At 63.9% G+C, this 56,358-nt stretch carries 51 protein-coding genes and 3 pseudogenes (2 of these 54 running past the window's edge); 27 read left to right on the top strand and 27 right to left on the bottom strand.

Features of this window, described 5'->3' with window-relative positions; all coding sequences use genetic code 11:
- Positions 1–399: the start of an FAD-linked oxidase C-terminal domain-containing protein gene (locus IVB50_RS34410; protein WP_018453423.1), read on the bottom strand. The gene continues 1,095 nt to the left of window position 1, outside the view; the window shows 399 of its 1,494 coding nt (coding positions 1–399); its start codon is at positions 397–399; its stop codon lies beyond the left edge, outside the window.
- A gap of 273 nt (positions 400–672) precedes the next feature.
- Here IVB50_RS34410 and cycA point away from each other — a divergent pair, with 273 nt between their 5' ends.
- Positions 673–1,068, top strand: a complete 396-nt coding sequence (gene cycA, locus IVB50_RS34405) for a cytochrome c-550 CycA (protein ID WP_018453422.1) — start codon at positions 673–675, stop codon at positions 1,066–1,068.
- Positions 1,069–1,176: 108 nt separating this feature from the next.
- Here cycA and IVB50_RS34400 read toward each other — a convergent pair whose 3' ends face one another.
- Entirely contained in the window at positions 1,177–2,133 is a 957-nt protein-coding gene (locus IVB50_RS34400; RefSeq protein WP_247299345.1) for an alpha/beta hydrolase, read from the bottom strand.
- Between the two features lie 325 nt (positions 2,134–2,458).
- Here IVB50_RS34400 and IVB50_RS34395 point away from each other — a divergent pair, with 325 nt between their 5' ends.
- The gene (locus IVB50_RS34395) at positions 2,459–2,641 is read left to right on the top strand and encodes a hypothetical protein (RefSeq protein ID WP_007596968.1); all 183 of its coding nucleotides are present in this window, start codon (positions 2,459–2,461) and stop codon (positions 2,639–2,641) included.
- Positions 2,642–2,653: 12 nt separating this feature from the next.
- Here IVB50_RS34395 and IVB50_RS34390 read toward each other — a convergent pair whose 3' ends face one another.
- The 3 genes from IVB50_RS34390 to ykgO form a co-directional block, all read right to left on the bottom strand.
- Entirely contained in the window at positions 2,654–2,914 is a 261-nt protein-coding gene (locus IVB50_RS34390) for a hypothetical protein (RefSeq protein ID WP_018453420.1), read from the bottom strand.
- Positions 2,915–3,038: 124 nt separating this feature from the next.
- Complete coding sequence (locus tag IVB50_RS34385) at positions 3,039–3,677, bottom strand: tetratricopeptide repeat protein (RefSeq protein ID WP_026232527.1); 639 nt, start codon at positions 3,675–3,677, stop codon at positions 3,039–3,041.
- 117 nt (positions 3,678–3,794) lie between these two features.
- Positions 3,795–3,920 carry a type B 50S ribosomal protein L36 gene (ykgO, locus tag IVB50_RS34380; protein ID WP_006611362.1) on the bottom strand — a complete coding sequence of 42 codons (126 nt, stop codon included), beginning with the start codon at positions 3,918–3,920 and terminating at the stop codon, positions 3,795–3,797.
- Positions 3,921–4,242: 322 nt separating this feature from the next.
- Here ykgO and IVB50_RS34375 point away from each other — a divergent pair, with 322 nt between their 5' ends.
- The gene (locus IVB50_RS34375; RefSeq protein WP_247299343.1) at positions 4,243–5,127 is read left to right on the top strand and encodes an amidohydrolase family protein; all 885 of its coding nucleotides are present in this window, start codon (positions 4,243–4,245) and stop codon (positions 5,125–5,127) included.
- Between the two features lie 112 nt (positions 5,128–5,239).
- On the opposite strand, the gene IVB50_RS34370 is transcribed toward IVB50_RS34375, so the two are convergent.
- Positions 5,240–5,587 (bottom strand): MerR family transcriptional regulator, encoded by a 348-nt coding sequence (locus tag IVB50_RS34370; protein WP_018453417.1) that lies wholly within the window; start codon positions 5,585–5,587, stop codon positions 5,240–5,242.
- 84 nt (positions 5,588–5,671) lie between these two features.
- Here IVB50_RS34370 and IVB50_RS34365 point away from each other — a divergent pair.
- The 4 genes and pseudogenes from IVB50_RS34365 (at position 5,672) to IVB50_RS34350 (ending at position 8,907) form a co-directional block, all read left to right on the top strand.
- Positions 5,672–6,680 (top strand): annotated as a pseudogene (locus tag IVB50_RS34365) (NAD(P)-dependent alcohol dehydrogenase).
- Positions 6,681–6,772: 92 nt separating this feature from the next.
- On the top strand, positions 6,773–7,522 hold the full coding sequence (locus IVB50_RS34360; RefSeq protein WP_247299341.1) for a haloacid dehalogenase type II: 750 nt from the start codon (positions 6,773–6,775) through the stop codon (positions 7,520–7,522).
- A 21-nt stretch (positions 7,523–7,543) separates the two neighbouring features.
- Positions 7,544–8,011, top strand: a complete 468-nt coding sequence (locus IVB50_RS34355; protein WP_018453414.1) for a YbaK/EbsC family protein — start codon at positions 7,544–7,546, stop codon at positions 8,009–8,011.
- 55 nt (positions 8,012–8,066) lie between these two features.
- Positions 8,067–8,907, top strand: a pseudogene (locus IVB50_RS34350) (adenylate/guanylate cyclase domain-containing protein).
- A 68-nt stretch (positions 8,908–8,975) separates the two neighbouring features.
- Here IVB50_RS34350 and IVB50_RS34345 read toward each other — a convergent pair.
- On the bottom strand, positions 8,976–9,332 hold the full coding sequence (locus IVB50_RS34345) for a hypothetical protein (RefSeq protein ID WP_018453412.1): 357 nt from the start codon (positions 9,330–9,332) through the stop codon (positions 8,976–8,978).
- A 95-nt stretch (positions 9,333–9,427) separates the two neighbouring features.
- Complete coding sequence (locus IVB50_RS34340; RefSeq protein WP_018453411.1) at positions 9,428–10,411, bottom strand: tripartite tricarboxylate transporter substrate binding protein; 984 nt, start codon at positions 10,409–10,411, stop codon at positions 9,428–9,430.
- 154 nt (positions 10,412–10,565) lie between these two features.
- Here IVB50_RS34340 and IVB50_RS34335 point away from each other — a divergent pair, with 154 nt between their 5' ends.
- On the top strand, positions 10,566–10,823 hold the full coding sequence (locus IVB50_RS34335) for a hypothetical protein (protein WP_026232525.1): 258 nt from the start codon (positions 10,566–10,568) through the stop codon (positions 10,821–10,823).
- Positions 10,824–10,952: 129 nt separating this feature from the next.
- On the opposite strand, the gene IVB50_RS34330 is transcribed toward IVB50_RS34335, so the two are convergent.
- A complete protein-coding gene (locus tag IVB50_RS34330) occupies positions 10,953–11,888 on the bottom strand; it encodes a LysR family transcriptional regulator (RefSeq protein ID WP_085350126.1) in 936 nt (311 codons plus the stop codon).
- A gap of 117 nt (positions 11,889–12,005) precedes the next feature.
- On the opposite strand from IVB50_RS34330, the gene IVB50_RS34325 reads away from it, so the two are divergent.
- The 4 genes from IVB50_RS34325 (at position 12,006) to IVB50_RS34310 (ending at position 14,487) form a co-directional block, all read left to right on the top strand.
- Positions 12,006–12,758, top strand: a complete 753-nt coding sequence (locus IVB50_RS34325; protein ID WP_018453408.1) for an SDR family oxidoreductase — start codon at positions 12,006–12,008, stop codon at positions 12,756–12,758.
- A 36-nt stretch (positions 12,759–12,794) separates the two neighbouring features.
- Entirely contained in the window at positions 12,795–13,493 is a 699-nt protein-coding gene (locus IVB50_RS34320) for a pirin family protein (protein ID WP_018453407.1), read from the top strand.
- Between the two features lie 135 nt (positions 13,494–13,628).
- Positions 13,629–14,228 carry an NAD(P)H:quinone oxidoreductase gene (gene wrbA, locus IVB50_RS34315; RefSeq protein ID WP_018453406.1) on the top strand — a complete coding sequence of 200 codons (600 nt, stop codon included), beginning with the start codon at positions 13,629–13,631 and terminating at the stop codon, positions 14,226–14,228.
- Positions 14,229–14,259: 31 nt separating this feature from the next.
- On the top strand, positions 14,260–14,487 hold the full coding sequence (locus tag IVB50_RS34310) for a hypothetical protein (protein WP_157642889.1): 228 nt from the start codon (positions 14,260–14,262) through the stop codon (positions 14,485–14,487).
- Positions 14,488–14,490: 3 nt separating this feature from the next.
- Here the strand turns inward: IVB50_RS34310 and IVB50_RS34305 are convergent, their stop codons facing one another.
- The 4 genes from IVB50_RS34305 to IVB50_RS34290 all read right to left on the bottom strand — a co-directional run bounded on the left by IVB50_RS34305 (position 14,491) and on the right by IVB50_RS34290 (position 19,171).
- Positions 14,491–15,375: a class I SAM-dependent methyltransferase gene (locus tag IVB50_RS34305; protein WP_085350128.1), complete on the bottom strand. Its 885-nt coding sequence runs from the start codon at positions 15,373–15,375 to the stop codon at positions 14,491–14,493.
- Positions 15,376–15,450: 75 nt separating this feature from the next.
- Positions 15,451–16,596, bottom strand: a complete 1,146-nt coding sequence (locus IVB50_RS34300; RefSeq protein WP_247299339.1) for a GNAT family N-acetyltransferase — start codon at positions 16,594–16,596, stop codon at positions 15,451–15,453.
- Between the two features lie 65 nt (positions 16,597–16,661).
- Complete coding sequence (locus IVB50_RS34295; RefSeq protein ID WP_018453403.1) at positions 16,662–18,062, bottom strand: O-antigen ligase; 1,401 nt, start codon at positions 18,060–18,062, stop codon at positions 16,662–16,664.
- A gap of 41 nt (positions 18,063–18,103) precedes the next feature.
- Positions 18,104–19,171: a glycosyltransferase family 1 protein gene (locus tag IVB50_RS34290; RefSeq protein WP_247299337.1), complete on the bottom strand. Its 1,068-nt coding sequence runs from the start codon at positions 19,169–19,171 to the stop codon at positions 18,104–18,106.
- 246 nt (positions 19,172–19,417) lie between these two features.
- Between IVB50_RS34290 and IVB50_RS34285 the strand changes: the two genes are divergently transcribed.
- Entirely contained in the window at positions 19,418–20,404 is a 987-nt protein-coding gene (locus tag IVB50_RS34285; protein ID WP_018453401.1) for a glycosyltransferase, read from the top strand.
- A gap of 15 nt (positions 20,405–20,419) precedes the next feature.
- Here IVB50_RS34285 and IVB50_RS34280 read toward each other — a convergent pair whose 3' ends face one another.
- Positions 20,420–21,448, bottom strand: a complete 1,029-nt coding sequence (locus IVB50_RS34280; protein ID WP_018453400.1) for a glycosyltransferase — start codon at positions 21,446–21,448, stop codon at positions 20,420–20,422.
- Between the two features lie 394 nt (positions 21,449–21,842).
- Here IVB50_RS34280 and IVB50_RS34275 point away from each other — a divergent pair, with 394 nt between their 5' ends.
- The 4 genes from IVB50_RS34275 (at position 21,843) to IVB50_RS34260 (ending at position 26,731) form a co-directional block, all read left to right on the top strand.
- Positions 21,843–22,643, top strand: coding sequence for a methyltransferase (locus IVB50_RS34275; RefSeq protein WP_018453399.1), 801 nt, complete (start codon positions 21,843–21,845; stop codon positions 22,641–22,643).
- Between the two features lie 291 nt (positions 22,644–22,934).
- On the top strand, positions 22,935–25,304 hold the full coding sequence (locus IVB50_RS34270; protein ID WP_247299335.1) for an exopolysaccharide transport family protein: 2,370 nt from the start codon (positions 22,935–22,937) through the stop codon (positions 25,302–25,304).
- Entirely contained in the window at positions 25,297–26,106 is an 810-nt protein-coding gene (locus IVB50_RS34265) for a WecB/TagA/CpsF family glycosyltransferase (protein ID WP_018453397.1), read from the top strand. The genes IVB50_RS34270 and IVB50_RS34265 overlap by 8 nt, the downstream gene beginning before the upstream one ends.
- 283 nt (positions 26,107–26,389) lie before the next feature.
- A complete protein-coding gene (locus IVB50_RS34260; protein ID WP_018453396.1) occupies positions 26,390–26,731 on the top strand; it encodes a hypothetical protein in 342 nt (113 codons plus the stop codon).
- On the opposite strand, the gene IVB50_RS34255 is transcribed toward IVB50_RS34260, so the two are convergent.
- Positions 26,705–30,820: a GAF domain-containing protein gene (locus tag IVB50_RS34255; RefSeq protein ID WP_018453395.1), complete on the bottom strand. Its 4,116-nt coding sequence runs from the start codon at positions 30,818–30,820 to the stop codon at positions 26,705–26,707. The genes IVB50_RS34260 and IVB50_RS34255 overlap by 27 nt on opposite strands.
- 46 nt (positions 30,821–30,866) lie before the next feature.
- On the opposite strand from IVB50_RS34255, the gene IVB50_RS34250 reads away from it, so the two are divergent.
- The 4 genes and pseudogenes from IVB50_RS34250 (at position 30,867) to IVB50_RS34235 (ending at position 34,371) form a co-directional block, all read left to right on the top strand.
- Positions 30,867–31,043, top strand: coding sequence for a hypothetical protein (locus tag IVB50_RS34250; RefSeq protein ID WP_157642888.1), 177 nt, complete (start codon positions 30,867–30,869; stop codon positions 31,041–31,043).
- Positions 31,044–31,115: 72 nt separating this feature from the next.
- Positions 31,116–32,168: an Ldh family oxidoreductase gene (locus IVB50_RS34245; protein WP_018453394.1), complete on the top strand. Its 1,053-nt coding sequence runs from the start codon at positions 31,116–31,118 to the stop codon at positions 32,166–32,168.
- Positions 32,169–32,204: 36 nt separating this feature from the next.
- Positions 32,205–33,572 (top strand): LLM class flavin-dependent oxidoreductase, encoded by a 1,368-nt coding sequence (locus IVB50_RS34240; protein WP_018453393.1) that lies wholly within the window; start codon positions 32,205–32,207, stop codon positions 33,570–33,572.
- A gap of 15 nt (positions 33,573–33,587) precedes the next feature.
- Positions 33,588–34,371 (top strand): annotated as a pseudogene (locus IVB50_RS34235) (fumarylacetoacetate hydrolase family protein).
- Positions 34,372–34,474: 103 nt separating this feature from the next.
- On the opposite strand, the gene IVB50_RS34225 reads toward IVB50_RS34235, so the two are convergent.
- On the bottom strand, positions 34,475–34,930 hold the full coding sequence (locus IVB50_RS34225) for an Lrp/AsnC family transcriptional regulator (protein ID WP_018453391.1): 456 nt from the start codon (positions 34,928–34,930) through the stop codon (positions 34,475–34,477).
- A 153-nt stretch (positions 34,931–35,083) separates the two neighbouring features.
- Between IVB50_RS34225 and IVB50_RS34220 the strand changes: the two genes are divergently transcribed.
- Together IVB50_RS34220 and iaaH are read left to right on the top strand one after the other, a co-directional pair.
- Positions 35,084–38,533 (top strand): indolepyruvate ferredoxin oxidoreductase family protein, encoded by a 3,450-nt coding sequence (locus IVB50_RS34220; RefSeq protein ID WP_018453390.1) that lies wholly within the window; start codon positions 35,084–35,086, stop codon positions 38,531–38,533.
- A gap of 75 nt (positions 38,534–38,608) precedes the next feature.
- Positions 38,609–40,033, top strand: a complete 1,425-nt coding sequence (iaaH, locus tag IVB50_RS34215) for an indoleacetamide hydrolase (protein ID WP_018453389.1) — start codon at positions 38,609–38,611, stop codon at positions 40,031–40,033.
- Here iaaH and IVB50_RS34210 read toward each other — a convergent pair.
- Positions 40,028–40,939: a LysR family transcriptional regulator gene (locus tag IVB50_RS34210; protein WP_247299329.1), complete on the bottom strand. Its 912-nt coding sequence runs from the start codon at positions 40,937–40,939 to the stop codon at positions 40,028–40,030. The two genes, iaaH and IVB50_RS34210, sit on opposite strands and share 6 nt — an antisense overlap.
- Positions 40,940–41,214: 275 nt before the next feature.
- Between IVB50_RS34210 and IVB50_RS34205 the strand changes: the two genes are divergently transcribed.
- The 3 genes from IVB50_RS34205 to IVB50_RS34195 all read left to right on the top strand — a co-directional run bounded on the left by IVB50_RS34205 (position 41,215) and on the right by IVB50_RS34195 (position 44,618).
- Positions 41,215–42,396 carry an HlyD family secretion protein gene (locus tag IVB50_RS34205; RefSeq protein ID WP_247299327.1) on the top strand — a complete coding sequence of 394 codons (1,182 nt, stop codon included), beginning with the start codon at positions 41,215–41,217 and terminating at the stop codon, positions 42,394–42,396.
- 117 nt (positions 42,397–42,513) lie between these two features.
- A complete protein-coding gene (locus IVB50_RS34200) occupies positions 42,514–44,127 on the top strand; it encodes an MDR family MFS transporter (protein WP_018453386.1) in 1,614 nt (537 codons plus the stop codon).
- A gap of 29 nt (positions 44,128–44,156) precedes the next feature.
- Positions 44,157–44,618, top strand: a complete 462-nt coding sequence (locus tag IVB50_RS34195) for a carboxymuconolactone decarboxylase family protein (RefSeq protein WP_026232523.1) — start codon at positions 44,157–44,159, stop codon at positions 44,616–44,618.
- 158 nt (positions 44,619–44,776) lie between these two features.
- Here the strand turns inward: IVB50_RS34195 and IVB50_RS34190 are convergent, their stop codons facing one another.
- From IVB50_RS34190 to IVB50_RS34165, 6 genes are all read right to left on the bottom strand, one after another.
- Positions 44,777–45,637 (bottom strand): D-amino-acid transaminase, encoded by an 861-nt coding sequence (locus IVB50_RS34190; protein WP_018453384.1) that lies wholly within the window; start codon positions 45,635–45,637, stop codon positions 44,777–44,779.
- A 122-nt stretch (positions 45,638–45,759) separates the two neighbouring features.
- Positions 45,760–46,491, bottom strand: a complete 732-nt coding sequence (locus tag IVB50_RS34185) for an amino acid ABC transporter ATP-binding protein (RefSeq protein WP_018453383.1) — start codon at positions 46,489–46,491, stop codon at positions 45,760–45,762.
- Between the two features lie 8 nt (positions 46,492–46,499).
- Positions 46,500–47,192, bottom strand: coding sequence for an ABC transporter permease subunit (locus IVB50_RS34180; protein ID WP_018453382.1), 693 nt, complete (start codon positions 47,190–47,192; stop codon positions 46,500–46,502).
- A gap of 4 nt (positions 47,193–47,196) precedes the next feature.
- On the bottom strand, positions 47,197–47,928 hold the full coding sequence (locus tag IVB50_RS34175) for an amino acid ABC transporter permease (RefSeq protein WP_026232522.1): 732 nt from the start codon (positions 47,926–47,928) through the stop codon (positions 47,197–47,199).
- Between the two features lie 115 nt (positions 47,929–48,043).
- Positions 48,044–48,955: an amino acid ABC transporter substrate-binding protein gene (locus IVB50_RS34170; RefSeq protein ID WP_026232521.1), complete on the bottom strand. Its 912-nt coding sequence runs from the start codon at positions 48,953–48,955 to the stop codon at positions 48,044–48,046.
- Positions 48,956–49,054: 99 nt separating this feature from the next.
- Positions 49,055–50,464 carry a M20 family metallopeptidase gene (locus IVB50_RS34165; protein ID WP_018453379.1) on the bottom strand — a complete coding sequence of 470 codons (1,410 nt, stop codon included), beginning with the start codon at positions 50,462–50,464 and terminating at the stop codon, positions 49,055–49,057.
- Positions 50,465–50,705: 241 nt separating this feature from the next.
- On the opposite strand from IVB50_RS34165, the gene IVB50_RS34160 reads away from it, so the two are divergent.
- Positions 50,706–52,085 (top strand): LLM class flavin-dependent oxidoreductase, encoded by a 1,380-nt coding sequence (locus tag IVB50_RS34160; protein WP_018453378.1) that lies wholly within the window; start codon positions 50,706–50,708, stop codon positions 52,083–52,085.
- A 160-nt stretch (positions 52,086–52,245) separates the two neighbouring features.
- Here IVB50_RS34160 and IVB50_RS34155 read toward each other — a convergent pair whose 3' ends face one another.
- From IVB50_RS34155 to IVB50_RS34140, 4 genes are all read right to left on the bottom strand, one after another.
- Positions 52,246–53,907: a thiamine pyrophosphate-binding protein gene (locus IVB50_RS34155; protein ID WP_018453377.1), complete on the bottom strand. Its 1,662-nt coding sequence runs from the start codon at positions 53,905–53,907 to the stop codon at positions 52,246–52,248.
- A gap of 105 nt (positions 53,908–54,012) precedes the next feature.
- Entirely contained in the window at positions 54,013–54,516 is a 504-nt protein-coding gene (locus tag IVB50_RS34150) for a GFA family protein (protein WP_018453376.1), read from the bottom strand.
- A 217-nt stretch (positions 54,517–54,733) separates the two neighbouring features.
- The gene (locus tag IVB50_RS34145; protein WP_026232520.1) at positions 54,734–55,861 is read right to left on the bottom strand and encodes an alkene reductase; all 1,128 of its coding nucleotides are present in this window, start codon (positions 55,859–55,861) and stop codon (positions 54,734–54,736) included.
- A 119-nt stretch (positions 55,862–55,980) separates the two neighbouring features.
- Positions 55,981–56,358 carry the final stretch of an aldehyde dehydrogenase family protein gene (locus IVB50_RS34140; RefSeq protein WP_247299325.1) on the bottom strand. Its footprint extends 1,119 nt past the window's final position, so 378 of the gene's 1,497 nt are visible here — the last part of the coding sequence; its start codon lies beyond the right edge, outside the window; it ends in the stop codon at positions 55,981–55,983.

Below are 56,358 nucleotides of genomic sequence, written 5' to 3'. Positions count from 1 at the left end.
CTGGCTGATCGCGAGGTTGGTGACGCCGGGTTCGGTGACGACGGCGCGGTTGTCGAAATCGATCTCGCGGATGCGCTTGAACTTGCCGAGGCCCAGAAGCACGCCGTCTTCCAGCGGCAGCGCGCCGCCGGACAGCGAGGTGCCGGAGCCGCGGGGCACCACCTTGATGCCCTGCCCTGCACAATATTTCAGGACCAGCGAAACCTGCTCGGTCGTGTCGGGCAGCACAACGACCATCGGCGGCTGCCGATAGGCCGTCAACCCATCGGATTCATAGGCCCGCATCTCGGCGGCGCTGTCGATCACGCCTTCGCCCGGCACGATTGCGCGCAATGCAGCCACGATCTCGGCGCGGCGCGCGAGCACGGCCTGGTCGCTCGCGGGCATCATGATGGCCATAACATTTCCTTCATGGCATATCCTTCCGGCCAAGGCCGCATGATCGATTTGTCGCGGTAAATCAACCACGTCCGCGGTGGTTTGGGTAGGCCGTCCGAAAGTCGGATCGACGATCCTGCGCGAGTTCGCTCTGGGACAAGTAGGAAATCGTGAAACCTGCCATGGTTTGGCGGCTTGTCCAATCCGAGCAGGCCTGCCAAAACCGGCAGGTCCGACCGTTGCCGATCAGGCATGCAACTGACCAGCCCCCAGGGAAGAGACGAAGAGCACCCGATGACAAAACTGATTTTTGGCGCATTGACCATTCTCACCGCGATTGCCACCGCACCCGCCGCGATGGCGCAGGACGTCGCGGCCGGCAAGTCGTCGTTCAACAAATGCCTGGCCTGTCACGCGATCGGCGAAGGCGCCAAGAACAAGGTCGGCCCCGAGCTCAACGGCCTCGACGGCCGCAAGTCCGGCACCGCGCCGGACTACAATTACTCCGACGCCAACAAGAATTCCGGCATCACCTGGAACGAGGCCGTGTTCAAGGAATACATCAAGGACCCCAAGGCCAAGATCCCCGGCACCAAGATGGCGTTCGCCGGCATCAAGAACGAGACCGAGATCAACAATCTCTGGGCCTACGTGTCGCAGTTCGACAAAGACGGAAAGATCAAGCAGTAAGCGCGGGAACGGCGGCCGCTGGAGCTTCGGTTCTGAACCGAAGCTCCAGCTTCTCGTTTTGACGCGTTTTCTTCACGCGAACCGGCATCCACTTCGCTCGAAAACGCTCTAATCGGCGGTCGCCTGCGCCGGGACGATTTTCCCGATCATCGTCTCGATCTCTGTCTTCACGAGATCGGGCACCGCGTTCTGCACCATGTGGCCGAGATCAGGCAGCACGATCAGCTTGGCATTCTGCACGGTGGCGGCGAACGGGCGGGCGTGAATGGCGGTCTTTACCGTCTTGTCGGGTTCGCCGGCGATGATCGTGACCGGCGCCGTTATCTCGCCGTAGCGCGGAGCTTGCGCAGCCACCGCCTGCTTCAGCGACACCAGATCATAGGCATTGGCGATGAACTCGCGCGGGCGCAGCAGCAACGGCGTCGCGGAGTCCTGCACGAAACCGTCCGGCATCGTTTGCGGCAGGAAGACGTTGCGCGCGCCGGACTCGCTCAGGAAATAGCCTAGCGGGAGGGTTATGGTGTAGGCGAACAGCGGGCCGATTACGGGCGTTGCGATGATCTCGTTGTAGCGGCCGACGCCGCCGCGCCAAGGATGGGTGACGGGCGCGAGCATCACAAGGCCCGCGACGCGGCCGGGATGATCGAGCGCCAGCCGCGCGCCGAGCGCGCCGCTCCAGGAATGCACCACGAACACCGCGCGATCGATCCCGAGCTTGCCGAGCGCCTCATCGATCATTCGCGCCTGGACCTCCGGCGTCGAATCCTGCCGCCGCGCCCGCGTGCTCCAGCCGTGGCCGGGACGGTCGATCAGGATGACGCGATGGTTCCTGGCGAGGAGATCGCCGAGCGGCCGCCGCATTGCCTCGAGGTTGGAGCTCGCGCCGTGCAGCATCACGATCGGCAGGCCCGAATCGCGCGGGCCGATATCGACGAGGTGAAGCACGGCACCCTCGACCTCGATCATCCGGCCCTGCGGTGGAAAGGCGCGTTGCACGGCGAGGACGCCGGCCTGCGTGACCAGCGCCAGCACAACCAGCGCGGTCACGACTGACATCACGATCATGGACGGAATCCGGGCGACCCAAGGCACAGGGCAGTTACGTGGCTTGCGGCCGGCAGTTTCGCCCGGGGAGCCCCCGCGCTCCACTTGAAATGCCGGGGCTGTGGATATGTGCATAATTCAAGCGAGAAAAACGCAATGAAATCAATACTGCTCCCCGGAGCACGCAGGCTTCGAAACAGCTTCATGCACTCGTCATCGCGGCTTCCTTATAATCGCCATGGTCGGTTCCGCCATTTAGACGCAGGTGGGCGCCGATCGTGCTCGCAACCCTCAGGGATGCGGGAAGACCGGCAGGATTTATCCTGATTTGAACCGGAGAATTTCGATGAGCCTGAGATCCAAAGATACTGCGATCGACGAGATCGTGGCAAGCTGCCACGGTGACCTGCGCGGTGCCGTGCGCGCGCTGCTGCTGATCAACGAGCACCTCGAGACGGAGCTTGCAAAGGCCTACGCCGCAGCGGTCGATCGCGGCCTCGCCGAGCGCGAAGGCAGCGTTTTGCACTAGATTGCTGTCGACCTAGTTCGTGCTGTCCTCGTCCTTTTCCTCGTCAGGCGTGGGTGCGGGACAGGCGCGGATGGTCGAACGGGCAAGCTTGGCGTCGGCCTTCGATTTGTAAGGACCGTCACCGAACCAGACGTCGCCGAAGATCACGGGATTGCTGGTCACGATGTTGCATTTTCCGGTGGCGCGATTGCCGACCACCCAGAACAGTCCGTCGGCGAGGCTCGCCGTGCCCGACGCCAACAGCAACATACCTGCAAAGATCAAACGCTTCATGGCTGTGCTCCCGCCATGAAGGTAGGCCTGCGGCGGTGCCATCCACACCCCTTGTAACGCGGCGCGTGTCATCGTGGTTAATCCGCCTGCGCCGCATTCGCTCGAGCAATGATCGACTTGTCCGCTAAATATCGCGGCCTTCGACCTTCTCGGTCAGCGCCTTGACCTGGTCGGGGATCTTCTCGAGGTGCGGATTGACGGCGAGCGCCTTGCGGTAGGCTTCGAGCGCGCGCTTTTCGTCGCCGACCTCCTGCATGATCATGCCGAGGCCTGCGAGCGCGCCGAAATGACGAGGCTCGCGGATCAACACCTCGCGGATGTCGGCGAGCGAGCGGCCATAATCGTTCTGCATGTAGTAGAGCGTCGCACGACGATTCCAGGCCTCGATGTAGTCGGGCCTGAGCTTGACGACCGAATCCAGCAGCTTGATCGCAACCTCGATCTTCTTTGCGTCGACGGCGGTCTTGGCCCGCGCCATCAGCAGCGCCGCGGTGTCGCTCGGGGTCTGGATCCAGATCGCCCAGATCCGCGCCTCGACATGCTTGGCGCTGGCTTCGTCGGGCGCAGCTTTCAGCGCGCCGAACAGGAAATCGAGATTCTTGGTGCGGTCGACCTTGGGCAGCTTGGCCGGCGCTTCCGGAAGTTTCTTCTGCTTGCCGGGCGGAGCCGGCGGATCAGCCTGCGCCAGCGCCGGAGCGAGGCCGGCGGCTCCCAGCACAAGAGCCAGACACAGGGTGCGCGCGAAGAGGAATCTCACTGCCATGGTCGAAGTCTAAACGCGCAAAGCCGCCCTTGCAAAGCAGGGGCGGCGTCAAACTCGTGTGAGACCGTGGTCTTGCGGGCGCGCGAGCGTCAGGCAGGGCGAAATCAGCCGCCCAGATCAGCCCTGGCGAGCCTTGAAGCGGCGCTGCACCTTGTTGATCACATAGACCCGGCCCTTGCGGCGGACCAGGCGGTTGGCGCGATGGCGACCGCGCAGCGATTTCAGCGAGTTACGGACCTTCATGGCAGAATCCTGAACGTTCGAAAGGCCGTGTTCGGCACTACCGTTTCGGCACGCGCGAATGAGGCAAAATGAGATTTTCCCGCTGGCGGACCGACCGCCCGGGACGGGGCGGTTCTTAAGGCATGGGAGGACCGGATGTCAATGTTAACTGGCCCGATCGCACCCAGCAAATTCAGGAAAACAACCCGATGCAAAGTAGAAGCGGCCGGATCGGGCTCAATCATCTCGGACGACGCCGATCCCACAACGCCTTGTCCCCACAATGCCTTGCCAAATTCGTTATATCATATAATCAATTCGACAACCCGTCGGGAGGAAACCCATGCCGAAGCTGAAGCTGCCGAACATCGACGACGTCGTTGCCATCGACATCCACACCCACGCCGAGGAGCCCTGCGGCACCCATCCCGACGACGGCTATGACGACTTCCAGGCGCAGATGGCGGACTATTTCAAGTCGCCGCACAAGCATCCGCCGACCGTGCCGGAGACCGCCGCCTACTATCGGTCCAAGAACATCGCCGCGGTGATCTTCCCGGTCGACGCCGAGCGCGAGACCGGCTTCCGCCGCTACAAGAATGAGGAGATGCTGGAGATCGCCTCCGACCATCTCGACGTTCTCATCCCCTTCGTCTCGATCGACCCGCACAAGGGCAAGCTCGGTGTGCGCGAGGCGCGCAAGCTGATCGAGGAATACGGGGTGCGCGGCTTCAAATTCCACCCAACCATGCAGGGCTTCTACGCCAACGACCGCATGGCCTATCCGCTCTATGAAGAGATCAACAATGGCGGCGCGATCGCGCTGTTCCACACCGGCCAGACCGGCGTCGGCTCGGGCATGCCCGGTGGCATGGGCATGCGGCTGAAATATTCCAACCCGATGTACATGGACGACGTCGCGGCCGATTTCCCCGAGCTCAAGATCATTCTCGCCCATCCCTCCTTCCCCTGGCAGGAAGAGGCGCTGTCGGTCGCGACCCACAAGCCCAACGTCTACATCGACCTCTCGGGCTGGTCGCCGAAATATTTCCCGCCGATCCTGGTGCGCTACATCAACTCGATCCTGCAGGACAAGATGCTGTTCGGTTCGGACTGGCCGGTGATCACGCCCGACCGCTGGCTGTCGGATTTCGCCAAGATCGAGATCCGCGACGAGATCCGGCCGAAGGTGCTGAAGGCCAACGCGCGCAAGCTGCTGGGGATCTAGGCGCGTACTCGTCAGCGCATCGAGGGCTTCGACGCTGCTATCGAAGCCCTCATGCTCCGGCCCTGAGGGCCTAAGACTTTGGCGCGGTGAATCTGATGGCTATGTTATGCGATCAGTTCACGCCTGCGAGGAAGCCGGCCAGGATTGTCCGGCTTTGGCTGAGCGTCTCGATACGTTCGTCGATCAGGCCGACCTGCTGAGTGAGTATTTTTCGCAGCTCGTTGCACGGCGTGAAAGCTGGATCGTTGTTCCTCACGCATGGGAGCAACCGCTTGATGGTTTCGAGCGTCATTCCCGCGCCGCCGAGCATCTTGGTGCGCCGTACGGTTTCCTCTTCGGCCAAGCCATAGTCGCGATAGCCGGAGTTCGTCCGCAGCGGCGTGAGCAGTCCTTCGCCTTCGTAGTAGCGCAGCATTCGGACGCTGACCCCCGTCCGCCGGGAGAGTTCGCCGATTTTCATCTGAAGCCCCTTGACCCTGACAGCACTGTCAGACCCTAAAGACTTTGCTCGTCCAAGTGAATGCCACTTGTGAAGGGAGCAACGATGAAAGCCTACCATTTGAATGGCCATGCTGGTGCTGGCCGCCTTGCGCGCGCCGAAATCAGCAAACCCGAACCCGCCAATGGCGAGGTCCGCATTCGGGTCGAAGCGGCAAGTCTGAATTACCGCGACCTCCTGATCCTCGACCGTGCAGGCCAAGGCGAGATCAACGGCCGCGTGCCACTCTCCGACGGTGCGGGTGTCGTTGACGCCATCGGCGCCGGCGTCGCGCAATGGCGACTCGGAGACCGCGTCGCTGCGTCGTTCTTCCGCGATTGGATCTCGGGGCCGTTCAAGTCCAGCTATATTCCGTCATCCCTCGGTGGCAACACGATGGACGGAATGCTGGCTGAGTATGTCGTGCTGCCGGCGACCGCGCTGGTCTCAGTGCCGGCCCATCTGTCCGCGGTGGAGGCAGCGACCCTGCCCTGTGCCGGCGTCACGGCTTTCCATGGCCTCATCGCACGCGGCGGGATGCAAAGGCGACACGCTATTGGTCCAGGGAACAGGCGGCGTCGCGCTGTTCGGGCTTCAATTCGCAGCGGCGCTGGGGGCGCGTGCGATCGTGATATCCTCCTCGGATGAAAAACTCGCCCGCGCCAAGGCGCTGGGCGGCTCGATCCTCATCAACTACCGCGACACCCCTGACTGGGATGTCGTCCTCATGAAGGCGACGAATGGCGCAGGTGCCAGTCACATCCTCGAACTCGGCGGTCCCGGCACTTATGACCGATCGCTGCGATCGGTCGCTTCGGGTGGCAAGATCGTCCAGATCGGTGTCTTGACGGGGTTCGGTCCCAAGCCCGACCTCGCGCGCCTGCAGTGGGAGAATGCCGACATCATTGGTGTCACCGTCGGATCGGTCGAACACTTTGCCGCGATGAATCGCTTCCTGACCGAACACGCGATCCACCCGATCGTGGATCGGGTCTACGACTTCGACGACGTTCCCGAAGCGTATGCGCACCTGCGGACCGGCTCACACTTCGGCAAGATCGTGATCAGGCTTTAAAAGCGAGGGCTCAGTTCGCGTTTCCGTGTTGGATCGATACCGCGGCGCCTTGTATAGTCCGTGGACCGCAACGATCCCGGAGGACAGGTCAATTGAGTCTCAAAGCCGTTGTCTTCGATGCCTACGGAACGCTTTACGATATCCAGTCGGTCGCCGAGACCACCGAGGATGCGTTTCCGGGCTACGGTGAGATCATCACGCAGATCTGGCGAATCAAGCAGCTCGAATACACCTGGTTGCGCTCGCTGATGCGGCGCTACCAGGACTTTGCAGCCATCACGCGCGACTCGCTTGCCTATACGCTGCGCGTGCTCGGGCTCGCTTACGAGAATGAGGCATTCGAGCGCGTCGTCGAGAAGTACCTTCATCTCGATCTCTATCGGGATGCGACGGCGGCGCTCACGGCTCTGAAACCGCGAAAGCTCGCCATCCTCTCCAACGGCAGTCCGGACATGCTGAATGCGCTCGTGCGCAACTCCGGCCTCGACGCCCTGCTCGACGCCACGATCAGCGTCGACGAGAAGAAGATCTTCAAGCCGAGCCCGGAGGCCTATGAGCTGATCGGCGAGGTGCTCGGCACCGCGCCTGACGAGGTGCTGTTCGTCTCCTCCAATCCCTGGGATGTCGCGGGCGCGAAAGCATTCGGACTGAACGTTGCCTGGATCGAACGGGTGACGCCGGAAGCGATGGCGCTGGCTTGCGTCGAGAACGAACTCGTGGCACCGCTGACGATGTTTAAGGCGATCCGCACCCAGATGGACGAGCTCGGCTTTGCGCCGGATCATCGCGTCCGGGCGCTCTCGGAACTGCCAAGTTGCTTAGGCATCGCCGCCCAACGGTAAGTCTGGAATGAGCCGACCTGAATGAGCCTGGAATCCGTTCGCGCCTTCTTCGCCGAGAAAGCCCCCGACATATCAGTTATCGAATCCCCGATCAGCTCCGCGACAGTGCCGCTGGCCGCCGAGGCTTATGGCGTCGAGCCCGGACGGATTGCCAAGACGCTGTCGTTGCGGATCGGCGAGCGCGTGATCCTGATCGTCGCGGCCGGCACTTCGCGCATGGACAACAAGAAGGTGAAGGCGGCGTTCGGCGGCAAGCCGAAAATGCTGGGACTGGAAGAGGTCGCCGAGATCACCGGCCACGAGGTCGGCGGCGTCTGCCCGTTCGGATTAAAGGCGCCGCTGCCGGTCTATTGCGACGTCTCGCTGAAAGCGTTCGACGTGGTGGTGCCGGCCGCCGGCTCGACCCACAGCGCCGTGCGCATCACGCCGGAGCGGATGGCGGAGCTGACCCGGGCTGAATGGGTCGATGTCTGCGAAGTCAGGCCGTAAGGCAGCTGGGGGATGCCTGATGCATTTGCCGGTCAGGGACGCTAATGTACGGACCATGCCCGATGATAAGGTCAAACGGCGGCTGACCACCGTGCTATGCGCTGATGTGCACGGCTATTCTCGTCTCATGGAAGCAGACGAGGCGGGAACGCTGGAGACACTCCGCCGCTATCGCACGGCCATCGCGCGATTGGTGGAGCGCCATGACGGCCGGATCGTGAATACCTGGGGCGATGCCGTCATCGCCGAATTCGCCAGCGTCGTGGAAGCCGTGCAGTGTGCGGTCGAGATTCAGCAGGAAATTTCCAACCAGGATTCGGGCCCACCTCCCCCGATGCGGTTTCGCATCGGCATCAATCTCGGCGATGTGATGGTGGATGGTTCCGACCTCTATGGAGACGGGGTCAATATCGCGGCGCGTCTGCAAGAACTTGCCGAACCCGGTGGTATCGTGATCTCCAGCTCCGCCTATGATCAGGTGCACAACAAATTATCTGTTGGCTTCGACTGCCTCGGCCAGCGTCCAATGAAAAACATTGCTCCCCGTGACCAGCTATCGTGTGACCATGAGCGGCCAAGCCGCTCAAGCACGGAGCTTTCCGCCTGGCGAACGCCTGACATCTCAGACCGCAAGTGCGGGCTCGCAAACTGACGCCGCGCACCGCGACAGATCCGAGTCATCCAATTGGATGGGCTTCGTTTCAGACGGACTGGCGAAGCTGCCCCGCCCGGTTGCGGCGGCCCTCACGGTGTCGGCCTTTCTGATTCTGATCAATATTTTCACCGGCATGCACAAGATCTGGTTCCATTGGCCGGTGGCAGCTTTGCTCTTCGGCGCCATCATGCGGACGGCGCTCCGGGATCGACCTGAGTCGGACGGCAAGGGCGAGCGCTGAACGAGGCGGCACAACCGCGCTTCGCGCCCACTGCTGCGCGCGCGCGCCCCGATCATGCTTGGGCAGCACTACTCGTCGCTATCGTCATAAGGCCGCGGCTGCGCCTGCGGAGGTGGTGGCGGCACATTGTTGTATCGCGGCGCCGGCGCGGCGCGATTGCCCGGAACCTGCTGCTGCGGCGGCATCTGGTTGTTGGACTGGAACACCGCGCGACAGCCGCTGGAGAGCTGGGGCGTATTCTGCCGCAAGCAGGCCGTAATGCGGCTCACATCAGGGATCTGATCGCTGCACAGCCGCCACACATCCGGCGTGCAGGCCATCTGCTGCTCCATGGTTCCGCGATACTCTTCAGCGGATGCAGCGCCTTGCGCGACGATGCCGCCGATTGCAAGCGCCACACCCAGCGCGATCCGCTCTGTTCGCATGTCCGATTCCTTCGCGAGTCTCTCGAATTCTGTTCAATCAATGAGACGCGGAGAGGTTCTGGACCAACAAAAAATTGTGAAAATGGGCCAGGAACCTATTCGACCTTGCCGATCTTCTTCACCGCAGCAATCAGCCGCGCGCTGTCGACCGCCACGAACTCGGCAAACGCCGGCGCGTCCTGATAGGCAACGAGACTGCCCGACGTTTCGAAGGCCTTGAGCACGTCGGGGCTCGTCATCACCTGCGCCATCGCCTCGCGCAGGCGAGTCGCGATCGGCGCGGGAAGAGCACTCTGTGCAAAGAGTCCGGCCCAGATGTACATCTCGACGTCCTTGTAACCGAGCTCCTGGAAGGTCGGCACATCGGGGAAGCTTGCGACGCGCTTGGCGCCGCAATTGCCGAGCACGCGCAGCTTGCCGTCCTCCACTTGCGGCTTCAGCGTTCCCGGTGCGGCGGCGATCGCCTGCACGGTGCCGCTGAGCAGCGCGGTGAGCGCCGGTCCGGCGCCGCGAAACGGCACATGCAGCAGCTTGATGTCGGCGCTGCTCGCAAACATCTCCATCGCCACGTGCAGCGTGCCGTAAGGCCCCGATGAGCCGTAGGTGATCTGGCCGGGACGCTTCCTGGCATCCTCGACGAAATCCTGCGCGGTCTTCCATGGCGCCGAGGCGGGCACCGCGAGCAGCGTGGGATCGGCCAGCACCCGCGCGATCGGCATGAACTGCGAGAGCTCGTAGGCGACCGGACGGTCGAACAGCCGGTCGGCCTCGGGCAGCACCGCGAGCGAGGACAGCGTCATCAGCAGCGTGTAGCCGTCGGGCTCGGCGCGCGCCGCCGCGGCATTGCCGACGGATCCACCGCCACCGCCGGCGCGGTTGTCGACGATGACCGCCTTGCCGAGGATTCGCTCCAGCGCCTGTGCGACGGGGCGCGCCGCAAGATCCGCCTGGCCGCCGGCCGGAAACGGCACGATCATGGTGACGTTGCGAGAGGGATAGGCTTGCGCGAAAGCCGCGCTCGACAACACAGGCAACAACGGCAATGCGGCAGCCGCGCGCAGGACATCGCGTCGATCCATGGCAGATTTCCCCCTGTTTTCTTATTTCGCTGCCAGCCTAGCGTGACCGTCCGCAAGAACAAGCCGCGCGGCGGGATTAACGAAGCATTATCCATGTTCCGCCCGGTCAGGAACGCCCCCCTGGGCTCACCGTTGCCTCCCAGGGAGTGGAGCGATGAATAGACTTCAGACCATTGACGTGGCGCTGGACGAGATGCTGGTGAATCTCGCCGCCATCGTCTTGCGGCTTTCAAAGCCGGACGTGACGCGAACGCCGGAAGCGCGACGCGCCTTGGCGCAATCCGTGCACCAATACGCGGTCTGCGCGAAGCGTTCGCGCGATCCGCGTGTTCATGATTTGAAGTCGCAACTGGAGGAGACGTTGAAGCCGAGCTTGCGAATTGTGGTGCGTAATGGTGAGAAGGTGTCTTAGTCCAACCCGTCATTGCGAGCGCAGCGAAACAATCCAGAATACCTCCGCGGAGACATTCTGGATTGCTTCGTCGCTTCACTCCTCGCAATGATGGAGGTCGATGAAGCCGCTCGCTCTACGACGGCTTTTCTAAGACGGCTTTGCCTTTCCGCGCACTCGCCGCTTGCACGTCCCCGGCAGCTTCGCCGCGAGAAAATCACCGAGCGCCTCGACGCGCGCGGGGCGCGGGCCGCCAGGTGGCGTCACCAGATGCACGGCGCCTTCGACCTGCTTCCAGTCCTTCAGGATCACTTCGACCTCGCCGGAGGAGATGGCGTCACCGACGATGAATTCCGGAAGGTCGGCGATGCCGAGGCCGGCGATCAGCGCCGGCATCACCGCTTCGCCGTTGTTGACGCGGAGCTGTCCGCCCGGACGTACGCTGGCCTGCTCGCCGGCCGAGTTGGTGTAGTGCCAGACGTTGGGCGTGGAGAGATAGGCGTAGCTGAAGCATTTGTGCTCGGCCAGATGCATCGGATGCGTCGGCCGCCCGTGTTGCTCGAGATATGACGGCGCGGCCACCGTGAAACGCGGCATGGTGAAGAGCCGGCGGGCGATCAGCGAGGAATCCGGCAGCCGCGCGATCCGCACCGCCATGTCGAAGCCCTCGCCAATCAAATCGATGGTCGCATCGCTCAAGTGCAGATCGACCGAGACCTCCGGATACGCCTCGAAGAACTCCGGCAGCAGCGGCGCCACCGCCTTGATCCCGAATGTCATGGGCACGGCGAGCCGCACGAGGCCGCGCGGTGCGACCGATTGCGCCAGCGCCTCGTTCTCCGCCGCCTCGCCGTCGGACAGCAGGCGCGTCGCACGCTCGGCGAGCTTATGCCCGGCATCGGTCAGCGCGAGCCGGCGTGAGGTGCGGTTGAACAGCCGGGCGCCGAGCCGCTCTTCGAGGCGCGTGACCGCCTTGGACACCGTTGCCTTGGACATCGCGAGCTCACCAGCGGCCCCCGCAAACGACCGTAATTCCACGACTTTTGCGAAAATCGCGAGCGCCTCGAAATCGGGGAGTTTGGCCATGAAAGCGGATCCAATTGGGATGTTTAAGGAAACAATGTGTTTCGACAGTTTCTATTTCTATACCACAAACAGAGGCTTATCCAAGGGTCATCAGAAATTCAGGAATGGAGAAATCCAATGACCAAGAAGCTCTCAGGCAAGGTTGCCCTCGTCACTGGTGGCTCGCGCGGTATCGGCGCGGCCTCTGCTCGCGCCCTCGCCGATGAAGGCGCGGATGTCGCGATCAGCTACGTTGCCTCTCCCGAAAAGGCGGAAGCCGTCGTCACCGAGTTGAAGGCCCGAGGCGTCAATGCCCGCGCCTTCAAGGCGGACCAGGCCTCGGCCAAGGACGTGACGCAGCTCGTCAACGACGTCGCGAAGGAGTTCGGCCATCTCGACATCCTCGTCAACAATGCCGGCGTCGCGAGCGGCGGTGCGATCGATGACGCCAATGCCGACACCGAAGCGCTCGCCCGCCAGGATGCCATCAACGTGCATGGCGTGATCGCTGCGATCCGCGCCGCTTCGCAATTGATGGGCGAAGGCGGCCGCATCGTCACCGTCGGCTCGATGCTCGCCGATCGCGCCTCGTTCCCGGGTCTTGCGGACTACGTCGCCACCAAGGCCGCCGTGGTCGGTTACACCAAGGGCGCAGCGCGCGACCTCGGCCCACGCGGCATCACCGTGAATGTGGTGCAGCCCGGCTCGATCGACACTGACATGAACCCGAAGGACGGCGGCGAGTTCGCCGAGACCCAGCGCAAGCAGCACGCGTTGCAGCGCTTCGGCCGCCCCGAGGAAGTCGCGGCTGGCGTCGTGTTCCTCGCAAGTCCGGAAGCCTCCTTCGTCACCGGCACGGTGCTCAACGTCGACGGCGGTTTTGGCGCCTGATCAAGGCGCCATCCGCCAAAACAAGGAATTACGCAGATGATCGAACTCAGACCCTTCGCAAAGCTCGGCGGCGCCGATCACGGCTGGCTCAATGCCAAGCATCATTTCTCCTTCGCAAGCCATTACGACCCCGACAACATGGGTCACGGCGCCTTGCGGGTCTGGAACGACGACGAGATCGCGCCGAACACCGGCTTTCCCGCCCATCCCCACGCCAACATGGAAATCATCACCTATGTGCGCGAGGGCGCGATCACCCATCAGGACAGCCTCGGCAACGAAGGCCGCACCGAAGCGGGCGACGTGCAGGTGATGAGCGCCGGCAGCGGCATCCGCCACTCCGAGTACAATCTCGAGTCGACCAAGACACGCATCTTCCAGATCTGGATCGAGCCGACCGCGCGCGGCGGGCAGCCGACCTGGGGCTCGAAGCCGTTTCCGAAAGGAGACCGCTCGGGCAAGCTCGTCACCATCGCGAGCGGCTTCGAGCATGACACGGACGCGCTGCCGATCCGCGCCGATGCGCGGGTGCTCGCCACCACGCTGAAGGCCGGTGAGAGCGCCGAGTACGTGCCGCACAAGTCGCGGCACCTTTATCTGGTGCCCGCGGCGGGGTCAGTCCAAATTAACGGCGTGCGCGTCAACGCCCGCGACGGCGCCGCGATCCGCGACGAGGACAGGCTGAAAATCACGGCACTCGAAGATTCCGAGATCGTGCTCGTCGACGCGGCGTAACGGCTCTCTCTGTCATGGCCGGGCTTGTCCCGGCCATCCACGCCCCGCGACGAGCGAACAAGAACGTGGATGCCCGGGACGAGCCCGGGCATGACGACCCAAAAAAAGCACTCACTCAATCCCATCGGAGACATCATGACCAAAGTTCTCGTCCTGTATTATTCCGCCTATGGCCACATCGAAACGATGGCCAATGCCGTTGCCGAAGGCGCGCGCGAAGCCGGTGCCACCGTCGACATCAAGCGCGTACCCGAGCTGGTGCCGGCCGAGGTCGCCAAGGCGTCCTATTACAAGCTCGACCAGGCCGCCCCCGTCGCCACGATCGACGACCTCGCCAATTACGACGCGATCATTGTCGGCACCGGCACCCGCTTCGGCCGCATGGCCTCGCAGATGGCGAACTTCCTCGACCAGGCCGGCGGTCTCTGGGCCAAGGGCGCGCTGCACGGCAAAGTCGGCGGCGCCTTCACGGCGACCGCGACCCAGCATGGTGGTCAGGAGACGACGCTGTTCTCGATCATCACCAACCTGTTGCATTTCGGCATGGTCGTGGTCGGCCTGAATTACGGCTTTGCCGGCCAGATGAAGCTCGACGAGGTCACCGGCGGCGCGCCTTACGGCGCCACCACGATCACCGGAGGCGACGGCAGCCGGCAGCCCAGCGCCAACGAGCTCGCCGGCGCACGCTATCAGGGCCGCCAGATCGCGGAGACAGCCAGGAAGCTGCACGGCTGAGCGCGGTTAAGCTTTACGTCCGAACCACTGCATGGCAGGTGCGATCTGGGCGGCATTCTCTTCTGGAGATGCCGCCCCATCTCTGTGGCCAGGATATTTCACCAAAAGCGATACGAATGGCTTTCGAACTCTTGTTGATCGCGCAGATGATCCGCAGGCCCGCTCAGGCGCTGGCGCGGCGCTGGTATTGCCGGAGCCTGTTCAAGGCCTCACGCGGCCGCTTTCACTGTGCCGGCTGCGCGAAGTCATGATGCTCTAGCCACTAGGCCTGCGTGATGTCCGCGTTGGGCTTAATGGGCGCAGTCGCGACAGGCGCCGGCGCTGTCGACAGCCACCAGCCCTCACCGGCGAACCAGCAGGTCTCGTCGGGAGCGCCCTCTCTCCGCAACGACTGCACGCCCTCCCACCCCCTTGCGAACGCCTCGGCCAGTCGCCGGGCGGCATCCGCGTTCTGCAATCCCGCGCAGCCGATGAATTGGGCACGCCCGAGGAATTTGGCGGGCCAGACCGCCCCCTCGTCGGGGCGCGTGATCATCAACATGCCGCCGATCATGCCTTCGGGCGCGAGTGGAAACACCAGCCGCCCACCGGGCAGCAAGGCATCGAGCCATTCGGTGGCCGGCTGCGCCGCACCCGCGCAGACATAGATCACGTCGGCTTTGGGAAGATCGGACGCGATGCCCGATCGATCCCGCACGTCCGTATGGGCGATGTCCTTCAGATTCTCGCGCGCGAGGCCTGCCAGACGTTCGTCGATCTCGTAGGCATGGACGCGGCCGCCGGGGCCGACGAGATGCGCGAGGATTGCGGTGTAATAGCCGCTCCCCGCGCCGATCTGGATCACAGTCTCGCCTTCCTTCACCGCGCAACCGCTGAGCCAATAGGCGTGCGCGCCGGGCATCCCGATATTGAGACCCCGCGCGCTGTCGAGCGCGAGCAGCGTGTTCTGATAGAGGAAAGCGGGATCATCATCGGGTGTGACAACATAGGGGTGGCCGCCAACCGAGATCGACCACGGCCCGGGTCCGGCGAACGTCTCGCGCCTGACGGTGCGAAACGCTTCTTCGATACGGGGGTCCGCGGCCCTCGCCGCGGCGCTGATCAACTGTGCATAGAATGCGCGATATTTTGCCGAACGATCTTCCATGTCGCCTCCGGGAAACAGGCGACGATAACACAACGATTGCGATAATCGAGTGACCCTACAATCCAGGGCGGCGCGTCAGCGCGTCCTCTTGCCCATCGCCTGCGCCGCAAAGGCGGCAAGCCTGGGGTGACGACGCAGGCCCTGCGCGGCGTGGTCGCGCCACGCGAAGGGCATGCCGCGCCAGGACAGCGCGACGCTGACATCCGTCAGCGGCACCGGCTCGGCGCCGAAGCGGCGCTTGTAGTCCTGGTTGCCGATGCTGAGGTCGAAACGGCGCACGCCTTCCGCATGCAGCGCCGCCATAGTGCGCTCGGTCACGAGCAGCCCCGGCGAGCAGTTCGACCAGGAATCGCCGGTGTGGCTGATGCGCAGCAGGAAATAGGTCTCACCGAACCTGACGCCGAGCGCGGTGGCGACAATGGCCTCGTCGCAAACCAGCGCCGAGATGACGGCATAACCGTTCGCGACGCCCCGACGCGCGACCTCGCGATAGAACTGCGCATGGGTTTCGTCGTTGAGGACGAAGCGCGAGCCGAGCTTTCGCATGCGCGCCTGCTGCTGGGCATCCATCACGTCCAGCAGCTCGCGCGCACGCGCGACATCGGTGGCGATCTCGAATCGCGCGCCGGCGTGACGGTTGAAGACGCGCCAGCAGCGTGGCATCTGCATGCGCTTGATCGAGGCCTGGTAATCTTCATAGTCGTCGCCGGTCAGCACGAGGTTGCCGTTGAGCGAGCAGGACCCGATCCGGCCGAGCGACACCAGCGGGTTCGGGTTGCCGCCGATCTGGGCCGGCATCTTCTTCAGGCGCAGCAAATCGAAGCGGTCCGGCAATGCGCGCAATGCGTCGATCAGCGCCGTGCCGATCGCATCCGCCGCCGCCGCGTCCAACGCGGCATCGAGCGCCAGGATCGGCGCGTTGTTGTCGGAAACGCCGAGATCGGCGAATTCGACGATGCGGATGCCGCGCCTGAGGTGGCTGATCATCGGCACGATTGCGATGTCCCTGCCGGTCGTGGCATCGGAGATCAATGCAATCAGCGGCGAGAGATCGTGGAACGCCTCGTACCAGGCGCCGAGCCAGTAGCCATGCTGGAATGCAGTGCGATGGCCTGCGTTCAGGCGCGATGCGGCCCGCGGCCAATCACGCACGAAATCGACCGCGATTGCCGACGCGCTGGACACAAGACCATCTGGTTGCTCGACGCTGAGGATCGTCATCCGCGGGACATACGATTACTGGGCGTTTCCAGATAGATTATGTTTTGTCGCGGCCACAAGTGAGCTCACAGCTTATCGTTAAGCCGATGCCATTGCGGCGGCACCGGCTGCGACAAGTCGTCCGGTTCCATTTCCGCGACGCATTGGAACCTGGCCAGGAAGTGCAGGCCGGCCACGGCAACAGTGAACATGAACCAGATCGGATTTTGCCGTTCGAGCAAGAAGGTCTCGGTGGCCCCGTAATACAGGCCGAACAGCCATACGGTCAGGAACAGCTTTGCCAACGCACCGCTGCGGTTGTGAGTTCGGGCCGTCTGGAAATTGCCGAGCGGCGCGAGCACGAAGACGAGGATCACCAGCAACAGCCCCGGCAGGCCGATGGTGACCGCGAGGTCGAGATAGCTGTTGTGGCTGTGCGCCGCGCTCGTCGCCCATTCGGCGCCCTGGGCGGTCTGCCGCGCGGTCACGTCGTCCCAGAACGCGGCGTAGCCGTGACCGATGATCGGCTTCTCCGCGACAGCTGCGAGCGCGAACTCCCAGATGGCGGAACGGCCGGTGAAGGTGGGATCGAGCGGAAGCAGCCGCGTCATCGCTCCGAGCGCCGGGCTCATGACGCTGCCGACCGTCAGCAGGTTCATCGCGATCAGCGGCACGAAGCAGATGATCCGCTTCAGCCACAGGCCCGGCGTCACGCAGACCAGCGAGGCGAGCGCATAAATCGCAAGGCACAGTACCGACGACGTCTTGCCGCCGGTGAAGATCAGGAAGATTCCAGCCAGCGCGGCGATGGCCGGCCCCATCAAGAACGAACCAATGGCAGACAGGTAAATGCCGACATAAATCAGGATGGTCATCACCGGCGAAGCGATGTTCTTGTGACCAAAGCTGCCGCGCCAGTCGCCGGCCAACTGCGGCTCGGTGACGTCGAGTGCGGTGTGGATCGAGTATTGCGGCGCCACGAAGACGCCGAGATAGCAGAGCGCAAGCAGTACGAGGGCGGCGCCGCCGAGGCACAGGTTGAAGCTGCGCTGCGTCGGCGGCAGCAACGGCAACAGCACCGCGAGCGACATCACGCTGGCTGCGAGCATGAAGCGCTGCATCGAGACTCCGCGATTCTCGGAGAAGACGATGCTGATCAACAGCCAGCCGACCAGGCAGAGATGCAGCGGCGTCACCAGCGTCTTAAGCGCGGGCGCATCCGTTGCGGCGACCAACAGGACTGCGAGCGCGGCCAGCAGGCCCCAGGCGACATAAGTGAGCGCCATTCGTCCGCCGACGACGGTGGTGACATCCTCGCTGCGCAGGTCGGGAAACGGATCGAGCGTCACCAGCACGAGGAGCAGCGCTGCGACTGCGACGAGGCAGCGCGCCGCCCGCACGGCGTCGACCCCTGCAAGCCCATCGCGCAGGACGCCGCCGAACGATCGGGCCTCGACGTCGGTCATGTCAATGGCGCTGCGATCCATGGCTCAAGGCTGGTGGTGAAGCCCGGGGGAAGCTCGAAGTCTTAGCCGATCCGTGTTAAGCATCCGTCAACCAGTCCAGCGGGGCGCTGCGGCACCGCCTGCTGCCGCACGATGCTCCGCGCGATCTCGTAATATTGAAGCGCGCGCTGTTCCAGCGTCAGGTTGTCCAGCACGAAACCGCGGGGATCGAACGTATCGGCGGCGCACCCGGCCCAGAAATCATCCCAGCCCGCCTCAAACCCGGCGATGTCGACGAACTTGGCGCCGCAACGATCGTCCCAGTACGGCACCGACGACACCGGCGCGAATTGGACCCGATGCGGATAGTAGTCGGGGTCTCGCCACGGCCCGCCTGGATCCCAGGCCAGCACCGGCACGCCGCAAGACAATGCCTGCTGATAGGCGATGCCCTGGCTCTCGTTCTGGCAGAGGAAGATCATCGCACGCGATTGCGCGAGCGCGGCCCGATAGTCTTCTTCCTTGTAGCTGCCGTAACGCAGCTCGGCGAACGAGCGGCCTTCCCTCGTGAGCCGGGCGCGGACGGGTTCGATCAGCTCCGCCGCGTAGCGATCGCGGTCCCAGTGCACCTTGTCGTAGATCAGGACGTCGACGCTCTTCTGCGACGTCGCCGGCGGTGCCCAGAGATCCGTGTCGATGCCGATCGGCCAGGCCTCCGTGTCGGGCCAATGCGGCCGATACATGTCGGCGTACCACGGGCCGGGCACCACGACCTTCTTCACCGGCAGGCGCTTGAACAGGTCGGGATCGTCGAGCGGATGATTGTGGGCGGCGACGCCGAGCAGGATCGGATTTTTCCAGGCGAACTTGTCGAGCAAGAAGGTGCGGCCGATGATGCAGGCGAGTTCGCCCGGATGCCGCGCGATGTAGCCATAGTCGTTGACGCGATAGCGGATACCGAGCCGATCGAGCCCCGCACAGAGATTGAGGAACACGCGCAGCTGCCCGCTCATGCGCGGCTCGCCAAGCAGCATGCGACGCGCCATGCGCCGCAGATGCCGGTCGCCGGGAAACCAGCGATCATCCTTGTCCTCGTAGAACAGGTTGAGGACCATATCGTCGGGATCGTAGTCGAATGTCTTTGCGGGCACTGGTGTCCATCCGCGGCGGCCTGATGCGCATTCTCGCATGGGACCGGCTGTCGCACTCTTCCTAATTTGCCACAGGCTTAATGCCGGCGGCTTAACGCTAATTGACGAAACCAACGCTGCGGCAGCCTTCGTGGCGACGCTTTTTTCCCGATGCGAGTATCATCGAGGGCGGCCAGGGTTGCGATCGATCGCATTGCCAAGCGCAGATGCGCCCTGGTTAACAGACCGTTAAAGGCGAGCCGTATCTTGATCACCGCGGAAGACATTCTCGAATTGCCTGCCACATCGCGCGTCGTTCCAGCGGCGCGCGTCCCGCTGCAGGTCGGCTCAACCACGTCGGTGTCCGTCGTCATTCCGGCCAAGAATGTTGCGGCTTATGTCGGCGAAACCCTCGCCAGCGCACTGGCACAAACCGAGGTCACCGAAGTGATCGTCGTGGACGACGGCTCGACCGACGATACCCCCGCCATCGTCCGCGCCATTCGTGACCCTCGACTGCGCCTGATGACCAACGGCGCCGCCGGCGTATCGGCAGCGCGCAATCTCGGCGCGCAGCATGCGAACGGCCAATGGCTGCTCTTCCTCGATGCCGACGATCGCCTGCGGCCCGGCGCGGTCGCGGCGCTGCTGGCGGCTGCGCGTGGCGCGCCGCGAGCGGTTCTGGTCTACGGCGACTACAATACGATCGACAGCGAGGGACGGCAGATCGGCCGTCGGGATCTGCTCAAGGGCCGCCGCAAACCGTCCGGCGACGTGCTGGCGCGGCTCGCCGCCGGCAACTTCATCGTCAATGGCGGCATTGCGCTCGCACGTGCAGAGGCCTTCCGCGCCATCGGCGGGTTCGACGTCTCGCTCAGATATTGCGAGGACTGGCACTGCTGGTGCCGCCTTGCCGCGATCGGCGAATTCGAATTTGCGCCGAACCTTCTGCTCGACTACCGCCTTCACACGGCCAACACCATGAACGCGGCGGTGCGGACGCCACAGGATTTCTTTCCGGCGATCGCGCGGGTGTTCGACGACGGGCTGATCATGGCGCGATTGCCCGCGGGCATGGCGGCCGGGCTGCGCCAGGCCGCCGAGGTTCATCTCGTCACGTATTCGGCAATGCAAGCGGTCCGCTTCGGTAGATATCGCCAGGCCTTCGCCTATCTCGGGATAGTCGGGCGCCGCTCGCTCAAATCGCTGCCGCGTTCCGCGGTCAGGGTCGCCCTCGCCTGCTTCGGTATTTAGCCCGCCGCCTCGGCGTCAGGACACGATCTTCGAGGCCTCATAGGGCTTCGGCTCGATGCCGAACGCGGCGAGCGCCGAGCCGAGCGCGACCATCACGGGATGCATCGCGACGACGGCTTTCGACGATTTCAGCAGAGCGGCCGCGCGCAACAGCGACAGCGGCAACCTCCCGAGCATCTGCGCAAACACCCACACTCGCGCCGCAGCGCCCTGCGCGGCCTTGGACTGCACACGATAATTGATCGCGCCGATGCGCAGGCCTCGCTTCACGATCCAGCCGAAACTGGTGCGGCTTTGCGGCACGGTCTCGGTGATGACTGCTTCCGCCGTCCAGTGGAAGGTCATGCCGGCGTCGCGGCAGCGCACGAAGAAATCGCAGTCGCCGCCCCCGAGGAAGTTGAAGCGCGGGTCGAAGGCGGGACGGGCAAAGCTCTCGAACGCCGCACGCGTGATCAGGCAATTGCCGCAGCCGTAGATCAAGGGCACAGCGCCGCTGTAATCATAGGCGGGACAGAAAACGGGGTGGCGCGAAAGCCAGGGCATGCGGTGGTCCTCGAAGACCGGCAGCACCGGCCCGCCGACCACATCGGCGCCGGTCGCCTCCGCGGTGCGGACCATCAGCTCGAGCCAATCGGGCGAGGCAATCTCGTCGTCGTCGATCATCAGGAACCGGGTCGCGGCGGGAAACAGCGCCAGCGCCGTCTCGAAGGCGGCGTTGATCGCCTGGACGTTGCCTTGCCGTTTCTCGACCAGGCAGACACCCTGAAGTCTGCCATCGGCGAGATACTCCGCGGCCACCGGCGCGCTTTCGCGCCGGACCGCATCGTTCTCGGCCATGACGACGGCGAAAGAGCGCGGGGTGCGCTGGCTGGCGAGCGAGTCCAGTGTCAACCGCAGATGCTGCGGGCGGCGGAAGCAGGGGATGCAGACGACGATACCAACCGACAGGTCGATGATCCGGGAGCTGGCCGCGATCTCCCGGTTGGGATCGCGCACGGCATGCGAGATACGCGTGGCGGACAGGTCTGTCGGGATCAATGTCATGACGTTCTAGATGTCCGAGATAGATTGAAAAAGCCCTGCTTCGATCCCGGGATCAGCGCCGTCCCGCGACGGCACATCGCCCCGGGACGGATGCGTCCCAAAATGAACGGCCGGTTTGAGCCTGACGACGGCGCCAAGGCCGCCGATGTTCCGCCATCCATGCACTTAACCGCTTTCGGGTGTTTCTGCCGCGAAACCTTGCACGCGTGATACTGCAATTCGCGGTCCACCGTGCCGACGGCGGCTGGCGCGGAGGATGCCGTAGTTAACGCACATGCTCATTAACCCCATCGTAAGCACCGCGGCGGGTGAAGCGTCGCGGCATCGGATTTGCTCTACGGGCACACGAGATTTTTCCTGTAAATTTAAGTCGAACAAGCGCGGTCCGAAAAAAATGAACAAGCCAGCCACGATCGATTTCGCGACAACCACGGCGGTCCAAATTCCCGCGGCCATTGCACACACTCAGGCGCTGCACGATCTCGTCCCCGGTGAAGCCCGCGACAGCCTGCTCGCCGTTCACGACGTACTGCGCCGCGAACTGCCACGGGGCCAGCTCGCCACCTACGAAGCCGGAGGCGGCTCGTGCAGCGTCCTGCCACCGGAATTGCTGAACCGCAGCAAGGTCACCGTCGTCGACATCGACGAGGACCAGGTTCGCAACAACAGCTACGCGGACGAAGCGATCCTCGGCGACGTCCAGACCTACCGCTTCGGGCGCGAGACCTTCGATCTGGTGATCTGCTACAACGTGATCGAACATCTTCCCAAGGTCGACGCCGCACTCTTGAATTTCCGCGATGCGCTCAAGCGCGGCGGGATGATTCTGATCGGCGCGCCCAATCCGCGCTCATTGTCCGGGGTCGTCACCAAATACTCGCCGCACTGGTTCCACGTCTGGTTCTACCGGCACATTCGAGGCATCAAGGATGCCGGCCTGCCGGGCGAGCCGCCGTTCCCGACCTTCTTCCATCCCCTGGTGTCGCTGCCGAGGCTCGAAGCGTTCGCCGCCGCCAGTGGCCTCGAGATGATCTACCGCCGTGAGGTCGAGAGCCCGCGCTATCCCGAGATGCGCCGGCGCAAGCCGCTGTTCGCAGCCCTGGTCGACGCCGGCGCCGCCGTTCTCAACGCCGTGCTCCCGCGCGGGACCGACGTCCGCCGCGGCGATTATCACGTCATCCTGCGGAAAAGCTGACGGCCATGGTGCGCGCGCGGCCGATCGCAAGACCAGCGAAGCCTCGCGGCCACGCCGCACGGGGTAACGAACCGTTAATCTCTGAAGGACCGCGCCATCGCACGCGTCACGACGACGCGTCGAAGAGAGGCACGCGCTTAAACGCTTTGTTTGCCATTTCGGTGAATAGTCCCTCAATGAGTATGGTTAATTTTCCCTGTTGCGTTGAGTGGGCACCTATATCTGAGGTGCGTGGCGTAGAGCGAAGAGTACCCCCTCAGCTCGCGGCACTTGGAATGAAAGCTGGGGATCATGCTTGACTATAACCAGCCGATAGATCGGGCCAGACCGGAGGCCCCGCAGCACCGGCCTCAGGCCGGCTTCAACGTGCTGGAGCTGGTCAATCTGCTCTGGCGGCGGAAGATCGCGATTGCCGTTGCCGCGCTGCTCGGTGCGACGCTTGCCGTCACCGTGGGCAAGAGCCTGACGCCCCGCTACACCGCCACCGCCCAGCTCTATGTCGACCCGCGCGAGCTTCAGCTCGTCGACCGCGAGCTAACGCCCCGCGCGCAGGACGTCTCCGGCATGTCGATGGTGGTCGAGAGCCAGGCGCGCCTGATCACCTCCAACAGCGTGCTGCTCCAGGTGATCCAGCAGGCTGATCTGGACAAGGATCCCGAATTCGGCGGCGGCGCCGACGGCAAAGGCGTGATGTCGTCGCTGCTCGGCCTGATCGGCCTTCAGCCCCACGCGCCCTCCGCCGCGGAGAAAAAGGAAGTGCAGCTCGCCGCCCTCGAGGCGCTGAACCGGCACATCACGATCCGCAAGACCGAGAAGAGCTTCATCGTCGATATCGAAGTCTGGTCGACCGATCCGGCGAAAGCGGCAATGCTCGCCAACACGCTGACCAGCGCCTACCTCGCGGAGTCCCGCAACTCGCAGGCGTCAGCCGCGCGGCGCGCCACCAACGATCTCTCCGGCCGCCTGAAGGAACTGCGCGAGCGGCTGCGCAACGCCGAGACCGTGCTCGCGACCTACAAGGCCCAGAACAATTTCGTCGGCACCCAGGACGCGCTGATCAGCGACCAGCAGCTTTCCGCCAGCAACCAGCGGCTTTCCGCCGCCCGCGCCGCGACGATGGACGCGCAGGCGCGCCTCGACCAGATCGAGGCGAGCCGGCGCACGACGGCAGATGCAGGCGCGAACTCCGAGGCGCTGCAATCGCCAACCATCGCCAACCTGCGCGCGCAATATGCCGACGCGCGCAAGAAATATGCGGAGCAGGCCGGCGAACTCGGCCCGCGTCATCCAGCGCTGCGCCAGACCGAAAAGCAGGTCGAGGATCTCAAGCGCACCATCAACGAAGAGATCGACCGCTTCGCCCAGTCCGCCAAGAACGATTTGACGCGCGCCCGCGACTTTGAAGCCTCGCTCAGCCGGGCGCTGGAGGCGCAGAAGCGGCAGAGCGTCCAGCTCAGCCAGGCCGCCGTGCGCCTGCGCGAACTCGAGCGCGAAGCCGATGCCAGCCGTGACGTCTATCAATCCTTCCTCAAGCGCTCGCGCGAGACCGAGGAGCAGGAGACGCTGAACACCTCGGCGGCCCGAATCATCGGCGAAGCGACGGTGCCGCAGCGGCGCTCGTTCCCGCCGGCGATGAGCCTGTTCGCCATGATCGGCTTCATCTTCGGCGCAATCGCTGCATCGAGCTGGTTCGTCGCGGCAGAGCTGCTGGTGGCCGGTGCGTTCGCACCGGCGCCGGCCCGTCCCAATCGCACTCCGTTGCCGCAAGCTCCGCGAGCTCCAGAGCCTTCGCGGGCGCCGGAGACTGCCCGGTCCCAGCCGGTCTCGCGAGCCCCGGAAGTCGCGGAGGCACTGCCGGAACTCGCCGCCCCGCCGCTGCAACCTTCGATGGTCGAGAAGCCCCTGATCGAAAAGCCGCTGATCGCGCGCCTCCAGGAGGCCGACGTCATCCACACGCTCGGTGCCATTCTCGCCACCGGCGGCGGCATCGACCTCACCCGGCTCGGCTGGCCAACGCTGCGCCCCTGCTTTCCACTGACGACGCTGCTCAACGCCTGGCGCGACATGCGCGCTACGGCGGCCCGGCGCGCCGGCGGAAAGACAATGCCGGTCATCGCGCTCGTCGGTGCCGGTGAGACCACCGGGCGCAGCGTGACCGCGCTGAATTTCGCGCTCGCGGCCGCGCGCGACGGCGCCCGGGTCCTGATGATCGATGCCGACCATCAGGCGCACCCGCTCTCGAACAAGGTCAGCCGTTCCGTCAAGAGCGAGCCCAGCAAGGTCGGATGGCTTTCGATCGGCAGCAAGGCCGCGCGCGAGATCAAGACACTCAACGGCATCTCGATATTGCCGGCCGCCGAACGCGACGCCGGCAAGGCCACTGACGCCATCCGCAAGGCCATCGAGCAGGCGCGCTCCGCCGGCGGCTATGACCTTGTGATCCTTGACGGCCCCGCGGCGCCACTCACGGCCGGCAGCCGTAAGCTGCTCGATGATGCCGACGCGCTGGTGGCGGTGCTGCCGACCAGCCTCGACATCAACGACGGCCTGGAGGAGATCTTGAGCACACTCGGCCGCGCGGAGCGCAAGCTCGTCGGCGTCGTGCTCGACGAACTCACCCCTATGGCCCAAGCTCGCCAACGAGGCAGACAATATGCTTGAGCGCCGCATCAATCTCGATGGCCGGGCCGCAACCGCCGACGTGCCGCGGATCACCATCGGCGGCCTTCGCATGGCCGCACTCGATCTGGAAGCGACCGCAAATTTCATGATCGAGGCGACCGATCCGCGCCATCGCATCGGCCGTCCGCTGCACCTGACCTCGGCCAATGGCGAGGTGCTGGCGCGGTGCTCGACCGAACCCGAGACCGAGCGCCTGTTCCGCAGCGCTGACCTGATCAACGCCGATGGCCAGCCGCTGGTGGCGGCGTCCAGGCTACAATCCTGGTTTCCGTTGCCCGAGCGGGTCGCCACGACGGACCTGTTTCACGTCGTCGCGCGCAAGGCTGAAGCGGTCGGCCGCACCTTCTACATGTTCGGCGCCAGCGAGGACGAGAACGCCCTTGCGGTCGAGAACGTCCGAAAGATGTATCCAAACCTCAAGATCGTTGGCTACAGCCACGGTTATCTCCGTGGCGACGCGCTGCGCGCGAAGGTCGACGAGATCAACGCGCTTGCGCCGGATTATCTCTGGGTTGCGCTGGGCGTGCCAAACGAGCAGGCGTTCGTCGAGGAATTCACCCCGCATCTCACCAATGTCGGCGTCATCAAGACATCCGGCGGCCTGTTCAACTTCTTGTCGGGAAGCCGCGCCCGCGCGCCGCGATGGATGCAGAAGATCGGGCTGGAATGGGCTTGGCGCACCTTGCTCGAGCCCCGCCGCCTGTTCTGGCGCTATTTAACCACCAACCCACGCGCAATCTATCTGCTGTTCAGCCGCCATCGGCCCTTTAATAATCGCTGAGTAGACGACGACATGATCGCCGCCGGTTGCCAGCCCCGCCTGCGCTATTTCAACGCCAGCGGCGCCGGTATTGCGCCTTGCGGGCCGGGCTCATAAGCGGCTAAAGAGACTGTCACAGTCGGTGTCGGCAACTTTCCCGGCCGCCGCGTGTTTTGTATGGCCGCCGACACAAGCGGCACAATCGGCTCAGCCAATTGCGCGAGCCAGCTTTTCACAGCGAAGGCCACGATCGAGTCCGCGCATCGGCCTGCTTTCAGGCGCGACCCAAGGGAGCACGGAACGAATGCATCAGGCCGCAAACCTGCAATTCGAGCGCATGATGGACGAGCTCGTCCTCTGGCAGGCCGTACCGGAGGGCGAACGATCGCCAGCGCCGGCCTGGTGGTGGGGTCCGGCAATGGCGGTGCTCGACGCGCACGAGCCGATGCCACACGCGTGGTGTTCTGAACTCGGTCTGAGCCACGACTCGAGCTTTGCCGAAGGCGCGCACGCCCTGCTCGCCCTGTTCGCCAAGCAAACCTCGCCGACCTGGCCGGATGATTTTCCGCGCAAGGCGGAAATCAAGGAAGACGACGCCCGCGAGCTGCACCCGCAGCCGTCAGACGACAGCGCTTTTCAACCGTAGCGCCGCGGCCGCGGTGGCGGCATGGTCCGGCTCCGGCTGGAGCGGCGGCGCGTAGGGCAGCTCCATGGGCTGCAGCAGCTCGGCCATCTGCCGCGCCGGCAGCGGCTTGGAGATCAGGAAGCCCTGCATCTCGTCGCAGCCATGGGCGCGCAGGAATGCCTCCTGTTCGGCATTCTCGACGCCTTCCGCCACCACGGTCATGCCGAGCGCCTTGCCCATGCTGATGATCGCCTGCGCGATCGCCTGGTCTTCCAAATCCTGCGGCAGGTCGCGCACGAAGGAGCGGTCGATCTTGATGGTGTCGATCGGGAAATGCTTCATCAGAGACATCGACGAATAGCCGGTGCCGAAATCGTCGATGGCGAGACGGATGCCGCGACTCTGGATGGCGTCGAGCACCTTGAGCGCGCGCCCGACGTTGCGCATCATCATGCTCTCGGTGACTTCGAGCTGGAGCAGCACCGGCGACATTCCACTTGCGGCGAGCGCCTCGTCGACGTCCTGCAAGAGATGCTCGTCGACAAACTGGCGCGGCGACAGGTTGACCGCCATCGATACCGGCAAAAGGCCGCGGCGCTGCCAGGCCATGGCTTGCGCGCAGGCCTCCTTCACCACCCAGCGGCCGATCGGCACGATCAATCCGGTCTCCTCCGCAAGCGGAATGAACTGCGCCGGCGAGATGCTGCCGAGATCGGGATGCCTCCAGCGCAGCAGGGCTTCCACGCCGGTGATCTGGCCGGTCTCCATGTCCACCTTGGGCTGGTAGTTCAAAGTGAACTGATTCCGCTCCAGCGCCCGGCGCAGCGCACTCTCCAACGACAGCCGCTCGATCGACTGCGTCTTCACTTCCTTGGAGAAGAAGCGATAGCCGTTCTTGCCATCTTCCTTGGCGAGATACATCGCCATGTCGGCGTTCTTTGTTAGCATCTGAACGTCGGAGCCGTTGGTCGGATACATCGCGATGCCGATCGAGGCCGTGGTGTGGCACTCGTGCCCCGCTAGCTCCATGGGCTCGGCAAGCGCCGTCAGCAGCCCGGTCGCGATGCGCTGGACGTCGTCGACCTCGCCGCATTGATCGAGGATCACTACGAACTCGTCGCCGCCGAGCCGCGCCACCACGTCGCTTGCGCGCAGGGCACCACGCAGCCGGTTGGCCACTTCGAGCAGGAGCAGGTCGCCGGCCTCGTGGCCCAGCGAATCATTGATGACCTTGAAACGATCGAGGTCGATGAACAGCACCGCAAAGCGCTGATCGTGGCGCTGCGCCTCGTCGATCGCCTCATGCAGCAACCCGTTGAAGGTCTCGCGGTTCGGCAGGTCGGTCAGGCTGTCGTGCGAAGCGAGGTATTCGATTCGCTCGTCGGCCTGGTTTTTCTCGTCGGCCCGGTCGAAATTCTCCATCGCGAAGGAGACGTTGTCGGCGAGGCGCTGCAACAGCTCGACGAACTCGGCCGTGAAGGTGCCGGGCTCGGTCGACATGTAGATCATGACGCCGACGGCCCGATCGTGTGCGACGAGGGGAAAAGCCGCGCCCGACCGCGCGCCGTCGTTGCGGACAATGGAATGAAAGGCGCGAACGCGATCGTCATTGAGATAGTCGTTGCTGATGCAGGGCTGGCGGGTGCGGAACGCCGTGCCGCTCATTCCGCGCCCCTCGGGGCGCTCGGGGTCGATTGATAGGCGGACATTGCGCGTGGTGTCAGACGACGGTCCGGCGCTCGACACGATCTCCAGCTGATCGCTATCGACCCTCGCCAGCGCAATGGTGGTCGAGGTGAACTTGGCGCCGTTCGATGCGGCGAGACAGACGAGGTCGAACAGTTCGGCGCGCGACTTCGCCCGCATGATCGCCTCGTTGGTCGCGCTCAGCGCCGCGAACATGCGAGCCAAACGCTCCGTCCGCGCCTCGTTGCGGGCCTTTTCCTCGGCGCGATCGAAATTATCGAGTGCAAATGACACGTTCTCGGCGAGGCGCCCGAGCAACTCGACCATATCGGGTGTGAACGTATTCTCTTCCGGCGCGAGGAAAAGCAGAATGCCGATCGGCTCCTGGCCGGCGCGCAGCAGCGGGAAGCTGGCAGCCGCTCGCGTTCCATCTTCGATCGCCTTAGAGTGCCAATGCGCCGCTCGGAGGTCGTGGAGATAGTCGTTGATGACGCTGGGCCCGCGGGTCCGCAGCGACATCCCTATGATTCCGCGACCCTCAGGATGGTCGGCGGAAACAAAGCAGGTGCGTCCCACCATCCGCTCCTGGAGGCGCCCCTTCACGGCGACCACGCGAACGAGTTCACGCTGGTCGTCCATAATGCCGATTGTCGCCGAGGCGAATACGCCGCCGAGCACGGCTGCCTGGCACGCCCCTTCGAACAGCTCCTCGCGCGTCTTGGCGCGCATGATTGCCTCGTTCGTCGCGCTCAGCGCCTCGAACATGCCGCTCAACCTGTCACGCTGCCTGTCGGCCTTCGCCTTCTCGTCGGCACGGTCGAAGTTCTCCAACGCGAAGGCGACATTGGCCTGGAGCTTGCGCAATAGCTCGACGAATTCGTCCGTGAAAGTGCCGCACTCGGGCGAATTGAACAGGAATACGCCTTCGACGCTGTCGCCGTTGAATAGCGGCATCGCGGTTGAGGACCTAATGCCATTGCGACGCGCGCTGGCGTGCCAAGGCTTGAGGCGGGCGTCTGCCAGGACGTCGTTGCTGATACAGGGCCGCCGCGTCCGGAACGCGGTGCCGGTCAGCCCTCGTCCTTCCGGCTCCTTGTCGCTGACCGACAGCCTGAAGGATCGCACTTCCTCGGCGTTCGGTCCGAAGGACGCAACAACACGAAGCAGTCCCGCATCGCGGTCAAGCAATGCAATGGAGGTCGAGGCGAACTTGGCGCCGTGCACCGTGGCTTCGCAAACCAGATCCAACAGTTCGCTGCGCGACCTTGCCCGCAGAATGGCTTCGTTCGTCGCGCTTAGCGCTGCGTACATACGCGCCAGCCGATCCTCCTCCAAGGCGATCTGGGCCTTCTCCTTGTCGCGGTCGAAGTTCTCGAGCGCAAAGCACACGTTTTCGGTCATGCGCAGCAACAATGCGACGATGCCTTCGTCTTTCGCCCAGGCTTTGCTCACGAAGAAAAACAGCACGCCGATGCTGGTGCCACGCTTGATCAAGGGAGCAGCCACGCAGGCGACGGCGCCGGCATTGACGTTGGCCTGCTCCCAGGTGGTCCCCTTGGTGCGATTGACGAGGTCGTCCTCGACGATCGCTTGCTGGGTCCGGAACACCTCGCCGGAGATGCCCTTGCCGTAGGGACTCTCCGGATCAATCGAGTAGCGCGACTGTCTGATCAGATCCAGATTATGTCCGGTCGCTGCCACCGGCGTCAGCCATTCGGAATCCGGCTCGTGCAGCAGAACGAAAGTGGCAAGCGATTTGCCGCTATAAACAGCGGCGTCGCAGACCCGCTGGTACAAGTCCAGCTCAGTGCTGGCTTGCAGAATTGCTTCGTTCGTCGCACTGAGCGCGCCGAACATGCGGTTGAGCCGCCGCACTGCCCGCTCGCCATCCAGGCGGGCTCCCTCGGTCGCGAAGCTCTCCAGCGCGTGAGAGATATTGGCCGACATCCGCTCGAACAACGAGACCATCGCCTCGTCGAGCGAGCCGGCGCCCGACCGCGTAACATACAACACCCCAATACTGCGTCCCATGCAGACCAGGGGTAGCGCCGCGGCCGCGCCGACACCCGCCGCCACCGCGCCGTTGCGCCATGCCAGCGAACGCGGATCGTTCAGGAAATCGTTGCTGATGCAGAGCTTCTGGCTGCGGAACGCCTCGCCGCCCACGCCCAAGCCTTCCGGCGTGCCAGCCTGCGTGGTGATCTCGATCGCGCTCAGCCGCGCCACGTCATCGCCGCGACCAGCGGCAAAGCGAAGCTTATGGCCATCCGGCTCCACAAGGAACACGGCCACGGCCATGAAGTCTCCACTCGCAAACCCGGCGTCGCAGACCTTCTGGTACAGCTCATCCGGCGATTTCGCGTAGAGGATCGCTTCGTTGATGGCGCTCAACGCCGCAAAGGTGCGCGCGAGTGTCGTCGGCACGATCTCAGCTCCCGGGCATTTCTGCCTTTTTTTCCCGGATGACGTTATGACCGGCGATCGCCTAAGTGGTCGTTATTGCGCGCTGCAAACCATCGATCAAAGTGAACGAGCTGCGAACGACCTGCGCCAATCTGTCGAAAATGCCACCGCGCGGGACGAATCTTCGCCCGACGGCCCTGCTCGCTGCGAATTTGCAGCCCTGTATTGGTTTACAGGAGATTGATATCGCAGCCGCGCTTTGAGACCATGGCGCCCAACAAGCAGCCTGTTAAGGGCACCATGCCGGGGAAGCGCCATGCCGATCGTCCATGCCGACCGCCTCACGCGCATCAGCGCAGCGCTGCTTCGGGTTGCCGGGGCTTCCGAGGAAGAGGCCGACGCGGTCGCAAACGGCTGCGTCAACGCCAATCTCGCCGGCCACGATTCCCACGGCGTGATCGCCATTCCCACCTATGTTGACCGGATCAAGGCCGGCCACATCGTGCCCGGCGCCAGATGGACCATCGTGCAGGAATCGCCGACGACGACCGTGATCGACGGCCAGTGGGGTTTTGGCTTCCACGTCAACGCCAAGGCGATGGCGCTGACGATCGAGAAAGCGAAGACGGCGAATGTCGCCGCCTGCACCGTGTTCCGGCAAAGCCATGTCGGCCGCCTCGCCGCCTATCCGCTGATGGCAATGCGCGAAGGCATGATCGGGATCGCAACGGCGGATTCCGGCCGTTCGCCGAAGCATGTGGCGCCATTCGGCGGCAAGGAGGCACGGCTCGGCACCAATCCGATCTCGATCGCGGTGCCGTCCGACCTCGATGCGCCGTTCTACCTGGACATGGCGACCTCTGCGGTCGCGGCCGGCAAGATCCAGCTCGCGGTCGCCCGCGGCGAGGAAATCCCGCCGGGGTGGATCATCGATGCCGAGGGACGGCACACTACCGATCCAACCCAGTATCGCAAGGGCGGCGCGCTGCTGCCGCTCGGCGGCACCGAGGGCTACAAGGGCAGCGGCCTCGCCGCAATGGTCGAGGTCCTGTGCGGCCTGCTCACCGGCCTCGGTTTCGGCGTCGAGCCCACGGGCCGGCACAATGACGGCTGCTTCATGGCCGTGTTCAACGTCGCCGCGTTTCGCCCGCTGCAGGATTTCAAGCGCGAGGTCGCCGAGTTCGCACACTATCTCAAATCGACCCCGCCCTCCGAGGGCAGCAAGGGCGTGTTCTATCCCGGTGAGATCGAGGGCTTGCGTGAGCAGCAGCGCCTGCGCGACGGCATCGAGATCGAGGATGCGACCTGGGAAAAACTGCGCGCGCTGGCGCGCGAGTACAGGCTCGACACGGTCCTCGACCTGGCCTGACGGATTTCGGCCTGACGCAATTCGGAGAACAGCAGCATGACGCGGCAGATGGTACTGGTCGGCTTCCTTCAGGCCCAGAACTGCACGAATTTGCCGAGCTCGTGGCGACATCCGGACTCGCGCGACGATTCGATGTCGGCGGACTATTATCAGGAGATCGCCAAAATCCTCGAAGCCGGCAAGTTCCACATGGCCTTCTTCGACGACCGGCTGGCGATGCCGGACCGCTACGGCAACGATCACGCCCACACCGTCGAATACGGCATCCGCTGCGTGAAGATGGATCCGCTGATCGTGCTGACGACGATGGGCATGGTGACGGAGAAGCTCGGGTTGGGTGCGACCGGCTCGACGACTTATTTCGAGCCCTTCGACATCGCCCGCCGCTTCGCAACGCTCGACCTGATGTCGGGCGGACGCGCCGGATGGAACGTCGTGACCTCGCTCAATGACGGCGAGGCCTTCAACATGGGCCGGGATTCTCATCCCGAGCACGACGCCCGCTATGACCGCGCCGACGAATTCATGGAGATCGTTCTCGGCCATTGGGACACCTGGGAAGACGGCGCGCTCATCATGGACAAGACGAGCGGCCGCTTTGCCGATCCGGCCAAGGTGAAGCGGCTCGATCACAAGGGCCCATTCTACAAGTCCCGCGGTCCCTTCACGGTGCCCCGCTCCGACCAGGGCCATCCCGTGATCATCCAGGCCGGCGCGTCCGGCCGCGGCCAGCGCTTTGCAGGACGATGGGGTGAGGTGATCTTCACCGCTGCACGCAATCTCGCCGCCGCCAAGGAAGGCTATGCGTCGGTGCGTAACGAGGCCGCGAAAGCCGGCCGCGATCCGGAGGCGATGTTCCTCTGCAACCTGACGACACCGGTTTGCGCCGCGACCAAAGCCGAGGCCGAAGACAAGATGGCGCTGATCAACAAGCTGCCGCTGCAGATCGACGCGCTGTCGCTGCTGGCCGAAGCGCTCAACTACGATTTCGCCTCCAAGGATCTCGACGAGCCGCTGACGACTGCAGAGCTGAAGAGCATGCAGGGCATTCTGGGCATCCGCGACGGCGTGCTCAAGAACTCCGGCAAAAGCAATCCGAGCGCGCGCGACTTCGTCACCTTCTCCGGCCGCGGCCAGGTCCAGGATGCGATGGTCGGCGGTCCCAAGGAGATCGCGGACAAGCTCGAAGAAATGTTCGTTGAGCGCGGCTGCGACGGTTTTGTCATCGCCGCGACCTATGTGCCCGGCTCCTATGCCGATTTCGTGCAACATATCGTCCCGGAATTGCAGCGGCGCGGATTGTTCCAGAAGGAATATCGCGGCAAGACGCTGCGGGAAAATCTCGGGCTCAAGCGGCCGGCTGCCGGCGACTGGAAAGTGCAGCCGCGCGATGCCGCGGAATAACAACGGAGACACGGCATGCGCTGGCTGAAATTCACCGCTGCGGACAAGACGTCCTGGGGGATCGTCGAGGGTGACCAGGTCATCGCGATCGAGGGCGATCCCTTCGGAGAATGGCAACGCACCTCGCGCACGTATCAGCTCTCGCAGGTCAAGATCGAACTGCCGCTGATTCCGCGCACCTTCTACTGCGTCGGCTTGAATTACCTCAAGCATCTGAAGGAAGCCGCCGACAAGCGCGGCGAAGTGCCTGCTGTCCCCGACCGCCCCGAGATCGGCTATCGCGCGCAAAACGCGCTGATTGCGCATGACGAGGACGTCGCGATCCCGTCCTTTGCGACGGACAAGATCCACTACGAAGGCGAACTCGTTGTCGTCATCGGCAAGAAGGTGAAGCATCTCACCAATCAGAATGCGATGGATTGCGTCTTCGGCTACACCATCGGCAACGACGTCAGCGAGCGCAGCTGGCAGAAGGCCGACCGCAGCCTGTGGCGCTCGAAGAACGCCGACACGTTCAAGCCGATGGGCCCGTGGATCGAGACCGAGGCCGACCTCGACAAGATGGAAACGATCGTCCGGGTCAACGGCAAGGAGACCAACCGCTTCCACACCAACGACATGATCTTTGGCGTGGTGCCGTTCCTAGTCGAGCTGACCAAGTATTTTACGCTATGGCCGGGCGATGTGATCTGGATGGGCACGGATGGTGCCTCCTGATATCAAGCACGGCGACGTCGTGGAGATCGACATCACCGGCATCGGCACGCTGCGGAACAGGTTCGTGCGGGAGGAGCGGTGATCCTCATCCTGAGGAGCTTGCGAAGCAAGCGTCTCGAAGGATGAAGGCCCGGTTGTGGCGTCGCGCTTCGAGACGGCCGCTACGCGGCCTCCTCAGCACAAGCTCAAAACGGCAGCGCGACGCCCGTCTTGATCTCCTTCAGCACCACGTTGCTTCTGACATAGCGGATGCCGGGAATGCGGAACATGAAGTCGTCGAGGAATCTGTTGTACGCCGCCATATCCTGCACGACGACACGCAAATGGTAATCGGCATCGCCCGTGGTCGCAAAGCACTCCAGCACCTCACGCCGCGTGGTCACCCGCGCGACGAACTCGTCGACGAATTTTGCGTCGTGCCGTTCCAGCGAGACGTGGAGGATCGCGGACATCGCAAAGCCGGCCTGCTCGCGCGCGACCAGGGCCGCATAGCCCCGGATGGCACCGCTCTCCTCCAGCGCGCGCACCCGGCGCCAGCATGCCGAAGTCGACATGCCGACTGCGTCGGCGAGCTGCTGGTTGGTGGCGCGGCCGTCCTTCTGAAGATAGGCGAGAATCCGCGCGTCCTGGTCTTCGATCATGGAAACCACCAAAATGGATTAATCTACCTTCCCGTAGATCGTTTTGGATAACTCTACCATAATAGGTACGCCATTCGGAAAGAAAGGTAAGACCTACCAGTTGCCCAGGCTTACCCTTCTCCCATCCGGCAAGGATGCCGTGGGGAGGTCCGCATGGCCGCCATTTCGTCTCTCGATCCTTACGAGCTTTCCGACCGCTACGATCGCGAACGGGGCCGCGTCTTCCTCACCGGCACGCAGGCCATCGTCCGCATCGCGCTCGACCAGGTGCGGCGCGACCGTGCCGCGGGGCTGAACACGGCGGGCTTCATCTCAGGCTATCGCGGCTCGCCACTCGGCGGGATCGACCTCGAGCTGTGGCGCATCCACGAGCGACTGAAGCGGGACCGCATCGAATTCCTCCCCGCAGTGAACGAAGATCTTGCCGCGACCGCCGTGCTCGGCTCACAACAGGTCGAGACGCAAGCCGACCGCGAGGTCGATGGCGTGTTCGCTCTCTGGTACGGCAAGGGCCCCGGCGTCGATCGCTCCGGCGATGCGCTGAAACACGGCAACGCCTACGGCTCCTCACCGCATGGCGGCGTTCTGGTGGTCGCCGGCGACGACCATGGCTGCGTCTCGTCCTCGATGCCGCACCAGTCCGACGTCGCCTTCATGAGCTGGTTCATGCCGACGCTCCACCCCGCAAGCGTCAGCGAATATCTCGAATTCGGTGAATATGGCTACGCGCTGAGCCGCTTCACCGGCATGTGGGTCGGCTTCAAGGCGATCTCTGAGATCGTGGAATCCGGCGCGTCCGTCGCGCTGCGCCCACCGCGGGCCTTCCACGCGCCAGACTTCACGCCGCCACCCGGCGGCCTGCACTATCGCTGGCCCGATCTGCCCGGCCCGCAGATCGAGGAGCGGCTGGAGGCGAAGAAGCACGCGGTCTACGCCTTCGCAAAGGCTAATCCGATCGATCGTCACATCTACGACATCCCGGACGCCACCTACGGCATCGTCACCACGGGCAAGGCCCATCTCGATCTGATGGAAGCGCTGCGGCTGATGGGTCTCGACGAAGCGGACTGCCGCAGCATCGGCATCGACATCTACAAGGTCGGCATGGTCTGGCCGCTGGCGCTGCATGACGCGATGGCGTTCGTGAGGGGCAAGCGCGAGATCCTTGTCGTCGAGGAGAAGCGCGGCATCATCGAAAGCCAGTTCAAGGAATATTTTTACGATTATCCGGGCGAAAAACCCGAGCGCATGGTCGGTAAGCATGACGAGCAAGGGGCGCGGCTGATCTCCTGGATCGGCGAATTGTCACCGCGTGCGCTCGCTGGGGTGCTCGCACGCCGTCTCGATCCGATGTTCCCAGGCCTCAATCTCGCCGCACGCGCAGCCGGCTTGATGCCTGAGGCCTCGCGCACGATCAACGTCAGCGGTGCGACGCGTACGCCCTATTTCTGCTCGGGCTGCCCGCACAATACATCGACGAAAGTGCCCGAGGGTTCGAAGGCGCTGGCCGGCATCGGCTGTCATTTCATGGCCAGCTGGATGGACCGCGAGACATCGTCCCTGATCCAGATGGGAGGCGAAGGCGTGAATTGGGCCGCCTCGTCACGCTTCACCGGCAACAAGCACGTGTTCCAGAATCTGGGCGAAGGCACCTATTATCATTCGGGTTCGATGGCGATCCGGCAGGCGATCGCCGCCAAGGCCAACATCACCTACAAGATCCTGTTCAACGATGCCGTGGCGATGACCGGCGGCCAACCCGTCGACGGCCCAATCAGCGTCCACGCTATCGCGCACAGCGTCCGCGCCGAGGGCGTTGCGCGCATCGCGCTGGTGTCGGACGATCCGGCGCAATTTCCGCCAGGCGATCTTCCGGTCGGCGTGTCCCTCCATCCGCGCGAGAAGATGGACAGCGTGCAGCGCGAGCTGCGCGATATTCCCGGCGTCTCGGTGCTGATCTATCAGCAGACCTGCGCGACAGAGAAACGGCGTCGCCGCAAGCGTGGACAGATGATCGATCCCAAACGCTTCGCCTATATCAACGATCTCGTCTGCGAAGGCTGCGGCGACTGCTCGGTCGAATCCAACTGCCTCAGCGTCGAGCCCAAGGAGACGCCGTTCGGCCGGAAGCGCCGGATCAACCTCTCATCCTGCAACAAGGACTTTTCCTGTCTCAACGGGTTCTGCCCGAGCTTCGTCACCGTCGAGGGCGCGAGGCGCCGGAAGAAGGGCGCGAGTCGGATCGACGCGGTCGGCCACGCGGCCACGCTTCCCCTGCCCGCGCCCGCAACGCTCGACCGTCCCTATGATCTGCTCGTCACCGGCGTCGGCGGCACCGGCGTGATCACGGTCGGCGCGCTGATCGGCATGGCGGCCCACCTCGAAGGAAACGGTGTCTCGGTGCTGGATTTTACCGGCTTTGCGCAGAAATTCGGGCCGGTGCTGAGCTACATCCGGTTGGCCGCATCCCCCGACGCATTGCACCAGGTCCGTATCGACCAGGGCGCGGCCGATGCGCTGATCGGCTGCGACCTCGTCGTCAGCTCCTCGCCGAAGGCGTCCGGCACCTATCGAAAAGGTACGCGCGCCGCGGTCAACACCGCGGAGATGCCGACCGGCGACGTCGTCCGCTTCCGTGACGCCGATCTCGCCTCACCCGCCCGCCTGCGTGCGATCGGCCAGGTGATCGGCGACGGCAATCTCGACACCATCAACGCCAATGCGCTGGCCGAGCGCCTGCTCGGCGATGCCGTCTATGCCAATATCGTCATGCTGGGCTTTGCCTGGCAGCGCGGGCTGCTGCCGGTCTCGCTGTCGGCGCTGTTGCGCGCGATCGAGCTCAACGGCGTCGGGGTCGAAAGCAACAAGCAGGCTTTCGCCTGGGGCCGGATTGCAGCCGCCGATCCCGACTTCTTGCCGAAGGTGGACGAAGCGCCGAAGGCCGAGACGCTCGACCAGCTGATCGACCGCCGCGCCGACTTCCTCACGGCTTATCAGAACGATGCCTACGCAGCGCGCTATCGAGAGCGCGTTGCAAGTGTTCGCCATGCCGAAGCCAGCCTGAATAGCGAGGCATTGACCCAGGCGGTCGCGCACGCCCTGTTCAAGCTGATGGCCTACAAGGATGAGTACGAGGTGGCGCGCCTGCACATGCAGACCGGCTTCCTCGACGAGTTGAAAGGCGAATTCGAAGGCGACTTCAGCATCCAATATCACCTTGCCCCGCCGTTCCTGCCGTCGAAGCGCGATGCCCGCGGACGTCCGCGCAAGCACGCCTTCGGACAGTGGATCCAGATGCCGCTCGCCATGCTGGCGCGGGTGAAGGGATTGCGCGGGACGCCGTTCGATCCGTTCGGCTACACGGCGGAGCGGCGCGCCGAGCGGGAACTCATCACCTGGTACGATGGCGTCATCAAACGGCTGCTCGGCGGACTCGACGCGGCGCAACTGCCAAGCCTGGTCGCCATTGCAAAAGCGCCGATGGATATCCGGGGCTACGGGCCGGTTAAGGACGCCGCGATCGGGAAGGTGAAGGCCGAGGTCGAACGGCTGTTCGCCGAGCTCAATGCGCCATCACCTGCAAGGATGCGCGCCTACGGTTGACGGAGCGCCGACGAGACTTCAGCCTCTGGAGCCGAGGGGCGCCCTGATGGCGCTCCTGCAACCGGGTGACGCCTCATGGATTTCGACCAGTTGACCCTGACCCAGGCTGTGGCCGACCTCCGCGCCGGAAAAGTCACGAGCACCGCGCTCACGACGGAAGCTCTCGCCCGCGCCAAGGCCAATGCCGATCTGAATGCCTTCGTCACCCTGGACGAGGCCGGCGCTCTGAAGGCTGCGGCCGCATTCGACGCGAACGACAACAAGGACAAGCCGCTCGGCGGTGTTCCCATCGTGATCAAGGACAATATCGAGGTCACGGGGCTCCCCTGCAGCGCAGGAACGCCGGCGCTGAAGCATTACGTTCCGAGGGCCGACGCGCCGGTGGTCGCAAAATTGCGCGCGGCGGGCGCGGTCATCATCGGCAAGACCAGCATGCACGAGCTCGCTTTCGGCATCTCCGGCTACAACACCGCATTCAAGACCGGCGCGGAGTTCGGCGTGCGCAACGCCTATGACCGCACCCTGATCGCGGGCGGCTCCTCCTCAGGAACGGGCGTCGCGATCGGCGCGCGGATCGTCGCGGGCGGGCTCGGCACCGACACTGGCGGATCGGTCAGGGTCCCCGCCGCACTGAATGGATGTGCCTCGCTGCGTCCGACGGTCGGACGCTATCCGCAAGCTGGCATCGCGCCGATCTCGCACACCCGCGACACCGCGGGCCCGATGGCGGCGACCGCGGCGGATGTCGAACTCCTCGACCGCGTCATAGCAGGTGGCGAAGCCGTTCAGGCGGCCGATCTGAAGCAGATGCGAATCGGCATCGTGAGGTCGATGCTGACAAATCTCGACGCTGACACCAACGCCGCTTTCCAGGCAGCAGTGGCGAAGATGAAAGCGCAGGGTGTCACGATGGTCGAGATCGAAATGCCGCAACTGGCCGAGTTCAATGGCCAGGTCAGCTTTCCGGTCGCGCTGTACGAAGCCTATGACGATCTGGTCGCCTATCTGGACCACACCGGCACGGGCCTCAGCATCGAGGCGATGGCAAGGGACATCTCCAGCGCCGACGTCAAGGGCACCTATGATGGCCTGGTGATCCCGCGCAAACTGCCTGCCCCCGATGGCACGCTGGTTGACGCCAAGCCGATCTATGACGCCGCGATCAATAGTGCACGCCCCGCGCTCCAGGTGCTTTACAGCAGGACTTTCGCCGACAACCGGCTCGATGCCATCGCCTTCCCGACCACGCCGCGCGTCGCCATTGCCTCCAATCCGGATTCCAGCAGCCTCGAGAATTTCGGGTTGTTCATCCAGAACACCGATCCCGGCAGCAATGCCGGCATTCCCGGCATCCAGATCCCGATTGCGCTCGGCGCGGTCAGCAAACTTCCGATCGGACTCGAGCTGGATGGCCCTGCAGGCAGCGACCGCCGCCTGCTTGCGCTCGGCATGGCGCTTGAAAAAGTGTTCGGACGGCTGCCGGCGCCACCCCGCTCATGAATAGGGATTGATCAGCTTCTGCTGCTCGGCGCTGTGATGCACGAGCATGTCGATAAAGGTCCTGACCTTCGCCGACAGATGATGCCGGTGCGGATAGACCGCGTTCATCGACATCTCGACGGGACGATATTCGGGCAGAAGGCGAACGAGATGACCGGCTTCGAGATCGCCCTGGACGAGAAAACCGGCCATCAGGCAGACGGCAGCGCCTTCCAGCGCCACCTTTCGCAAGGCCTCACCGCTGTTGGTGATAAAGCTGCCGGAGATGCGCACCGATGCCGGCGTGCCCTTGCGATCGAAGAAGCGCCAATCTTCGCCGAACGGATAATTCAAGTGACGGGCGCAATTGTGCGCGGTGAGCTCATCGAGCTTCTGCACGCGACCGTGCCTTTCGAGGTAGTCGTGCGAGCAGCACAGCACGTGCCGCCAGGTTGCGAGGCTGCGAACGATCAGGCTCGAATCCGGCGGCGCGGTCATGCGCAGAGCAACGTCATAGCCTTCTTCGATGAGGTCGATTTCGGCCTCGCCCATCCGCAGATCGATCTTGAGCTCCGGATAGGACGACAGGAGCTTCGCCACCACGGGCGCAACGAACGGCACCATGTGCGTGGCGACGTGGATCCGTAGCGTGCCGCGGGGCACCGACTGCAATTCGCTCGCGATATCGTCGGCCTGTTTGATTTCGGCGAGTATCTGGATGCAGCGGTCGTAATAGGCCTTGCCGATGTCGGTGAGGCTGACCTTGCGCGTGGTGCGCTGAAGCAGCCTCACGCCGAGCCGGTCTTCCAGCGCCTGGACGTGATTGCTCACCATGGTGGTCGACATGTTGAGCTTGCGGGCTGCTGCAGAGAAGCCGCCGGTCTCGACCACCCGGCTGAAGACTTCGAGACTGGTCAATCGGTCCATGCCGACTGATTATCCGCTCTTGAGAGATAATCGCAAGGAATTCCGTCCGATTATCCATCAAACCGCTCCTGCGGGCAGCGCGGATGCGTTAGCCGCAATCCCTCGACAGGCGCGGCAATCGCTCTGGGGCAGTCGTACCTCCGGCTCGATAGATCATACGGGCCAAGGCGAGATCCCGGGACTATCCACTGTCAGCGGATAATCCTTTCGGCATTTCGCTGATTATCGATCGGACGAGGAAGACCGATAGTCTGGGTCAGCCGAAGGAGACTGCCATGTCCGAGATGCCCCGCACCAAAAACTTTCAGCAAGCGACTGAAATACCGCAAGCTACCCCGACGGCGCCGGTGCGTGGTCCCGCCCGGAATACGGTCCGGCGGGCGGCGCTGGCGCTCGCGTTCCTTGCGGGCACGGCTGCGGTTGTCCATTACGGACACGACTACTGGGTCAACGGCCGTTATCTCGAGACAACCGACGACGCCTATGTGAAGGCCGACTCCACGATCATCGCGCCAAAGGTCTCGGGCTACATCGCCAAGGTGCTGGTCAGCGACAACGAAAAGGTCAAAGCGGGCCAGCTGCTGGCGAAGATCGACGACCGCGACTTCAAGGCGGCGCTCAATCAGGCCCGCGCCGATGTCGCTGCGGCGGAAGCGGCAGTGCGGAACCTCGACGCCCAGCTCGAACTCCAGCAGCCGATCATCGAGCAGAGCACAGCCGATGTCGCTGCTGCGGACGCGAATCTGAAATTTGCGCAGGAGGAGCGCGCCCGCTACGACGACCTGATGAAGTCGGGCTCCGGCACGATTCAGCGCGCGCAACAGACTGACGCCGCGTTGCGCGCCAGCAACGCGCAACTGCAACATGCCAGGTCGGGCCTCGTGGCCGCGCAACGCAAGGTCGACGTGCTCACGACCCAGCGCGCGCAGGCTACTGCCCAGCTCGAACATGCGCGTGCGGTCGCGGAGCAGGCGACGCTCAATCTCTCCTACACCGAGATTACCGCGCCGGTCGACGGAACGGTCGGCGCCCGCTCACTGCGCGTGGGACAGTTCGTGCAGGCCGGCACGCAATTGATGGCGGTGGTGCCGCTCGATGCGGTCTATGTCGTGGCGAATTTCAAGGAGACGCAGCTCACACATGTCCGCGCCGGCCAGCCGGTCGAGCTGCACGTCGACAGTTTCCGCAACCAGACCCTGCGCGGCCATGTCGACAGCCTGTCGCCGGCGAGCGGCCTTGAATTCGCATTGCTGCCGCCCGACAACGCCACCGGCAATTTCACCAAGATCGTGCAACGGGTGCCGGTGAAGATCGTGCTCGACGACCACAGCCTGACCGGCCTGCTGCGCCCCGGCATGTCCGCGGTGCCGACCGTCGACACCAAGCAGACCGTGCTGGCCGAGCGTGAGACGGCGAAGCATCTCGCCGACAACGCGGCCCGTCCGAACGGCGGTTGAAGCCGGAAAGGTCCGGCGGGACTATCAAGTCCTACCGGATGATCCTTCCCAAACTTGGTCGATTATCGAAACGAACTGCCTGATCCATCCTGTCTCCGTAACCGAGACGAGGCTTCCATGAGCACGCTCCAACCGACCGTTAATACCACGGCCGATATCCCCGCTCCCGTCGCGGCCCCCGCAACGCCCGCCGTCTCGACCAAGACCTGGATCGCCGTGATCGGCGCGACGCTCGGCGCCTTCATGGCGGTGCTGAACATCCAGATCGTCAATGCCTCACTCGCCGATATCCAGGGCGCGATCGGCGCCGGCATTGATGACGGCGGCTGGATCTCGACCTCCTATCTGATCGCGGAGATCGTGGTGATCCCGCTGTCCGGCTGGCTGGCGCAGGTGTTCTCGATCCGCATCTATCTCCTCACCAATGCGGTCCTGTTCCTGGTCCTGTCAGCCGCCTGTGCGTTGGCGCAAGACCTGCCGCAGATGATCGTGCTGCGGGCGGTGCAAGGGTTTACCGGCGGCGTGCTGATTCCGATGGCGTTCACACTCATCATCACATTGCTGCCGCGCGCCAAGCAACCCGTGGGCCTTGCGCTGTTCGCGCTGTCGGCGACGTTCGCGCCCGCGATCGGCCCGACCATCGGCGGCTATCTCACCGAGAATTTTGGCTGGCAGTACATCTTCTATGTCAACGTTGTCCCCGGCACGATCATGGTCGGCATGCTCTGGTACGCGCTCGATGCAAAGCCCATGAAGCTGTCGTTGCTGCGCGACGGCGACTGGGCCGGCATCATCACCATGGCGATCGGATTGTCGGCGCTGCAGACCGTGCTCGAGGAAGGCAACAAAGACGACTGGTTCGGCTCGCCCTTCATCGTCAAGCTGTCCGTCATCGCGGCCGTGGCGCTGAGCGCCTTCCTGATCATCGAGCTCACCGTGAAGAAGCCGCTCCTGAACCTGCGTCTGCTGGTCCGCCGCAATTTCGGCTTCGGCATGCTCGCGAATTTCCTGCTGGGAATCGCGCTCTACGGCTCGGTGTTCATCCTGCCGCAATATCTGGCCCGCATCCAGGGCTACAATGCCGAGCAGATCGGCATGGTGCTGGCTTGGACCGGCCTGCCGCAGCTGGTGCTGATCCCGCTGGTCCCGCGGTTGATGCAGAAGCTCGATGCGCGGCTCATCATCGGCGTCGGCTTCGTCCTGTTCGCGGCCTCCAACTTTATGAACATCTACATGACCGGCAACTATGCCGCCGATCAATTGCTCTGGCCCAATGTGGTTCGTGCGATCGGCCAGGCGCTGGTAATGGCGCCGCTGTCTGCGGTGGCGACCTCAGGCATCGAACCGGAGAACGCGGGCTCGGCCTCCGGCCTGTTCAACATGATGCGCAACCTCGGCGGCGCCGTCGGCATCGCGCTGTTGCAGACCCTGCTGACCAAGCGCGAGCAGTATCACTCCAACGTGCTGATGCAGTCAGTCTCGCTGTTCGAGCAGGCGACGCGGACGCGGCTGGAACAGCTCACCCAATACTTCGTCAATCACGGCATTCTCGATCGGGCGGACGCGTTGCATCGCGCCTATGTTGCGATCGGCCATATCGTGCAGAAGCAGGCCTATATCCTCGCCTTCAGCGACACCTTTTATCTGCTCGGCGTGGCCCTGATCGTCGCGCTGATCGCCACCCTCTTCCTGAAGAAGGCCGGCCACGCCTCGGCCGGCGGCGCCCACTGACGTCAACCCAGCCAGCAAGGAGAACGACCATGAAACCCCGCATGAATTTCTACCAGGCCGCACCCGACACGATGAAGGCGCTGATGGCACTGGAAGAGCAGATCCAGTCGACGGGCCTTGAGAAATCGTTGATCGAGCTCGTCAAGATCCGGGCGTCACAGATCAACGGCTGCGCCTTCTGCATCAACATGCACACCGAGGACGCCCGCAAGCGCGGCGAGACCGAGCAGCGCATCTATCTGCTCAACGCCTGGCGCGAATCACCGCTCTACACCGACCGCGAGCGCGCGGCGCTGGCCTGGACGGAATCAGTGACGCTGATCTCCGAGACGCACGCGCCTGATGACGTCTACGAGCAGGTCCGCCCGCAATTCTCCGACGCGGAGACGGTGAACCTGACCATGCTGATCGGCGCCATCAATGCCTGGAACCGAATCGCGATCGCGTTCCGTGCGGTTCATCCGGTGAAGGTGAAGGCATCGGTGGCGTGAGGTGCTGATGTGTGGAGGCCAAACTGCCTCAATACATTCGCCTGTCATGCCCCGGCTTAACCGGGGCATCCAGTACGCCGCGGCTTCTCGAGTCCAGCACTCCCGTCACGGAGTACTGGATCGCCCGGTCAAGCCGGGCGATGACGGCGGTAGGTAGCTTAAACCGCCGTCGCCTTCGCGAACTCCACGTAGATCTCGCGCAGCCGCATGGCGATCGGGCCGGGCTTGCCGTCGCCGACCTTCTTGCCGTCGATCGCAACCACCGGCTGGACGAACAGCGACGCCGAGGTGGCGAAGGCTTCCTTGGCGGCGAGCGCCTCGGCGACCGTGAAGGAACGCTCTTCGACGCGGAGCTGACGCTCTTCCGCCAGCGCCACCACCGCCTTGCGGGTGCAGCCCGGCAGGATCGCGTTGGAGTTCTTGCGGGTCACGATGACGTCGTCCTGGGTCAGGATGAACGCTGAAGACGAACCGCCTTCGGTGACGTAACCGTCTTCCAGCATCCAGGCTTCGCCCGCACCGGCTTCGGCCGCGGCCTGCTTTGCCAGCACTTGCGCCAGCAATGCTACGCTCTTGATGTCACGCCGCTCCCAGCGGATGTCGGGCACGGTGATCACATTGATGCCGGTCTTGGCCGAGGCGGCGTTGATGATGTCCTTCTCCGACGTGAACATCACCAGGCTCGACTTGACGTCGCCCTTGGGGAAGGCGAAGTCGCGGCCCTTGTCGGCGCCGCGGGTGACCTGGAGATAGACGAGGCCGTTCTCGACCTTGTTGCGTGCAATCAGCTCCTGCTGGATCTCGGTGATGCGCTCGACCGTCTCCGGGAGCCTCAGCTTGATCTCGCCGACCGAGCGCTCCAGCCGCGCCAGATGCGAGGCATTGTCGACCAACTTGCCGTCGAGCACGGCCGAGACCTCATAGATGCCGTCGGCGAACAGGAAGCCGCGATCGAGGACCGAAATTTTGGCGTCCGAAAGCGGGACGAATGAGCCGTTGACATAGGCGATCGGATCCAAGGCAGGTCTCCTGGCGGGAATAGGGATTACCCGCTGGTATAAGGGATTTGTCGGTGCCACGAAACCCTCAACCCGTCATTCCCGACCGGCGCCAGGAGGCACGTCGCGGAATGACAGTGGGATCAATGCGACAGAATCTTCGACAAGAACTTCTGCGCGCGGTCGCTGCGGGGCTTGCCGAAGAAATCGTCCTTCGGGGCGTCCTCGACGATCTCGCCGCGGTCCATGAAGATCACGCGGTTGGCGACCTTGCGGGCAAAGCCCATCTCGTGCGTCACGACCATCATGGTCATGCCCTCATGGGCGAGGTCTACCATGACGTCGAGCACCTCGCTCACCATTTCGGGGTCGAGCGCCGAGGTCGGCTCGTCGAACAGCATGACGATGGGATCCATCGCGAGCGCGCGGGCGATCGCCACGCGCTGCTGCTGGCCGCCGGACAGGTTCGCGGGAAATTTTTGCGCCTGTTCCTTCAGGCCGACCCGCTCCAGCAGCTGCATGCCTTTCGCCACCGCCTTGTCGCGCGACCGGTCGAGCACCTTCTGCTGCGCGAGGCAGAGATTATCAATGATCTTCAGATGCGGAAACAGCTCGAAGTGCTGAAAAACCATGCCGACACGCGCGCGCAGCTTGGGCAGATTGGTCCTGGGGTCGTTGACCTTAGTGCCATCGACGCTGATGTCGCCTTTCTGGAATGGCTCCAGCGCGTTGACGCATTTTATCAGCGTCGACTTGCCTGATCCCGACGGACCGCAGACCACGACCACCTCGCCCTTGGCGACGCTGGTGGTGCAGTCGGTCAGCACCTGGAAGGCCGGGCTGTACCATTTGTCGACGTGGCTGATCTCGATCATGGCAAACTCTATCGAATGATGGCGATGCGCGCCTGCAGGCGGCGAACGCCGAAGGACGCGATACAGGAGATGGTGAAGTAGACGATCGCTGCGAATAGATACATTTCGACCAGACGGCCGTCGCGCTGCGCGACCTTGCTAGCCGCACCGAGGAAATCGGTGATCGACAGCACATAAACCAGTGAGGTGTCCTGGAACAGCACGATGGTCTGCGTGATCAGGACCGGCAGCATGTTGCGGAAGGCCTGCGGCAGAACGACGTAGCGCATGGTCTGGGCGTAGGTCAGGCCGAGCGCGTTGGCTGCGGCCGGCTGGCCGCGCGAGATCGACTGGATGCCGGCACGCATGATCTCGGAGAAGTACGCGGCCTCGAACATGATGAAGGTGATGAGCGAGGACGCGAACGCGCCGACACTGATCGGACGCGACGCGCCAGTTACCCATTGCCCGATATAGGGCACCAGGAAGTAGAACCAGAAGATCACCAGCACCAGCGGCAGCGAGCGCATGAAGTCGACATAGACGCCCGCGATGCGGCCCAGCACCTTGTAGCCGGACAGCCGCATCAGCGCGATCGCCGTGCCGAAGACGAGGCCGCCGAGTGCAGCAAGCCCGGTCAGCATCAGCGTGAACGTCATGCCCTCATAGAATAGATAGGGCAGCGTGCGGATGATGACCCCGAAATCAAAATTGCTGAACATGGCGCTACTTCCCCGTGATGTAGCCGGGGATCGCGACCCAGCGCTCGAGGAAGCGCATCGCGGTCACGACGACGGCGTTGACGAGGAGATAGAGGATGGTCGCAGCGGTGAAGGCCTCGAACACCTGGAACGAGAATTCCTGCATCGAGCGCGCCTGGCCGGTCAGTTCGAGCAAACCAATGGTGATGGCCACAGCCGTGTTCTTGATGGTGTTGAGGAACTCGGACGTCAGCGGCGGCAGGATGATGCGAAAAGCCATCGGCAGCAGGATGTAGCGATAAGCCTGCAGGGTCGTCAGGCCGAGTGCGGTCGCCGCCATCTTCTGCCCGCGCGGCAGCGATCCGATGCCGGCCTGCAACTGCACGGCGACGCGCGCCGACATGAAGAACCCGATGCCAATCGCGGCCGTCCAGAACGGCGCGTTCGGCAGTTGTTTCAGCCACAATCCCGCGGACCTTGGCAACACTTCCGGCAGCACGAAAAACCACAGGAAGAGCTGCACCAGCAGCGGCATATTGCGGAAGAATTCAACATAGGCAAAGCCGAACCAGTACGCTCCCTTCGACGGCAGTGTGCGCATCACGCCGACGATCGATCCGGTGATCAGCGCGATGATCCAGGCGAGCGCACCCGTCTTGAGGGTCAGCACCAGGCCCGACAACAGCATGTCGAGATAGGTGCCGGTCCCCATCGGGTTCGGCTGGAAAAAGATTCCCCAGTTCCAGTTGTAGTTCACGTGTCCCCCGCGCGAACGCGCCAGTCATCGATGTCCTGGCGCCTATGCAAATGTCCGGCCATCCTGGAGTCAAGATGGCCGGACACGATCCCGATCGAAAGATCGAGGTTATAGCTTACTTATAATCGTCCGGGTTTGGCGAGTCCGTCGGCTTGGCAAACTCGTTCTTCAGCTCGGCCGAGATCGGCGTGTTGAGATTGAGGCCCTTCGGCGGGATCTTCTGCGTGAACCACTTGTCGTAGATCTTCTGGCCCTCGCCGGAGGTGTAGAGCGCAGCGGTCGCCGCGTCGACGACCTTCTTGAAGGCCGCGTCGTCCTTGCGCAGCATGATGCCGTAGGGCTCAGGCTTGGAGAACGCGTCCTTGGAGATGACGTAGTCATCGGGCGACTTCGAGCCGGCAACGAGGCTCGCGAGCAGGATATCATCCATCACGAAGGCGACCGCACGGTCGGTCTCGACCATCAGGAAGGCCTCGGCGTGGTCCTTGGCCGGAATGATGTTTGCGCCGAGGCTTTTTGCAACATTGGCCTCGGTGAGCTGTTTGATGTTGGTGGTGCCGGCAGTGGAAACCACCGATTTTCCCTTGAGGTCGTCAATCGCCTTCAGGCCACTCGACTTCTTGAAGACGTAGCGGCTGGCGGTCAAATAATGGGTGTTGGTGAAGGCAACCTGCTTCTGGCGCTCGGCATTGTTGGTGGTCGAGCCGCATTCGAGATCGATGGTGCCGTTCGCCATCAGCGGGATCCGGGTCGCCGAGGTCACCGGATTGAGCTTGACCTCGAGCTTGTCGAGCTTGAGCTCCTTCTTCACGGCGTCGACGATCTTGTAGCAGATGTCCATCGCGTAGCCGATGGGCTTCTGGTTGTCGTCGAGATAAGAGAACGGGATCGAGGAGTCGCGGAAGCCGAGCGTAATGGCGCCGGTGTCCTTGATGTTCTTGAGCGTGCCGGTCAGCTCCTCGGCCCCGGCCTGGCCGACGGCGAAGGTCGCGGCGAGCGCGAGGCCGATGCTACGGAAATGTTTCACGTTTTGGTCCCCTTTCAGGATGATGCCGGCGGGATGCAAGCACAAATTGGGTTGGAATAGAATGTGACTTTTGGCTGGATCGCGGCTCCGGTTAACGGCTCAGGCCGGCGGGCGCGTTAGCGGGCTTGTTAGCGGGCTTGGCAATTCCCCGAGATCCCAGAACAGGCCGGCCATCACCGTCAAGGCCTCTTCGGTCAATGGCAGCAGGATGTGCTCATTGGGCGCATGCTGGGAGCAGCCGGGATAGGAGTGCGGCACCCAGATCGTCGGCAGGCCCAATATCTCGGAAAACACGTCATTGGGCAGCGAGCCGCCGAAATTCGGCAGCACCGCCGGCACTTTGCCGGTGGTCTCCTTCACCGAATTCGCCGCCCATGCGATCCAGGGGCTGTCGAAATCGGTGCGCGATGCCGCGAAGCTCTGTGCGGCCCGCACTTCGACCATCGGAAAACCCCTTTCGACCAGATGCGCACGGACGGCTTCGATCAGGCCGTCGACCTTGGTGCCGACCACGAAGCGCAGTTGCAGCACGGCATTGGCGTGGCCGGGAATGGCGTTGGCCGGCTTCTCGATGTTTCCCGACGACATCGCCAGCACTTCGAGCGTGTTCCAGGCATAGAGCCGCTCGGCCGCCGAAAGACCCTCCTCGCCCCAGTTCTCGGCCAACGCCGGCTCGTCCTCGGTCGGCACCACCTGCACGTCCGCAAGATAGCTGCGGATCTGGTTGGTGAGGCGCGGCGGCTTCAGCGCGTCCAGCTGAAGGCGGCCGTGGCCGTCGACCAGCGTCGAGATCGCGTTGACCAGAATGGTCGCTGGGTTGGCGAGCACACCGCCCCAATTGCCGGAGTGATGGCCGCCGTCGCGAAGGTTCACATCGAGATGAATGCGGATGCCGCCACGGCAGCCGAGGAATAGGGTCGGACGGTCGGCGGACAGGCGCGGCCCGTCGGAGGCCACGAACAGATCGGCCTTGAGCGCATCGCGATTGAGATCGCAGACCTTGCCGAGATCCGGCGAGCCGATCTCCTCGCCCATCTCGAGGATGAACTTGGCGTTGAAGCCGAGCTTGCCGCCGCGGGCCTCGCGCACCGCGCGGAGTGCCGCCATGTTGATGCTGTGCTGGCCCTTGTTGTCGGCGGTGCCGCGACCGTAGAGACGCGTGCCCGAAACCGTGGTGCGCCAGGGATCGCGGCCGTCGCGCCACTCGCCTTCCATCCCGTCAACGACGTCGCCATGGCCGTAGATCAGCACGGTCGGCGCCGTCTCACTTTCGCGGCGTTCGGCGAACAGGAACGGCGCCTTGCCGCTGGGAGATTCGATCATCCGGCTTTCGAAATCGAGCGCGGCAAAAGCGGGCACCATCTCCTGTTCCAGATAGGCGCGCAGCTCGACGCTCCGGTTCGGATTCTGGCTCTCGGTCTGGTAGGCGACGCGGCGGTCGAGTTCGGCGAGGAACGCGCCCGATTCAAAATCGTCACGGGCGCGGGCGATGGCATCGGCTCTGGTCATTATTTTCTTTTTTAGGTTGCGAGGCGAAGGAGCATACCCGATACGGGCAGGCCTCCGAAAGTGGCGGGGACTTCGATAGTCTTGGGATTTCGTTCTTGCTCTCTTGAGATTGGCTTGCCAAGCGCGGCAGCGCCGCTGATTTTGGCCTTGCCAACGTCGCGCTATATGCAAGAACTTCGCCAAGTTCGGGCGCAGCTCTATCATTCGAAGAGCGCCCGGTACAGGGCGCCGGGGGACCATCATGGCCAAGCAGATCAGGCTCAATGCATTTGCGATGAATTGCGTCGCGCACCAATCACCGGGCTTGTGGACCCATCCGCGCGACCGCACTGCCGAATATAACCGCCTGCCCTATTGGATCGATCTTGCCAGAACGCTGGAGCGCGGCCGTTTCGACGGACTGTTCCTGGCCGACGTGCTCGGCGTCTATGACGTCTACGGCAACAGTCCTGACGCAGCCTTGCGCAACGCAGCCCAGTCGCCCTCGAACGATCCGCTGCTGCTGCTGTCGGCAATGGCCGCCGTGACGCAGAATCTCGGCTTCGGCGTCACCAGCAATCTCTCCTTCGAGCCGCCCTATCCGTTCGCGCGGCGGATGTCGACGCTCGATCATCTCACCGAGGGGCGTATCGGCTGGAACGTCGTCACCGGCTATCTCGACAGCGCCGCGCGCGGCGCCGGCAAGGACAAGCAGATCGGGCACGACGACCGCTACGAGATCGCGGACGAATATATGGAGGTCGTCTACAAGCTCTGGGAAGGGAGTTGGGAGGACGACGCCGTGCTGCGCGACCGCACGCGCGGCATCTTCACCGATCCCACAAAGGTCCATCGCGTCAACCACGAGGGCGCGAACTACCGCATCAACAACACCATCCACCTGAGCGAACCGTCGCCGCAGCGGACGCCCGTGCTGTATCAGGCCGGCACCTCGCCGCGCGGACGGCAGTTCGCGGCACGGCACGCCGAATGCGTGTTCATGTCGGGGCCGTCAGCCAAGGTGATCGCGCCGCGCGTATCGGCGATCCGTCAGGAGGCCGCCGCGTTCGGCCGCAATCCGGCGGAAATCCTGATGTTCTCGATGATGACGATCATCCTCGGGCGGACGGAAGCCGAAGCGAACGAAAAATATGCCGACTATCGCCGCCACATCAGCCCGGAAGGCGCGCTGGCGCTGATGTCGGGATGGACCGGAATCGACTTCTCCGGCTACGAGCTCGATCAGCAGGTGCGCCATGTTCAGAACGATGCCGGCCGCAGCGCACTCGATAACGTCACCCGCGCCGATCCCGATCGCGTCTGGACCGTGCGCGACGTCATCGAGCATGTCGGCGTCGGCGGCGCAGGTCCCGTCGTGGTCGGCACGCCGGAAATGGTCGCGGACAAGATCGAGGCGTGGTTCGAGGCGACCGATGTCGACGGCCTCAACGTCGCCTTCGCGATCTCACCCGGCGATTTCGAGGACATCGCCGACATGCTGGTGCCGGAGCTGACGCGACGCGGGCGGTACAAGGCGGAGTACGCGCAGGGCACGCTACGCGAGAAGCTGTTCGGCGAGGGGCGGGCGCGGCTAGGTGCGCCGCATCCGGCGGCAGGGTTCAGAGTGGGGAGAAAGGGGTAGCGCCGCTAGGTACGCTGTCATGCCCCGGCTTGACCGGGACATCCAGTACGCCGCAGCGTCTCGACTCAATCACCGCCGGCTCTGGAATACTGGATCAGCCGCCTTCGCGGGTGATCACGACTGATAATGTGGCGGCACCAATGCCGCAGGTGACGCTGCCCTACAGCTTCCCGTCCACCATCACCTCGATCAGTTTCGTCCCCGGCCGGCCAAACGCCGACGCCAGCGTCGCCTTCAACTCTCGGGGATCGCTGACTTTGATTGCCTCACATCCCAGCGCCTTAGCCACGCCCGCGAAATCCACCGGCGGATCGACAAAATCCATGCCGACGTAATTGTCGTCGCCGTGGAAGGCGAGCAGGCGCTGCTTGATGATGCGGTAGCCGCCATTGTTGGCAATGACCACATTGAGCGGCAGCTTGTGATGCGCCGCTGTCCACAGCGACTGGATCGAATACATCGCGCTGCCGTCGCCGGAGAAGCAGACCACCGGGCGATCGGGATTGGCGATGCTGGCGCCGACGGAGGCCGGCAGGCCCCAGCCGATGCCGCCGGAGGCAAGGCCGTGATAGCCGAAGCGATCGCGGTGCGCACGCAAGGCCGTGATCTGGCGGCTCGAGGTGAGGCCTTCGTCCACGAGGATGGCATTAGCGGGCATGGCCTCGACCATTTGCAGCACCAGCCAGTCCGGATCGATGGGGCTGCGGTCCGCGGCCTTGCCGATCTGCTCGACCAGCGCGGTGCGCCGCGCGGTCCAGTTCCTCGGCGCGAGTTCGGTCAGCCGTTGCTTCGCGCGGCTCGCCAGGGCAGCGCCGCCCATCTCCTTCAACACCGGGATCAGCGCGCGCAGCGTTTCCTTCAAATCCGCCTTCAGCGCGATCTCAGCCCCGTAGTTCTTGGCGATCTCCCAATCGCCGAGGCCGATCTGCACGATGCCAAGGCCCTCCGGCAGCGCGTCGACCTCGCTGTAGACCGACATCCGCAAGGGATCGCCGCCGAGCGCGATCAAGAGGTCGAAGGGCGCAAGCGTGTCGCGCGCGACTTTCTGGACACGTGCCAGCGTGCCGACGAAGCTCGGGCTCTCCGAGAGGAAGTGCGAGCCATAGGGCGTCGAGGATTGGTAGGCAGCCGCGCCGAGTAGTTCTGCGAGTTCGGCGGCCTCCATCAGCGCATCGCTCTTGACCACTTCGTCCATGGTGACGATCACGGGACGCTCGGCCCTGAGCAGTCGGGCGGCGAACGCCTTCAGTGCCTCATCCGATGGTCTTGTGCGAGCGTCAATGCGGGTGGAGCGACCGAGATCGATCCCTGCCTCGCTGTTGAGGATATCGCCGGGCAATGAAATGAACACCGGCCCGGTCGGCGGAGTGGTTGCGACTTTTGCGGCGCGGCGCACGATGCGCGGCAGATCCTCGAGCCGCGTCACCTCGACCGCCCATTTCACCAGCGGCTCGGCCATGCGCACCAGCGGCCCATACAGCACCGGCTCCATCAGTCCGTGGCCCTGCTCCTGCTGGCCCGCGGTCAGGATCATCGGCGTGCCCGTGAACTGGGCGTTGTAGAGCGAGCCCATCGCGTTGCCGAGGCCGGGCGCGACATGGACGTTGCAGGCGACCAGCTTTCCGGAGGCGCGGCTATAGCCATCCGCGATCGCCACCACCAGGCTCTCCTGCATCGCCATCACATAGGCGAGGTCAGGGTGATCCTTCAGCGCATGCATGATCGGCAGCTCGGTGGTGCCGGGATTGCCGAACAGATGCGTGATGCCCTCGTCCTTGAGCAACGCGAGAAAGGCGGAGCGGCCGGTGATCTTGTTCTTCATGTTTCCTCCAGAGGCGGACGTTGCCGCAAGGCAAAAAGCATGATGGCCGAAATCGCGGGAGGCGCGCAAGGAAGCGCGGTCATGGCTGCGTTGCGTGGGACAGCGCTACATCTCCTCGCGCCCCAACTCGAACGGATCCTCGCCGCTCGCCCGCTTCTTTTTTTTCGAGCGCTGCCAGACCACACCGGGAAAGCCTTTCAGCGGCACCAGCGGCTCGCCGGTATAGGTCCATTCCTGCAGCTCTTCGATCGCGATGTGATAGAGCGGCTGGCGGCCGGTGCGTTCCCTAAACAGCGCACGGGGGATGTTGACCATATGCGGCCCGCGCGGGCGCTCATATGCGATCGGCGTGCCGCAATGCGCGCAGAAGCTGCGCGCGGTCTTCGTTGCCTTGTCCTCGTAGCGCGTCAGCGCCGTCTTACCTGCGGTGATGCGAAACCGCTTCTTCCAGCTTCCGACATAGGTTGCATAGGCGGCGCCGTGGGCGCGACGGCTGGCGGCGGAGTGATCGTGCCAGGCCCAGCGTGCGGGAACGTCGATCTCGAAGGTAACCCTGCCGCAGAGGCACTGGCCGGTGGCTATACCTGCGGCGGCTGCGGCTTTGGCCATTGTCTCTCCTCTCGTCATTGCGAGCGCAGCGAAGCAATTCAGAGTCTTGCCGCCGAGGCAGTCTGGATTGCTTCGCTGCGCTCGCAATGACGGAGTTCGTGGTGTCAGTCGGGGCAACACAATAACTCTGTAGCCCGGATGAGCGAAGCGACATCCGGGAAGACCAGAGCTTGAGTGAACCCCGGATATCGCTTTGCTCATCCGGGCTACAGCAGTGTCAGACCGGCGTCAGTTCGTCGTACGCGGGATAATCCGTATAACCCTTCTCCTCGCCACCGTAAAACGTCGCACGGTTATACGGCGTGAGAGGGTAATCGTGCTGCAGGCGGAGCGGCAGATCGGGGTTGGAGATGAAGATGCGGCCGAAGGCGATGATGTCAGCATGCCCCTCCGCAATGGCGGCGTTCGCGGTCTCGCCGGTAAATCCGCCGGCGGTCATCAGCACGCCGCTGTAGAGCGGGCGGAACAGCAGCATCGCCGACGGCACGTTCTGCCAGTTGACTTCGGCGCGCCCCGAGCCGCTGGAGCGCGGTTCGATGAAATGCAGATAGGCAAGACCGAGCTTGTCGAGCGCGTTGACCACGTGCGTGTAGAGCGGCATCGGATCGGGCTCGCCGGAATCATTGGCGATGCCGTGGGGCGACAGCCGCACGCCGACGCGGCCCGCGCCCCAGACGTCGATCGCGGCCTCGGTCACTTCGAGCAGAAGCCGCGCGCGGTTCTCGATCGAACCGCCATATTGATCGGTGCGCTGGTTGCTGCGTGATTGCAGGAATTGCTCGAGCAGATAGCCGTTGGCGCCGTGGATCTCGACCCCGTCGAAGCCGGCGGCCAGCGCGTTCTTCGCACCCTGCCTGAAGGCCTCGACGATGCCCTTGACTTCATCCGTGTCCAGCGCGCGCGGCGTCTCATAGTTGGAGATCTTGCCGTCGGCAGTCATCGCCTTCATGCCTTCGGCCTTGATCGGGATCGCGGAGGCCGAGACCGGCAGCTCCCCGCCGTGGAAGGAGGAATGCGAGACGCGGCCGACGTGCCAGAGCTGGAGAAAGATGATGCCGCCCTTGGCGTGCACGGCGTCGACCACCTTGCGCCAGCCCGCGATCTGCGTCTCCGAATAGATGCCGGGCGTCGCTGGATTACCGCGGCCGTGCGAGAGCACGGGCGAGGCCTCGGCGATGAGCAGGCCGCCTTGGGTGGCGCGCTGGCCGTAATATTCGGCGTTGAGCGGCCGCGGCGAAAAGCTCTCGCGCTCGGCCCTCATGCGCGTCAACGGCGCCATCGCGACGCGATGCGCGAGCGTGTACGGACCGACCTGCAACGGTTGAAACAACGCCTCGAATTTCATGCTGGCCTCGAATGGCGAAGGAAGGATGCGCATCATATAGCGAGGGGCGGCTACCGAGAGAAGGCGCCGCCCCTGCAAAAGCAGATATTCCCTCCCGCGGAACGCGGGAAAGACCAGTGTTACGCCGTCTTGATCCACACCGCCTTCACGTTGAGATATTCCTCGACGTGCTGCTTGCCGGATTCGCGGCCGTAGCCGCTCATCTTGTAGCCGCCGAAGGGCACGGCCGGGTCCATCGCCTGGTAGCAGTTCACCCACACCGAACCGGCACGGAGCCTCTTCGCGACCGCATGCGCCTTGCTGACGTCCCGCGTCCACAGGCCCGAGCCGAGACCGAACGTGGTGGCGTTGGCGCGCTTGACCAGCTCGTCCATGTCCTTGAACGCGATCGCCGAAATGACGGGACCAAAGATCTCCTCCTGCGCGATGCGCATATTGTCCTGGACGCCCGCGAACACTGTCGGCGAGACGAAGAAGCCTTTTGCAAGCGCGCCTTC

The sequence above is a fragment of the Bradyrhizobium sp. 87 genome (assembly GCF_023073015.1).
GTDB classification, from domain to species: Bacteria; Pseudomonadota; Alphaproteobacteria; order Rhizobiales; family Xanthobacteraceae; genus Bradyrhizobium; species Bradyrhizobium canariense_D.
Note: the sequence above shows the minus strand (reverse complement) of the source record. Positions and strands in the feature narration are given on the sequence as shown.

What these genes read in the sequence shown, in the direction of transcription:
- IVB50_RS34305 (WP_085350128.1), bottom strand. Translation starts at nt 15,375, where the DNA reads ATGGAAGATCGTTCGGCAAAATATCGCGCATTCTATGCACAGTTGATC.
- IVB50_RS34395 (WP_007596968.1), top strand. Translation starts at nt 2,459, where the DNA reads ATGAGCCTGAGATCCAAAGATACTGCGATCGACGAGATCGTGGCAAGC.
- IVB50_RS34205 (WP_247299327.1), top strand. Translation starts at nt 41,215, where the DNA reads ATGTCCGAGATGCCCCGCACCAAAAACTTTCAGCAAGCGACTGAAATA.
- IVB50_RS34150 (WP_018453376.1), bottom strand. Translation starts at nt 54,516, where the DNA reads ATGGCCAAAGCCGCAGCCGCCGCAGGTATAGCCACCGGCCAGTGCCTC.
- IVB50_RS34270 (WP_247299335.1), top strand. Translation starts at nt 22,935, where the DNA reads ATGCTTGACTATAACCAGCCGATAGATCGGGCCAGACCGGAGGCCCCG.
- IVB50_RS34165 (WP_018453379.1), bottom strand. Translation starts at nt 50,464, where the DNA reads ATGACCAGAGCCGATGCCATCGCCCGCGCCCGTGACGATTTTGAATCG.
- ykgO (WP_006611362.1), bottom strand. Translation starts at nt 3,920, where the DNA reads ATGAAGGTCCGTAACTCGCTGAAATCGCTGCGCGGTCGCCATCGCGCC.
- cycA (WP_018453422.1), top strand. Translation starts at nt 673, where the DNA reads ATGACAAAACTGATTTTTGGCGCATTGACCATTCTCACCGCGATTGCC.
- IVB50_RS34390 (WP_018453420.1), bottom strand. Translation starts at nt 2,914, where the DNA reads ATGAAGCGTTTGATCTTTGCAGGTATGTTGCTGTTGGCGTCGGGCACG.
- IVB50_RS34400 (WP_247299345.1), bottom strand. Translation starts at nt 2,133, where the DNA reads ATGATCGTGATGTCAGTCGTGACCGCGCTGGTTGTGCTGGCGCTGGTC.
- IVB50_RS34335 (WP_026232525.1), top strand. Translation starts at nt 10,566, where the DNA reads ATGAATAGACTTCAGACCATTGACGTGGCGCTGGACGAGATGCTGGTG.
- IVB50_RS34225 (WP_018453391.1), bottom strand. Translation starts at nt 34,930, where the DNA reads ATGATCGAAGACCAGGACGCGCGGATTCTCGCCTATCTTCAGAAGGAC.
- IVB50_RS34155 (WP_018453377.1), bottom strand. Translation starts at nt 53,907, where the DNA reads ATGAAGAACAAGATCACCGGCCGCTCCGCCTTTCTCGCGTTGCTCAAG.
- IVB50_RS34310 (WP_157642889.1), top strand. Translation starts at nt 14,260, where the DNA reads ATGGCAGGTGCGATCTGGGCGGCATTCTCTTCTGGAGATGCCGCCCCA.
- IVB50_RS34260 (WP_018453396.1), top strand. Translation starts at nt 26,390, where the DNA reads ATGCATCAGGCCGCAAACCTGCAATTCGAGCGCATGATGGACGAGCTC.
- IVB50_RS34295 (WP_018453403.1), bottom strand. Translation starts at nt 18,062, where the DNA reads ATGGATCGCAGCGCCATTGACATGACCGACGTCGAGGCCCGATCGTTC.
- IVB50_RS34280 (WP_018453400.1), bottom strand. Translation starts at nt 21,448, where the DNA reads ATGACATTGATCCCGACAGACCTGTCCGCCACGCGTATCTCGCATGCC.
- IVB50_RS34200 (WP_018453386.1), top strand. Translation starts at nt 42,514, where the DNA reads ATGAGCACGCTCCAACCGACCGTTAATACCACGGCCGATATCCCCGCT.
- IVB50_RS34195 (WP_026232523.1), top strand. Translation starts at nt 44,157, where the DNA reads ATGAAACCCCGCATGAATTTCTACCAGGCCGCACCCGACACGATGAAG.
- IVB50_RS34160 (WP_018453378.1), top strand. Translation starts at nt 50,706, where the DNA reads ATGGCCAAGCAGATCAGGCTCAATGCATTTGCGATGAATTGCGTCGCG.
- IVB50_RS34375 (WP_247299343.1), top strand. Translation starts at nt 4,243, where the DNA reads ATGCCGAAGCTGAAGCTGCCGAACATCGACGACGTCGTTGCCATCGAC.
- IVB50_RS34355 (WP_018453414.1), top strand. Translation starts at nt 7,544, where the DNA reads ATGAGCCTGGAATCCGTTCGCGCCTTCTTCGCCGAGAAAGCCCCCGAC.
- IVB50_RS34220 (WP_018453390.1), top strand. Translation starts at nt 35,084, where the DNA reads ATGGCCGCCATTTCGTCTCTCGATCCTTACGAGCTTTCCGACCGCTAC.
- IVB50_RS34320 (WP_018453407.1), top strand. Translation starts at nt 12,795, where the DNA reads ATGATCGAACTCAGACCCTTCGCAAAGCTCGGCGGCGCCGATCACGGC.
- IVB50_RS34275 (WP_018453399.1), top strand. Translation starts at nt 21,843, where the DNA reads ATGAACAAGCCAGCCACGATCGATTTCGCGACAACCACGGCGGTCCAA.
- IVB50_RS34385 (WP_026232527.1), bottom strand. Translation starts at nt 3,677, where the DNA reads ATGGCAGTGAGATTCCTCTTCGCGCGCACCCTGTGTCTGGCTCTTGTG.
- iaaH (WP_018453389.1), top strand. Translation starts at nt 38,609, where the DNA reads ATGGATTTCGACCAGTTGACCCTGACCCAGGCTGTGGCCGACCTCCGC.
- IVB50_RS34340 (WP_018453411.1), bottom strand. Translation starts at nt 10,411, where the DNA reads ATGGATCGACGCGATGTCCTGCGCGCGGCTGCCGCATTGCCGTTGTTG.
- IVB50_RS34345 (WP_018453412.1), bottom strand. Translation starts at nt 9,332, where the DNA reads ATGCGAACAGAGCGGATCGCGCTGGGTGTGGCGCTTGCAATCGGCGGC.
- IVB50_RS34325 (WP_018453408.1), top strand. Translation starts at nt 12,006, where the DNA reads ATGACCAAGAAGCTCTCAGGCAAGGTTGCCCTCGTCACTGGTGGCTCG.
- IVB50_RS34300 (WP_247299339.1), bottom strand. Translation starts at nt 16,596, where the DNA reads ATGACGATCCTCAGCGTCGAGCAACCAGATGGTCTTGTGTCCAGCGCG.
- IVB50_RS34370 (WP_018453417.1), bottom strand. Translation starts at nt 5,587, where the DNA reads ATGAAAATCGGCGAACTCTCCCGGCGGACGGGGGTCAGCGTCCGAATG.
- IVB50_RS34145 (WP_026232520.1), bottom strand. Translation starts at nt 55,861, where the DNA reads ATGAAATTCGAGGCGTTGTTTCAACCGTTGCAGGTCGGTCCGTACACG.
- IVB50_RS34330 (WP_085350126.1), bottom strand. Translation starts at nt 11,888, where the DNA reads ATGGCCAAACTCCCCGATTTCGAGGCGCTCGCGATTTTCGCAAAAGTC.
- IVB50_RS34240 (WP_018453393.1), top strand. Translation starts at nt 32,205, where the DNA reads ATGACGCGGCAGATGGTACTGGTCGGCTTCCTTCAGGCCCAGAACTGC.
- wrbA (WP_018453406.1), top strand. Translation starts at nt 13,629, where the DNA reads ATGACCAAAGTTCTCGTCCTGTATTATTCCGCCTATGGCCACATCGAA.
- IVB50_RS34180 (WP_018453382.1), bottom strand. Translation starts at nt 47,192, where the DNA reads ATGTTCAGCAATTTTGATTTCGGGGTCATCATCCGCACGCTGCCCTAT.
- IVB50_RS34210 (WP_247299329.1), bottom strand. Translation starts at nt 40,939, where the DNA reads ATGGACCGATTGACCAGTCTCGAAGTCTTCAGCCGGGTGGTCGAGACC.
- IVB50_RS34250 (WP_157642888.1), top strand. Translation starts at nt 30,867, where the DNA reads ATGACCGGCGATCGCCTAAGTGGTCGTTATTGCGCGCTGCAAACCATC.
- IVB50_RS34185 (WP_018453383.1), bottom strand. Translation starts at nt 46,491, where the DNA reads ATGATCGAGATCAGCCACGTCGACAAATGGTACAGCCCGGCCTTCCAG.
- IVB50_RS34245 (WP_018453394.1), top strand. Translation starts at nt 31,116, where the DNA reads ATGCCGATCGTCCATGCCGACCGCCTCACGCGCATCAGCGCAGCGCTG.
- IVB50_RS34265 (WP_018453397.1), top strand. Translation starts at nt 25,297, where the DNA reads ATGCTTGAGCGCCGCATCAATCTCGATGGCCGGGCCGCAACCGCCGAC.